This window comes from Modestobacter sp. VKM Ac-2977, assembly GCF_026968045.1.
In the GTDB taxonomy this organism is placed as follows: domain Bacteria; phylum Actinomycetota; class Actinomycetes; order Mycobacteriales; family Geodermatophilaceae; genus Modestobacter.
In genome coordinates, this window is sequence record NZ_JAPVBQ010000001.1 from 225,625 (window position 1) to 282,881 (window position 57,257).

Here is a 57,257-nt window from a genome sequence, read left to right on the forward strand (position 1 = left end):
ATCGAATAGTTGTCCGCGAGCCGCGCTTTGACTCCGACACCTATTTCCGCCTTCGAGTCCGCACTGCAGAGGACGGCAAAGCTAGCTTTGTGGGCTTCTTGCACCGCGTCGAGTCTGTGTTGACCGACGGAGTGACTAACGTGACCTCCACATTTGCGACGATCGACGCCCCTCCAGAAGAGAACGCGTTTCTCCTGGATCTTGATTTCCGGCGACCCATCCTGGGACTGGCCGATGCTGCGTCGATTCTTGAGATCGCGGATGAACTCAAAGTGAGAGAAAATGCAGAGTTCGAGAGCTCGATTACGGACGCGACAAGGGAGTTGTTCCGATGAGTCAGGTGACGCAACGTCAAGGGTCGGTGAGCGACTACATTCTGGCGTCGGTAGGTTTCGTACCGCGGCTCCTTGGTATGCCGAGCGCGCTGGGGTCGGGTGAACGGCACCATGGGGAGACCCTTGTTTATAGACGAGATCTGTTGCGCCGCGTTGAGTGCCACCTCGCTGACATCAACTATGTAATTGATGGCCTTGTCGAGTCGTCGGTACTCGCAGACATAATATTTGTTGAGGGCCCTGACCACGAGCCCTACGCCGACGCGTATACGTGGGAACCAGTCGAGCTAGAGCTGTCTGAGACGACTGTGGGCGACGCCGTTGCTGACGAGGCCCCAGAAATCTGGCGCTGAGGCTGCAAGTGAGCGATACGGGGGACTCTCCTCCGCCAGGGGCGGATTGGTACATAGATTGCGACAGCTCTCTCGAGCAGGGAGATGTCCTCTTCGGCTTTCGGGTAGTGGAACCGGTCTGGCAAAGTGGTGCCGACTACACCTTTCGGGCCAAGAATGCTAACGTTGTGGTTCTGACGCAGACGTGCGATATTCCAAAACGAGCGCAGAACTCTGTTCTAGTTGCTGAGGTCCATGACTACGACGCCCTAGTAGCCGCGGGGCAGCAACACCTCAAGAAGCGTGAAATTAAGGAGGCTTTGGCGCGCGGAACGACTATCGCAGAGTTTCTGCTACCGCCGACGATCGACGGGCGTCTGTCGTGGTCGGTTGTCAGTTTTCGCGACATCTTCGTCCTGCCGAAGTTGGCGGTCATCTCGGCAGTCGAGGCCGGGTCTCCTCTGCGCTTGACGAGCCCGTACAAGGAGTATCTTTCGCAGGCCTTTGGTCGATTCGTGATGCGCGTTGGATTGCCGGCAACACTGTCTCAGTTTGAGAAATACACGCCGGGGTCAACCTGACCGGCATTGCGTGGCGTCCGCAGGCATCTATTGCTTGAGGGATACCCCTGCGCTCGTTCCCGCGCTGAAGAGCGACTCTTGCGCCACTCAGGCTGACAGAAAATCGCAGGGCAAATCGTCGAAGTAGCCCCCGCCTCTCACATCGCGGCGAGAAGTTCGATCCCGTGTAACCTGGCGATCCGTTGAGCGATGTCGGCCGTGGGCACCTCGAGGCGCTCGGCGGCTGCCCGGGCATAGATGACGACGGCGTAGAGCGCGTACGTCCACAGCGGGAACTGCCACCAGCCGGTGTCGCTGAGCAGGTCCGGCTGCAGCCCTCCGCGCATGCAGGCGGCCGCGTAGAGCGCGTACTGGCTGTTGCGCTGGTCGGTGAGGCCGCGGAAGGTCACCTCTGGCAGGTGCTGCTCGCGCAGCCCCGCATAAGCCAGTGGTGGGGCGCCAGCGGGGCAGGCAAGCTCCAGTGCGGTCACCGCCAGGTCGAGCATCGCTACGTCCGGCGTGAACGAACCGGGCACGTGGAACACCGCCACGGCGTCGACGAGGTCCGGTGGAGCGTCGCCGGCCATGAGACCTCGTAGCAGAGACACCTGCGCTTGACGGTGCAGGTCGTCTGGGTCGACTCCCGCCCGGTTCGCCATGTCCGCAGTCTTCCCCGTGGCAGCCTGGTCAGTTGCCGACCTGCCCCGCCGATCGCGGCACGACGGACCGCGACTCCTGCGGCGTCAGTGTCCATCGCGGGCTCCATCCCGTGGCGTGCGATGCAGACGGTGCCGGGCGCAGGTCACGGCCGAAGAACAAGCAAGGCGCCGCCGAACACACCTCTTGCACCTCGGCCGACGCGATTCGTTGTGACGAGTTCCGCGGTCCCACGCCGCGCGGTGTCCCCCCGACTGCAGCGCCGGGGAACGGGTGCGACTGAGTCGACCAATGCATCGCCGCCGTCAGCTACGGGCCGTCCACGGCGCCTTCTTGGGCAGGCCTGCCCCGCTCCAGGCGGCCCGGCAGCAGGGAGGACGTGCGTGATCGACGAGCAGCTGACCATCCCGGGGGGCCCGTCGGACGGCGGGCGACGCGGCACCTGCAGTCCTCGACCGCCTCGTCCGAGGCTGGTGCCCCCTCAGGACTCGAAGGACGTCACCGTGGACGTCTCCAGTCGGGGCTGCGACAGCCACTCCGCGCGGCCGCGTGCGGTGGCAGTCCACGACGTCGACGACCTCGGGGTCCGCACCGACTTAGTGACCGCCTGCCGCATCGCGCTTGGCATCGGGTCAACGACGGCCTACGCGCTGGCCGGCCGGGACGAGCTCCCGTTCCCCGCCTACCGAGTCGGCCGGCAGTGGGTGGTGCCAACCGCCGGTCTCCGTGCATTCCTCGGGCTGCCGCAGCAACGGTCAGCTCAGGGGTGACAGAGGTTCGACGCGACGTCACCTCGACTGGTGCCCTCCCGATCCGCGCGGGACGAGGGCGGCGGCGGCCTCGGCGGCTTGTCGGCCCACGCCCTCCAGCAGATGTGTGTAGGTGTCGGACGTGATCCGGATGCCGGAGTGGCCGAGACGTTTCGAGACGACGGTCATTTCGACGCCGGCCGCGAGCATGATCGACGCCTGCCCGTGCCGGAGGTCGTGAAGCCGCACCCGTCGCAGCCCGGCATCAGCGACGAGAGCCTGAAAGGTCTTGGAGACGACCTCGGGCTTGAGGTAGGAGCCGTCCTCGCGGGCGAAGACCAGGTCGTGGTCCTCGTACGCCGCGCCGAACGCGACCTTCTCCACGTCCTGCTGCAGCCGATGCGCGATCAACGAACCCACCGTGGCGGCGTCGAGATCCACCCGCCGGTCCTCGCCGCTGGCGGTCTTCGGTTGCCCGACCACGCTCTCGTATCCGACTTGCACGACGGACTGGCGCACCCACAGCACCCGCTTGTCCAGGTCGACGTCACCCCAACGGAGGCCGACGACCTCACCGCGACGGAGCCCTGTCATCGCCAGCACCTCGAACAACACCCCCAGCCGGTGTCCGGCGGCTAAGTCGAGGAAGGCGCCGAGTTCTTCGGGTTCCCACGGCCGGACCTTGGGCCGGCGCATGGGTTCCAGCTCGGCCAGTGCCGCGGGGTTGTAGGGGAGGACGCGGCGACTCACGGCGTCGTTGAGAGCCGAGCGCAGGGTGGCGTGGATCCGGCGTACCGAGGACGGCGACAGCGGCTTGGATCGCGTGCCCTGCCGGCGCAACGAAGTCAGCGCCCGGTCGACGTCGTCCACGGTCAGGTCCGTGAGCCGGTAGTGGCCGAGCAACGGGATCCAGTAGTCCTGCAGGTGCTGCTGGGTGTGCAACGCGGTCGACGGGCGGAACCGGCCGGCGTCTTTCTTCCGCTTCAGCCAGCCCTCGAGGTAACCGGCCACTGTGACGCGGCGCTGGTCCTGCACCCGCACGCCCTGTCCCGTCGCCGTTAACGACGCCTGAAGCGCGGCCCGGGCGTCGGCGGCGGTCTCGTAACCGCCTCGCCGGACCTGCCGCCGCTTTCCGGTCGGCTCGCGGACGTCGTGCACGAAGAACCATGACCCGTGCCGCTTGGCGCAGTTCTTCCGCCGGCCGGCCGCATCGGGCACCGGTGGGCACGGGCACCGCTTGAACACCGTCCCGGTCACTGGCCGCTCCCTCCGCTCCGGCCGGCAGCCCACCGCCTCGAGCCGTCACCTGCAGTGGCAGGCGTCAGCAAGGCAGGGGCCGCTGACACCGGCGCAGCAGGACCCGGACTGGGCACCAGATGGTCACGCCGCATCCGGCGGTAGGTGGTCTTGGCCGGTGGAAGGCGGTCCTTGATACCGTCGCTGAGCTGGACAAACGGTCTGGCACGGCGGCACCCGGTCATGCCTAGTGGAGCCCCGGTGGCGCTCGTAATGAGAAGGTCGTCGGTTCGATTCCGACAGGCGGCTCCCCTTACCCCTCCGTCTCCCACCCAGGCGGGCGCGCCTCGTCGGTGCGCTGCAGGAGAGCGGCATCGACAGCGGTCCCCGGATGCGGAACGGCGGCGCACCCGGGTGGGTGCGCCGCCGTCTGGTCGGTGCGGTGTCCGGCGAGGTCCGCCGCTGGGGTCAGTGCTGGGGCGTGTCGATGGCGCGCTGCCGGGAGGCCTCGATCTCGGCCTCGGCCTCGGCGCGCCCGACCCACTCGGCGCCCTCGACCGACTTGCCCGGCTCGAGGTCCTTGTAGGTCTCGAAGAAGTGCTGGATCTCCAGCCGGTCGAACTCCGACACGTCGTTGATGTCCTGCAGGTGGGCCATCCGGGGGTCGGTCGCCGGGACGGTGAGGACCTTGTCGTCCCCGCCGGCCTCGTCGGTCATCCGGAACATCCCGATGGCCCGGCAGGTGATGAGGCACCCGGGGAACGTCGGTTCCTCCAGGAGCACGAGGGCATCGAGTGGGTCACCGTCCATTCCGAGCGTCTCCTCGATGTACCCGTAGTCGGCGGGGTACCGGGTCGAGGTGAACAGCATCCGGTCCAGGCGGATGCGTCCGGTGGCGTGGTCCAGCTCGTACTTGTTCCGCTGGCCCTTGGGGATCTCTACCGTCACGTCGAACTGCACGCCGATAGTGTGTCGTACGACTGTCCGCCCCGTCGGCGGAGGTCACTCCAGGGGGTGGGAGAGATCTCGTCGAGTCCGCGTGCAGAGCAGTCGGGGGAGCCGGCGGACGGCCCGGCGGTGCCGTCCTCGGCGGCTGCTGACGGCGACGCGGCGACGTCCGATCCGTCGGTCCCGGCCGCCACGGAGCCCACCACGAGCACCGCGGACGACGTCGAGGGTCCGGCTGCACCTGCCGGTGCGGAGCCGGACGAGGCGACGGCTGAGCCGGAGCCCGTCCAGCCGGCGCACCCGGAGACCACGGCTCCGGCCACGCCGGAGCGGGCAGTCGAGCCGTCGGTGTCCGAGCAGCCGGCGCCCGAGCAGTCCGCGGAGCAGCCGGCCCCACAGGTGACCGACGAGGCTGCCGAGGCGCGCCGCGCCGCCGCGGAGCAGGCGGCCGCCGACCTGGCCGCGGTGAAGCGGTGGGCAGCCGAGCGGGCCGCCGCCGAACGCGTGGCGGCCGAGGACGCCGAGCGTGCTGCCGCCGCCCAGGCCGAGCTCGACGAGGCCGACGTGGAACGTGCCCGGGCCGAGCAGGCCGCCGCCGACCTCGCGGCCGTCCGGGAGTGGGCGGCCCAGCAGGCCGCCGCGGCCCGCGCCGCCGAGGAGCAGGCCGCTGCCGAGCGAGCCGCGGTCGAGGAGGCCGAGTCGGCGCGCGTCGCTGCCGAGCGGGCGGCCGTCGAGCAGGCGGAGGCCGAGCGTGCGGCGGCCGAACGGGCAGCGGCCGACCGGGTGGCGGCGGAGCGGGCGGCCGAGGAGGAGGCCGCGGGGCAGCGGGCCGCCGCGGCCGCGGCGATGGCCGCCGAGCGCGCCGCCATCGAGCAGGAGACCGCCGAGCGAGCCGCGGCCGACCGCGCCGCGGCAGCCGACCGCGCGGCGGCCGAGCGCCGGGCGGCCGCCGACCGCGCCGCGGCGGAGCGCAGGGCCGAGGCCGACCGTGCTGAGGCCGACCGTGCCGAGGCTGACCGTGCCGAGGCTGACCGTGCCGAGGCCGACCGTGCTGAGGCCGACCGTGCCGCCGGGGAGCGGGCCGAGCGCGAGGACCGGGAACGGGCGCAGGCCGGGCGCGCGGCAGGTCGCCGCGGCGTCCCCGAGCGCGCTGCCGCTGGTCCCGGAGCGGTGGGCGCCACCGCTGCCGCCTCGGGTCGGCGGCGGGCGGAGTCCGGCCGCGGGGGCGGCCGGCTGGTGAAGGTCCTGGCCGCCGCCGTCCTCGCCGTCGTGCTGGTGGCGGCCGGCGTGGTGCTGGCCCTCGACCTGACCGGAGGCGGCGACTCCACCGTGGCCGAGGACGCCGAGCAGGTGCCGGACGCCGTCCTGCCCGAGCTCACCGACCCGAGCCCGGTGCTCGCCCCGCTGTCCGCGGAGGCCCCGGTGCCCGACCCGACAGCGCTCGCGGCCGTGCTGACCCCGCTGCTCGCGGACCCGGTGTTCGGCACCGACCTCTCCGCCCAGGTGGTCGACGTGGCCACCGGCCAGGTGCTCTTCGACCGCGACGCGACCGACCCGAGCACCCCGGCCTCCACCGCCAAGCTGCTCACCGCCCTCGCTGCAGTCACCACCCTGGAGCCCACCGACACCCTGTCGACGACCGTGGTGGCCGGCAGCGCCCCCGGCGAGGTCGTCCTGGTCGGCGGCGGCGACCCGACCCTGTCGACGACCGCCCCGTCGGTGGACTACCCGGGCGCGGCGACCGTCGCCGACCTGGCCGCCCAGGTCCAGCAGGCGCTCGGCGGCCAGCCGGTCACCAGCGTCGTCGTCGACAACTCGTTGTTCAGCGGCCCGCTCACCGCCCAGGGCTGGGGTGCGGACGACGCGCCGTCGACCTACGCCGCCCCGGTGACCGCCACCGCCGTCGACGGCGCCCGGCAGGTCCCCGGCAACACCCCCCGCAGCGGGTCGCCGGGAGCCGACGCCGGAGCGGCCCTGGCCGCGGCGCTGGGCGCCCCGGACGCCGCGGTCCGCCTCGGTGCGGCACCGGCTGGTGCCCGCACGCTGGGCAGCGTCGAGTCCGCGCCCGTCGCCCGGCTGGTCGAGCAGGCGCTCACCACGTCGGACAACCTGCTGACCGAGTCGCTGGCCCGGCACGTCGCCATCGCCCGGGGGCTGCCGGCCACCTTCGACGGCGCCGGGCAGGCGATCGCCGCAGCGCTGGCCGAGGCCGGGCTGGACACCACCGGGCTCGCCCTCTCCGATGCCAGCGGCCTCTCCCGCGACGACCGGGTGCCCGCCGGGCTGCTGGTCGACGTCGTCCAGGCCGCCGCCGACGGCAGCATCCCCGACGCCGACCTGCTGCTCTCCGGGCTGCCGGTCGCCGGGTACGACGGCACCCTGACCGACCGCACTGCGGGCGGCCCGGGCAGCCCGGGGACGGTGCGGGCCAAGACCGGCACGCTGCTGGGCGTCAACGACCTGGCCGGCACGGTGCAGACCGCCGACGGTCGGCTGCTCGCGTTCGCGGTGCTCGCCGACGGGGCCACCGGGAGCATCGCGGCCACCGAGACCGCACTGGACGTCGTGGCGGCCGCGCTGGCCGGCTGCGGCTGCCGCTGACGGCGGCCGGCCCGAGGTGCCCCCGCGTACGGTGAGGCGATGAGCCGCTCGTCGTCACTGGTCGACTGGGACCTCGCCGGCCGCACCGCCCGTCGCCTGACCGGCGCCGGCCCGGAGACCACCCGGGAGGAGGCGGCGGCCGTCGTCGCGGAGCTGCACAGCGCGGCCGCGATCGCCGTCGCGCACGTCGAGGAGCTGACCGGCCTGCGCCCCGTCCCCGGCGGCCCGGCGCCCACCGTGGCGGTCGTCGACCGGCCGGGCTGGATCGATTCGAACACCGCGGGCATGGCGGCCCTGCTGGACCCGCTGGCCGACGGGCTGCAGGCGGCGCAGGGCACGACGCCGGGGCCGCTGGCCACCGCGATCGGCTCCCGGGCGACCGGCGTGCAGGCCGGTGGCGTGCTGGCCTTCCTGTGCACCCGCGTGCTGGGCCAGTACGAGGTCTTCGGCAGCGGGGGTCGCCTGCTGCTGGTGGCGCCGAACATCGTCGAGACCGAGCGCAAGCTCGGCGTCGACCCCAGCGACTTCCGGCTGTGGGTCTGCCTGCACGAGGTCACCCACCAGCTGCAGTTCACCGCCGTCCCCTGGCTGCGCGGTTACCTCGAGGAGCAGATCGCCGCCTTCGCCGAGGCGACCGACCTCACCCCCGACGTGCTGCGCGAGCGGCTCAGCGACGTGCTGCGCAGCCTCACCGACGTCGTCCGCGGCACCGGTGCCGACGACGACGCCCCGCAGGGGTTGATGGCGCTGATCCGGGATCCCGAGCAGCGCGCCGTGCTCGACCGGGTCACCGCGGTGATGAGCCTGGTCGAGGGGCACGCCGAGTTCGTGATGGACGGCGTCGGCCCCGACGTCGTCCCGTCCGTGCGCACGCTGCGCAAGCGCTTCGCCCAGCGCCGCAAGGGACGCGGCCCCATCGACCGGGTGCTGCGTCGGCTGCTCGGCCTGGAGCAGAAGATGCAGCAGTACGCCGACGGCCGGGTCTTCGTCGCCGGGGTGGTCGAGCTGGCCGGCATGGACGGCTTCAACCAGGTGTGGGCCGGGCCGGAGAACCTGCCGTACAAGGAGGAGCTGACCGAGCCCGCCCGCTGGGTGCAGCGGGTGCTGGAGACGCGGCCGGCCTTCCCGGCCTGATCCGGGTCGCCCAGATGGCCGGACCCGACCCCGCCGTCGCGGCGCTGCGCACCGCGGTGCGCCCGGGCCTCGCCGCAGGCACGGGACCGGTGCTGGCCGCCTGCAGTGGGGGAGCGGACTCCGTGGCCCTGGCCGCCGCGCTGGCCTTCGAGGCGCCGCGGGCGGGCCGGCCGGTCGGCGCGGTCACCGTCGACCACGGACTGCAGCCCGGCTCGGCCGAGCAGGCCGAGCGCACCGCCGGCCTGCTCCGGTCCCTCGGGCTCTGCCCGGTGCTGGTGCTCACGGTCGACGTCGGCGACACGGGCGGGCCGGAGGGTGCGGCCCGGGCGGCCCGTGCGGCGGCGCTGGCCGGGGCGGCGGCGGAGCACGGGGCGACGATCGCCCTGGGACACACCCTGGACGACCAGGCCGAGACCGTCCTGCTGGGGCTGGCCCGCGGTTCCGGCCCCCGCTCGGTCGCCGGCATGGTCGAGCACCGCCCGCCGTTCTGGCGCCCGTTGCTCGGCGTCCGGCGGGAGACCACCCGGGCCGCCTGCGCGGCGCAGCAGCTGCCGGTGTGGGACGACCCGTGGAACAGCGACCCCGCCTACACCCGCGTCCGGCTGCGCACCGAGGTGCTGCCGCTGCTGGAGGAGGTGCTCGGCGGTGGGGTGGCGGCGGCCCTCGGCCGGACCGCGGCGATGACCCGGGAGGACCTGGACACCCTGGACGCACTGGCCGACACCGAGCTGGCGGCGCTGACCAGGCCGGACGGCGACCTGCCCGCTGCCCCGCTGGCCGAGCTGCCTCCGGCGCTGCGGCGCCGGGTGCTGCGCGGCTGGCTCCGCCGGGCCGGGGTGCCCGACCTGCAGGGCGTGCACCTGTCGGCGGTGGACGCCCTCCTCACCCGGTGGAGGGGACAGGGACGGGCCGACCTCCCCGGCGGTGCGGGAGTGCGGCGTGCGTCTGGCAGGCTGACCGTGCAGCTCGGCGGTTCTCCCGGTCGCGGGACCGGTCCGCGCCCCGCTGCACCTGATGCCGTCCCCCCAGAGGAGCCCTGACAGTCGTGAGCGAGCCCGCCATCCCCGCAGCCGGCCCGTTGGGCCCGGACCACGGCTACGGCCCGGACATCGACCACGTGCTGCTCTCCGAGGAGCAGATCCAGGGGAAGATCGCGGAACTCGCCGCGCAGATCGCCCACGACTACGCCGGCCGCGAGGTGCTGCTGGTCGGCGTCCTCAAGGGCGCGGTGCTGTTCATGTCCGACTTCGCCCGGGCGCTGCAGCTGCCGACCCAGATGGAGTTCATGGCGGTCTCCTCCTACGGCAGCGCCACCAGCTCCTCGGGCGTGGTGCGGATCCTGAAGGACCTGGACCGCGACATCGCCGACAAGCACGTGCTGGTGCTCGAGGACATCATCGACTCCGGGCTCACGCTCTCCTGGCTGCTGAAGAACCTGGGCAGCCGGCGGCCGGCGTCCCTGGAGGTGTGCACGCTGCTGCGCAAGCCGGACGCGGTGAAGGTCGACGTCCCGGTGCGCTACATCGGCTTCGACATCCCCAACGAGTTCGTCGTCGGTTATGGGCTCGACTACGCCGAGCGGTACCGCGACCTGCCCTACATCGCCACGCTCAAGCCCGAGGTCTACTCCTCCTGACGGGGGACAACCGCGAGGCCAGCCCCTCCTTCCCCAGCAGGGACACAGGTCCTGCGGTGTACCTTCGGCACCAACGACGTCGCCCCGCGCGGGGCGTCCCCAGGGTCGCGAGCGGCGTCCAGCGACGATCAGGAGGGTCGACGGGCAGGCCGGGCTCACCCCGGCGCCCGGCCACGGTGTATGGAACGTAAGAAGATCTTCCGGAGCGTCTGGTTCTGGATCGCCATCGTCGTCCTGCTGGCCTTCGTCGGCTCCAGCTTCTTCCGTGGTGACCCCGAGTACCAGGAGGTCTCGACCTCCACGGCGCTCGCCCAGTTCGCCGAGGGCAACGTCGACGCCGCCACCATCAACGACCGCGAGCAGACGGTCGACCTCGACCTGATCGACCCGGTCGAGGGCAGTGACCAGGTCACCGCCTTCTACCCGGTCGGCGCCGAGGAGGACGTCTTCGACCTGGTCAGCGGCCTGGGTGAGGGCGAGGGCGTCGACTTCGACACCAACGTCTCCCAGGACAACCTGCTGGTCAGCATCCTGGTCAGCTTCCTGCCCTTCGTGCTCCTCCTGCTGCTGCTCTTCTGGCTGTTCAGCTCCATGCAGGGCGGCGGCCGGGGCGTGATGGCCTTCGGCAAGTCCAAGGCCAAGATCGTCAGCAAGGACACCCCGAAGACGACGTTCGGCGACGTCGCCGGGGCCGACGAGGCGATCCAGGAGCTCCACGAGATCAAGGACTTCCTGCAGAACCCGGTCAAGTACCAGGCGATCGGCGCGAAGATCCCCAAGGGCGTGCTGCTGTTCGGCCCGCCCGGCACCGGCAAGACGCTGCTGGCCCGCGCCGTCGCCGGTGAGGCGGGCGTGCCGTTCTACTCGATCTCCGGGTCGGACTTCGTGGAGATGTTCGTCGGCGTCGGCGCCAGCCGGGTCCGCGACCTGTTCACCCAGGCCAAGGAGAACGCCCCGGCGATCATCTTCATCGACGAGATCGACGCCGTCGGCCGCCAGCGCGGCGCCGGCATGGGCGGCGGGCACGACGAGCGCGAGCAGACGCTGAACCAGATGCTCGTCGAGATGGACGGCTTCGACGTCAAGGGCGGGGTCATCATGATCGCCGCCACCAACCGGCCGGACGTCCTGGACCCCGCGCTGCTGCGCCCCGGCCGGTTCGACCGGCAGATCCCGGTCGACCGCCCCGACCTGCTGGGCCGGACGGCGGTGCTCAAGGTGCACGCCACCGGGAAGCCGCTGGCCGACGACGTCGACCTGGAGACCGTGGCCCGCCGCACGCCCGGCTTCACCGGCGCCGACCTGGCCAACGTGCTCAACGAGGCTGCGCTGCTCACCGCCCGCCAGGACGGCACGGTCATCACCGACGCCACCCTCGAGGAGGCGATCGACCGCGTGCTGGCCGGTCCGGAGCGCAAGACCCGGGCGATGAGCGAGAAGGAGAAGAAGGTCACCGCGTACCACGAGGGCGGCCACGCCCTGGTGGCGCACGCACTGCCGAACACCGACCCGGTGCACAAGGTGACGATCCTGCCGCGCGGCCGATCGCTGGGCCACACCCTCGTGCTGCCCACCGAGGACCGGTACACCCAGACCCGCTCGGAGATGATCGACACGCTGGCGTACGCGCTGGGCGGCCGGGCGGCCGAGGAGCTGGTCTTCCACGAGCCCACCACCGGCGCCGGCAACGACATCGAGAAGGCCACCTCGTTGGCCAAGTCGATGGTCACCCAGTACGGGATGAGCGCGAAGCTCGGCGCCGTCAAGTACGGCAGCACCGACTCCGAGCCGTTCCTGGGCCGGGACATGGGCTCGCGGCCGGACTACTCCGACGCCGTCGCCGCCGACATCGACGGCGAGGTGCGTGCGCTGATCGAGGCCGCGCACGACGAGGCGTGGGAGATCCTGGTCGAGTACCGGGACGTCCTGGACCGCCTGGTGCTCGAGCTGCTCGAGCGGGAGACCCTGTCCCGCGAGGACATGGACCGGATCTGTGCCGGGGTGGTCAAGCGCCCGTCGATGGCGCCGTACAACGGCTTCGGCAAGCGCACCCCCTCGGAGCGTCCGCCGGTGCTGACCCCGGCCGAGGTCGCCGCGGCCAACGGCGCGGTGCACGGCTCGGCCAACGGCGCCACACAGGCGCCGGTCGGCGATGTCGGCGCACCGGCCCAGGGCCGGTGAGCAACGCACTCGGGGGAGCGGGACTCGGGGGAGCGGCACTCGGGGGAGGCGCGGACGGTCAGGGCGGCACCCGTCGGGGGCCGGTCGACGGGGTCGGTCAGGACCCCCGGACCGGCGACCCGGTGGCTGACCTGGCCGAGGGCCGGGTCGACGCGGCCCGGATCGAGGCCGCGGTCCGGGAGATCCTGCTGGCGATCGGGGAGGACCCCGAGCGGCCCGGCCTGGTCGACACCCCGGCGCGGGTCGCCCGGGCCTACGGGGAGACCTTCGCCGGCCTGAGCCAGGACCCGTACGACGTCCTGGCGACGACGTTCGACGAGGACCACGACGAGCTGGTCCTGGTCAAGGACATCCCGATGTACTCGACGTGTGAGCACCACCTGGTGCCCTTCCACGGCCGGGCGCACATCGGCTACATCCCCGGCGCCGACGGACGGGTCACCGGGCTGTCCAAGCTGGCCCGCCTGGTGGAGGTCTACGCCCGGCGGCCGCAGGTGCAGGAGCGGATGACCCGGCAGATCGCCGACTCGCTGTTCGAGGTGCTCAAGCCGCAGGGCGTCATCGTCGTGGTCGAGGCCGAGCACCTGTGCATGGCGATGCGAGGCGTCCGCAAGCCCGGCGCCACCACGATCACCTCGGCGGTGCGTGGGATCTTCCGGGAGAGCCCGGCCACCCGCAGCGAGGCGATGAGCCTCATCCTGGGCAGGTGAGCAGCTCCCTGCCGCGGCCGGGGCGGTGCCTGGTGATGGGCGTCCTCAACGTCACGCCGGACTCCTTCTCCGACGGCGGCTGCTACGCCGATGCGGGTGCCGCGATCACCCACGGGCTCGAGATGCACGCCGCCGGTGCGGACTACGTCGACGTCGGTGGTGAGTCGACCCGGCCGGGCGCCGACCGGGTCGACACGGCCGAGGAGTGCCGACGGGTGGTGCCGGTGGTCCGGGAGCTGGCCGACGCCGGCGTGCGGGTCAGCGTGGACACCACTCGCGCGGAGGTCGCCGCCGCCGCCCTGGAGGCCGGGGCGGTGCTGGTCAACGACGTCAGCGGCGGTCTGGCCGACGAGGGCATGGCCCGGCTGGTGGCCGACACCGGGGTGCCCTGGGTGCTGATGCACTGGCGCGGGCACAGCCGGGAGATGTACGCGGCAGCGCGCTACGGCGACGTCGTCACCGAGGTCGGCGCGGAGCTCACCGCCCGGGTCGAGGACGTCGTGGCCGCCGGCGTCGACCCCGCCCAGCTGGTGCTGGACCCGGGCCTGGGCTTCGCCAAGAACGCCGAGCACAACTGGACGCTGCTGGCCGGGCTGGACCGGCTGGTCGCCCTCGGGCTCCCGGTGCTGGTCGGCGCCTCCCGCAAGACGTTCCTCGGCCGGCTGCTGGCCGGGCCGGACGGCGAGGTCCGCCCGGTCGAGGGCCGGGAGGCGGCGACCCTGGCGATCTCGGTGCTGGCCGCGCAAGCCGGTGCCTGGGGGGTGCGGGTGCACGACCCGGTGCAGTCGCTGGACGCGATCGCCACCCTGGCCGCCGTGCGTGCCGCCGCCGGCGCAGGAGTGGCACGTGGCTGACCGGATCACCGTGCACGGCCTCACCGGGCACGGCTTCCACGGCGTCTACCCTCCCGAGCGCGAGCACGGGCAGACCTTCCGGGTCGACGCGGTGCTCGAGCTGGACACCGCCCCGGCCGCCGCGGACGACGACCTGACCAAGACCGTCCACTACGGCGAGCTGGCCCAGCAGCTGCACGCCGTGCTCGTCGGCGAGCCGGTCGACCTGCTGGAGACGCTGGCCCAGCGGCTGGCCGACCTGTGCCTGGCCTACCCGGTGGTCGACGCGGTGGAGATCACCGTGCACAAGCCGGAGGTCGACCTCGGCGTGCCGGCCGACGACGTGACCGTGGCGATCCGCAGGACCCGCCGGTGAGCCGGGCGGTCCTCTCCCTCGGTGGGAACCTCGGCGACCGGGCCGGCACGCTGCGACGGGCGCTGGTGGCGCTGCAGGAGCACGGCCTGGTGGCCCGGTCGACGCTGTACGAGACGCCGCCGTGGGGGCCGGTCGAGCAGCCGCCGTACCTCAACGCGGTCGCCGTCGTCCGGGGTGAGCGGGACGCCGCCGGCTGGCTCGCCCTGGCCCACGAGCTCGAGCAGGCCGCCGGGCGCACCCGGGAGGTCCGCTGGGGCGCCCGGACACTGGACGTCGACGTCGTCACGGTCACCGCCGCCGACGGGACACCGGTGGTCTCGGCCGACCCGGTGCTGACCCTGCCGCACCCGCGGGCCGCGGAGCGGGCCTTCGTGCTCGTCCCGTGGCTGGCGCTGGACCCCACGGCGACCCTGCCGGGGCACGGCCGGGTCGCCGACCTGGTGGCGGCGCTGCCGGCCGACGAGGTGGCCGCGGTCGTCCGCTGGGAGAAGCTGGCATGACCTCGGTCCGCCGACGGGACCTGCTGGCCCTCGCGGTCGGGCTGGCGCTGGCCAGCTGGCTGCTGGTCCGGGCCGGCTACGGCTCGCTGCCGCAGCTGCAGTGGTGGCTGCCGGTGCCGCTCGGCGTGCTGGCCGTCGCCGAGCTGCTCGGCGCCCGGGCGCTGGCGGCCCGGATGTCCGCGCAGCGCGACCGCCGTCCGTCGCCGGGCCGGACCCCGGGCGCCACCCGGCCGGTCGAGCCGATGCTGGTGGCCCGGGTGGCGGTGCTCGCCCAGGCCAGCGCCTACGTCGGCGCGGTGCTCACCGGCTGCTGGGCGGGGCTGCTGCTGCACACGGTGCCGCAGCTGGGCCGGCTGTCCGCGGCCACCGCCGACACCGTCACCGGCGTCCTCGGCGTCGTGTTCGCCGCCGGGCTCACCGCCGCCGCGCTGTGGCTGGAGCACGTCTGCAAGATCCCGCCCGGCGAGGACGACGACGCGGCACCGACCGCCCGGGCCTGAGGCGGTCCGGCCGGGCGGGAGAACCCGACCGCCCGGACCGCCGGGGGTCAGGGCTGCTCGGCCAGGTCGGCGATCGAGGTGAGGCCGTACTCCTCCGCGGTCTCCCTGGTCACCACGATGGCGTCCTTGTCCTGGGCCTCCGACTGCTCGAGCACGGTCAGGTTCTCCGGCAGGGCCTCGGGGAGCGCGGCGTAGACCTCCTCGGAGCTGACCGCGGTCGCCTCCTCGTCGAAGTGCTCCAGCAGCACACCGGTGTACTCCGGGATCAGGTCGATCGACCCGTCCTGCAGGGCGGGCATGTAGACCTCCCGGCTGCCGATGTTGAGCTGCGTCTCCACCGTCGCGCCCTGGGCCTGCAGTGCCTGCGCGTAGATGTTGGCCAGGGTGATGTTCTCCGGGAAGTTGGCCGAACCGATGGTGAGGTCCGTCCCGGCGGCCTGGGTGCCGGTCGCGTCCAGCCCGCGCTCCGCCAGCCACTGCCCGGCGACCGCGGCCGGGTCCTGCCGGTCGATGATCACCTGCTCGTTGAGTGCGATCAGGTCCTCGGTGGTGAGCTCCGCGGACACCGCGTTCAACACGGCGGCAACGCCGTCGGTGGCCTCCTCGGTGCTGATCAGCGGGACCACGTTCTGCGCGGCGAACAGGTTCTCCGGGTCCTCGAGGACCACCCAGTCGTTGGCCGCAATGTTCGGGTCGGTGGTGAAGATGTCGGCTGCGTCGATCTGGCCGTTGGCCAGCGCGTTGACGGTCAGCGGGCCGCCGGCGTCGAGGCTGCGGAACTCGCCGAAGGTGATGCCGTAGACCTCCTCCAGGCCGGGGACGCCGTCGGGCCGGGTCTGGAACTCCGGCGGCCCGCCGAGGACCAGGTCGGCGGCGATGGTGTCGCCGCCCCCGGCGGGGGTGCTCTCGCCCCCTCCCGCGCTGCTGCTGCCCGACTCCCCGCACGCGGTCAGTGCCGTGAGCAGGACGGTCCCGCCGGTCAGCGCCGTGGCGATCCTGCGGTTCATGTGGTCTCTCCTGAGGTCAGCCGCGGCGCGGTGCGCCGGGTCGTTGGGTGCCGGGTGGCGGGTGCCACCCGTGGAAGGGGACCGGGTCACCCCGAGGGGCGATCGCCGGAGGGGGTCAGGGCAGCCGCCGGTGTGGTCGGCTGCCCGGCGCGCCGGCCACCGTCGGGCCCGCCGCGCGGTGGTTCGGGCCGCACCACGGTCACCGCTGCGGCGCGGCTGTCCCGGGTCGACCGGCGGGAGAACCGGCCGGAGACGCCGCGTGAGACGGTCGCGCGCTGCGCCAGCGAGAGGGCCAGGTCGACCAGCAGGGCCAGTGCGGCGACCAGGACCGCACCGCCGGCCATCTGGCCGAAGTCCCGGCTGGCCAGCCCGTCGTAGACGTAGCGCCCCAGGCCCCCGAGACCGACGTAGGCCGCGATCGTCGCGGTGGCGATGACCTGCAGCGCGGCGCTCCGCAGGCCGGAGAACACCAACGGGAGGGCGTTGGGCAGCTCCACGCGGAACAGCACCTGCCGGCCGGTCATCCCCATGCCGCGGGCGGCGTCGCGGACGGCCGGTGGCACGTTCCGCACCCCGGCGTAGGTGTTGGCCAGGATCGCCGGCAGGGCGAGCAGGACCAGGGCGATCTCCGTGGGCACCAGGTAGACGGCGTCCCCGCGGCCGCGGATCAACGGCGACACCATGACGTAGAGGAGGATCAGCAGACCGACCGTCGGCAGCGCGCGGAGTCCGTTCGCCACTGACACCAGCCACGACGCCCGGCCGGTGTGGCCGAGGACGAGCCCCAGCGGGAAGGCGATCACGCCAGCGATCGACAGGGCGATCGCGGTGTACGCCAGGTGGGCGGCGGCCTGCTCGACGATGCCGGGCGTGACCCGGGTGCCGGTCCAGTTCTGCGGGTCGTTGAGCCACAGGAGCATCTCGTTCATCGGGCCGCCGACACCCGCTGCCACGGGGTGACCAGGCGGGCACCGAGGACGATCAACCGGTCGAGCAGCAGCGCCAGCGCGACGCAGAGCACGATGCCCAGCACGATCGGCGGGTAGTAGGGGCCGGTCACCGACAACTGGAACCCCGTGATGAACAGCTGGCCGAGCTGGGGGATCCCGATGGTCGCCGCGATGGCGACCAGGCTGACGTTGGCGACCATGGCCACCCGCAGGCCCGCGGCGATGACCGGGACGGCCAGCGGGAGCTCCACGGTCCGCAGCCGCTGGAGGCGGGTGAAGCCCATCGCGGTGGCCGCCTGCACGGCGTCGTCGGGGACGGCGGCCAGGCCGTCGGCGACCACCCGCACCAGCAGTGCGACGGTGTAGAGCGTCAACGCGGCGACCACGTTGAGCGGGTCGAGGATCTGCGTGCCCAGCACGGTCGGCATGACGACGAACAACGCCAGCGACGGGATCGTGTAGAGCAGACCGGACACCGAGACGACCGGCGGGTAGGCCCACCGGTACCGGCGGGCCAGCCAGCCGATCGGGAAGGCCACGAGCAGCCCGATCACGACGGGCAGGACCGAGAGCCAGGTGTGCGCCCACAGCAGGTCCAGCACCTCGGCCCGGTGGTCGGCGAAGTAGCCGAACAGGTCCCAGGGTGCCGAGCCGTCGGCCGAGTTCATGGCCGGACCCGGGCGGAGGGGTCCGCGGTCGCGGCGTGCAGGTGTTCCAGGACGGTGCCGGCCCGGACCGAGCCGATGAGCCGCCCGTCCTCGTCCACCACCACACCGCGACCGCTGGGCGAGGAGAGCGCGGCGTCCAGTGCCTCGCGCAGGGTGCCGCCGAGCGGGGACAGGGTGCCGCCCAGGTTGAGCAGGTCGGGGGTGACGGGGTCGCCCGGCGCGGGCCCGGGCCCGCCGTCGGGATGGGCGCGGAGGTGCAGCCAGCCCTGGGGGAGCTCCCCGTCGTCGACCACGAGCACCCAGTCGTCGACCGCGACGTCGTGCGCCCGGGCCACCGGCGAACCGAGGACCACGGTCGGCTCGGCTGCCACGGCCACCTCGGCGGAGACGAAGCCCAGCGCCCGGTAGCCGCGGTCACGACCGACGAAGCCGGCCACGAAGGGGTCCGCGGGGGTGGCCAGCAGGTCGGCAGGGGTGGCCAGCTGGGCCAGCCTCCCGCCCACGGCCAGGACGGCCACCCGGTCGCCGAGCCGGATCGCCTCGTCGATGTCGTGGGTGACGAAGAGGATGGTCTTGCCCAGCTCGCCCTGCAGCCGCAGGAACTCCTGCTGCAACTGGTCACGGACCACCGGGTCGACGGCGCTGAACGGCTCGTCCATCAGCATGACCGGCGGGTCGGCGGCCAACGCCCGGGCCACGCCCACCCGCTGCTGCTGACCACCGGAGAGCTGGGCCGGATAGCGGTCGGCGAAGGAGGCCGGCAGCCCGACCAGCTCCATCAGCTCGATCGCCCGGCTGCGCGCCTGCCGACGGCCGCTCCCGGTGAGCAGCGGGACGGTCGCCACGTTGTCGACGACGGTGCGGTGCGGGAAGAGCCCGGCGTGCTGGATGACGTACCCGATGCCCCGGCGCAGGTCGGTGGCGGACACGGAGGTGACGTCGCGATCGTCGATGGTGATCGTGCCGGAGGTGGGCTCGACCATCCGGTTGACCATCCGCAGGCTGGTGGTCTTGCCACAGCCGGACGGCCCGACCAGCACGGTGATCTGGCCCGAGGGTGCGGTCAGACTCAGTTCGTCGACCGCGACCGTCCCGTCGGGGTACGCCTTGGACACCGCGTCGAACCGGATCATCGGGCTCCTCCCTGGGGTGTCCCGCGGCCGGCCGCGGGGGAGCGGCCCGACCGTCCGGCCGCCGCGAGGACGACCGGGGCGGCGGAGAGAGGTTCAGTCACCGACCCTCCTCGACCAGCTGGCTGTCCCAGACGCACCCGGCCGGTGGCGTCCGTGCTGGTCGACGACCCGTGTCCCACAATCGAATCACATGCCGCCGACACGGCGAGGCGTCCGGCGGCCCACATGGTCCCCCGTGGGACGGCGGCGCGCACGACCGCAGGTGAGACCGGTCGATGGTCCTCGCCTCTACCCTGCAGGCATGACCGGTCGTCAGGGCGACATCACCCGCGGTCACCTCACCGCCGTCGCGCCCGCTCCGAGGCCCACGCCGCGGGTCTGGTCGGCGATCGCGCTCGTGCTGGCCGTGCCGGCCACGGCCGCGGTCTTCCTCACCGAGAACCCACTGCACCTGCGCGTGGCGCTGCTCGCCGTCTGCTGGGCCTTCGTGATCGCCGCCTTCCTCGCCGGCAGCCGGCGCGCCGACCAGGTGGCCGCAGCCGCCCGGGAGGCCGAGCTCCGGCACGCCTACGACGTGGAGCTGGCGCGGGAGGTCGCCGCCCGGCACGAGCACGAGGCCCAGCTGGAGAACCGGCTCCGGCGCGAGGCCGAGCAGGCCATGCGTGCCGAGCTGGGCCAGCTGCGCACCGAGCTCACCGCCCTGACCGAGCTGCGCGGTGAGCTCACCGCCCTGCCCGAACTGCGCCGCTCGGTCGCCGCGCTGAGCGGGCTGCGCGCCGAGCTGGCCGGGCTGGGCGAGCTGCGCAGCGACCTCGGCCGGATGCGCAGCGAGCTGACCGAGCAGCTGTCCGGTGAACTGCTGATCGAGCGCATGGTGATGCGGGCACAGTCCGTCCGCGGTCCGGGGCAGCCCGCCGACGCCGGTCGCGCGGTGGAAGGCGCACCGCCGGCCTGGGAGTCCTCCGGGTGGGTGTCGTCCCCGGCCGGGTGGGACCCCCGCAGCGACGTCGGCCGGGCCCTCCCGACGGCCGCCGCCGAACCCCGCGACGAGCCCCCGTCGGCGCCCAGCTCGGCGCGCCAGTCGGTCGCCGTGGCTGCTCCGTCCGCGCCGGCCGAGGAGCCGCCCTCCCGGGACCGGACGCCCTCGCCGCTGGAGTGGCTGGTCGAGGAGGCCGTGCTGGAGAGGGCCGTGCTCGAGGAGGCGGTGCTGGAGAGGGCGGTGCTCGAGGAGGCGGTGCTGGACGAGGCGGTGCCCGAGCCGTGGGTCGAGCCGAGCCCGAGGTCGCCGCTGGCGTGGCTGGAGGACGAGGCGCGGCTCGGCGCAGTCGGCCGGCCTCCCGCTGAGCTGCCCGTGGTGCCGATGCCCTCCCGGCCGCCGCTGCCCGAGCCGGCGCTCCGCGTGTCCGACGTCGTGGCCGCGATGTCGGAGCCGGTGGAGCCGCCGCGGCGTCGCCACCGCCGGGCCGCGGAGCCCGACGAGGAGGGTGTCGCCCCCGACGACGGCCGCCGGCGCAGCCACGCCGCGCCGGAGGAGCGCCTGGTCACGAGCGCCGGCTGGTCGGACGGGGCAACCGCGGCCGTCGGCCCCGTCCCGGGCACGCCGGTCGCGGACCTCCCGCCGTGGGCGTCCTGGGAGCCGCCGGCCGAGCCGGCCGCGACGGACGACGCGGCGCTCAGGAGCTGGTCGGACGTCCCGACCGCGGACCCCACGCCCCGGGCGGCACCCCCGGCGCAGGGACACGCCCGGCTGGAGCAGATCCTGGCCGAGAGCGGGGTCTCCGCGCCCCGTGGCGGCCGGTCCCGGCGGCGCCGCTACCGCGACGAGGGCGACGACGCCGGCGACGACGTCCTCGCCCGGGTGCTCGGCCGCTAGATCGGGCCGCGGGACAGTGCGCCGCCGTCGAGCACCAGGGTCTGCCCGGTGACCCAGCCGGCCTGGTCGCTGAGCAGGTAGGCGGCCGCCTCACCGATGTCCTCGGGCACACCGAGCCGGCCGACCGGGTACTGACCGCCCAGCTCGTCCTCGCGGCCGGTGAACAGCGCCTCGGCGAACCGGGTCTTCACCACGGCCGGGGCGACGGCGTTGACCCGCACCTTGGGTCCCATCTCCACGGCCAGCTGCGTGGTCAGGTTGATCAGCGCGGCCTTGCTGACGCCGTAGGCGGCGATCCCCTCGCTGGACTTCAGCCCGGCGACCGACGCCACGATCAGCACCGAGCCGCCGTGCTCGGACATCCACGCCTTCCAGGCCTCCTGGACCAGGCCGAGGCTGGCGACGACGTTGGTGTCCAGGATCTTGCGGAAGGCGTCCAGCGGGGCGTCCATCAGCGGGCCGAACACCGGGTTGATGCCGACGTTGCCGACCAGCACGTCCAGGCTGCCGAAGGTGTCGATCGCGGTGCGGACGGCCTCGGCGCGGTGCTCGGGGTCGCCGACGTTCCCCGCCACGGCGACCGCCTTCTCCGGGCCGCCGAGCGCCTCCACCGCCTCGGCGAGCGCGTCGGGCTTGCGCGCGGTGACCACCACCCGGGCGCCTCGCTCCACCAGGCTCTGCGCGATCGCCAGGCCGATGCCCCGGCTCGCGCCCGTCACCAGTGCAGTGCGTCCTTCGAAGCTGCTCACCGTGCTCCTCCTGCTCACCAGTGCCGGCTCCGCTGCCGGCCGACCCACCCAATCACGGGCAGACTCGGCCCCGGAGGTCGCCCGGGTGAGTCAGGACACACCTCGCCGGCGTTGCCCGGGATGCTGTGGATGACAGACTCGTTCCTGGCGGTACACCTGCGTGACACGTCCTCCGGGGTGGTTGCAGCAGACGGCCCGCCACGATCCACCGCTCCGTGCACCACCGCTCCATGCACCACAGCACCACCACACGGCCCACGACGACGTGGGACGACGCGACCTGAGTCCGGTACCCGCGAGGGACTGGAACGAGAGGTGCACCGGGATGTCCGTCCGTCCCCGCGCGAACTCCGCGCGCCCTGCTGTCCTGCCTGCGGGTCTGCCCGCCGCGACCGAGGCACCGGCCCGCCTGCGGGTCGGGATCGTCGGCGCCGGCCGGGTCGGTGCCGTGCTCGGCGCCGCGCTCTCCGCCGCCGGCCACGAGGTGGTCGCCGCCTCCGGGGTGTCCGCCGCCTCCGCCGAACGCGCGGCCCGCCTGCTGCCCGGCGTGCCGCTGCTGCCCGCCGACGAGGTCGTCGCCGCCAGTGACCTGGTGGTGCTCGCCGTGCCGGACGACACCCTCGCCGGCCTGGTCGCCGGCCTGGCCGAGACCGGCGCCTGGCGGCGCGGCCAACTGCTCTTCCACACCTCCGGTGCGCACGGCCTGGGCGTCCTGCTGCCGGCCGAGCGCAGCGGCGTCCTGACGCTGGCCCTGCACCCGGCGATGACCTTCTCCGGCGCACCCGAGGACGCCGCCCGGCTGGTGGCCGCCCCGTTCGGGGTCACCAGCCGCCCCGAGCACCGCCCGGTCGCCGAGACCCTGGTGCTGGAGATGGGCGGCGAGCCCTGCTGGATCGCCGAGGCCGACCGCGGGCTCTACCACGCAGCCCTGGTCACCGGTGCGAACCACCTGGTCACGCTGGTCGCCGAGGCCGCCGACCTGCTCCGGGCCGCCGGCGTCGACCAGCCGGCCCGGCTGCTCACCCCGCTGCTGACCGCCGCGCTGGACAACGGGCTGCGCCACGGTGACCGCGGGCTCACCGGCCCGGTCAGCCGCGGCGACGTCGGCACCGTGGCCGGGCACCTGGAGACGCTGACCGAGCGGGCGCCCGCGGCCGTCGACGCCTACGTGGCCCTGTCCCGCCGCACCACCGAGCGCGCGCTGGCCGCCGGCCGGCTCAAGCGGCACGAGGGTGCGTCGCTGCTGGAGCTGCTCGACTCGGCCGAGGAGAGGGCGCGATGAGCCTGTCCGTCCGGTCGCCGGTGGTCGCGGAGACGACCGCCGACCTGCGCCGGCTGCGGGCCGGGCTGCCCGGGCCGGTCGTGCTGGTGCCCACGATGGGCGCCCTGCACGAGGGGCACCGCGCGCTGGTCCGCGCCGCCCGGGAGCTCGGCGGCAGCGTCGTCGTCTCGGTGTTCGTCAACCCGACCCAGTTCGGCCCCGGCGAGGACTTCGACCGCTACCCCCGCACCTGGGACGCCGACCTGGCCGCGCTCGCCGAGGAGGGCGCCGACCTGGTGTTCCACCCGCCGGCCGACGAGGTGTACCCGTCCGGCGCACTCGGGGTCACCGTGCAGCCCGGGCCGCTGGGGGAGGTGCTGGAGGGCGCCGTCCGCCCCGGGCACTTCGCCGGCGTGCTCACCGTGGTGGCGAAGCTGTTCGGCCTGGTCCGCCCGGACGTCGCCGTCTTCGGCGAGAAGGACTACCAGCAGCTGACGCTGATCCGGGCGATGGCCCGCGAGCTGGCGTTGGGGGTGCAGGTGGTCGGCGTCCCGACGGTCCGCGAGGACGACGGCATGGCGCTGTCCTCCCGCAACCGCTACCTGTCCCCGGAACAGCGCCAGGCGGCGGCGGCGTTGTCCGCAGCACTGCGTGCGGGTGCCCAGGCGGGGCCGCAGGGCGCCGACGCGGTCCTGGCCGCGGCCCGCGCGGTCCTCGCCGAGGCGCCCGACCTGCTCCAGGACTACCTGGAACTGACCGATCCAGATCTCGGACCGGCACCCGCCGCCGGACCCGCCCGGCTGCTGGTCGCCGCCCGCGCCGGCAGCACCCGACTCATCGACAACACCGCTGTGGAACTGGGGAACCGCTGATGATGCGCACCATGCTCAAGAGCAAGATCCACCGGGCCACGGTGACTCAGGCCGACCTGCACTACGTCGGGTCGGTCACCGTCGACGAGGACCTGATGGACGCCGCCGACCTGCTGGCCGGCGAGCAGGTGGCGATCGTCGACGTCACCAACGGCGCCCGGCTGGAGACCTACGTCATCCCCGGCGAGCGCGGCACCGGCGTGCTGGGCATCAACGGTGCCGCGGCGCACCTGGTGCACCCCGGCGACCTGGTGATCCTGATCAGCTACGGCCTGATGGACGAGTCCGAGGCCAAGTCCTATCTGCCGGCGGTCGTGCACGTCGACGCCGACAACCGCGTCGTCGAGCTGGGCGCCGACCCCTCGGCCCCGGTACCGGGCGCGACGGACCAGCAGCGCAGCGACCTCGGCGTCCCGGTCCGGTGACCCGAGCCGCAGAAATGGCCATTTCTGCGGACGCGGTGCCGGGGCTGCCGCTGCGGCTGCGGGCTCCCGCCCCAGGGTGGGAGCTGACCGCCGACGTCTGCGTGGTGGGCTCCGGGGTCGCCGGGCTCTGCGTGGCGCTGCACGCCCGTGCGGCGGGGCTGTCGGTCGCCGTCGTCACCAAGGTCGAGGTGGACGACGGCTCGACCCGCTGGGCGCAGGGCGGGATCGCCGCCGTCCTGGACCCGGCCGACACCCCGGCCGCGCACGCCCGGGACACCGAGGTGGCCGGGGTGGGGCTCTGCGACCCGGACGCCGTCCAGGCGCTGGTCACCGAAGGGCCCGAGCGGCTGCACCAGCTGATCAGCTGGGGGGCCGCGTTCGACCGCGGCCCGACCGGCCGGCTGCTGCTCACCCGGGAGGGCGGCCACTCCACCGACCGGATCGTGCACGCCGGCGGCGACGCCACCGGGGCGGAGGTCCAGCGGGCGCTGCGCGATGCGGTGGCCGCCGACCCCGGGGTGACGCTGGTCGAGCACGCGATGGTGCTGGACCTGCTGCGGGACGCCGACGGCCGCGCCGCCGGCGTCACCCTGCACGTGCTCGGCGAGGGCAGCGCCGACGGCGTGGGCGCGGTGCGGGCCCGGGCCGTGGTGCTCGCCACCGGCGGGATGGGCCAGGTGTACGCCGCCACCACCAACCCGGGCGTCTCCACCGGCGACGGCGTGGCCCTGGGTCTGCGGGCCGGGGCGGTCGCGACCGACCTCGAGTTCGTCCAGTTCCACCCCACCGCCCTCTACCTGGGCCCGGACGCCCGGGGACAGCAGCCGCTGGTCTCCGAGGCGCTGCGCGGGGAGGGGGCCGTGCTGCGCGACGGCGCCGGGGAGCGGTTCATGCCGGATGTGCACCCGCTCGCCGAGCTGGCCCCCCGCGACGTGGTGGCCAAGGCGATCACCCGGGTGCAGCTGCGCGACGGCGTCGACCACGTCTGGCTCGACGCCCGCGGGCTGCCCGGGCTGGCCGCGCGCTTCCCGACCATCGTGGCCCGTTGCCGCGAGGCCGGGATCGATCCGCTGACCGAGCTGGTGCCGGTCACCCCGGCCGCGCACTACGCCTCCGGGGGGCTGGCCACCGACCTGTCCGGGCGGACGACCGTGCCCGGCCTCTACGCCTGCGGCGAGGTCGCCTGCACCGGCGTGCACGGGGCCAACCGGCTGGCGTCGAACTCCCTGCTGGAGGGGCTGGTCTTCGCCGCGCGGATCGGTGAGGCGCTGGCCCGGGAGCTGCCGGTGCCCGCTGCTGCGCGGCCGGCCGACCCGCGGCCGGCCGGGCTGGTCGACGTGGCCGCCCGCGCGCCGCTGACCGCGGCGATGTCGGCCCGGGTGGGTGCGCTGCGCAGCGGTCCGGGGCTGGCCGAGGCCGCCGGGCAGCTGGCGGCGCTGGGGGAGTGGACCACCGCCGTCCCCGGGGTGCCCGGCTGGGAGACCACCGACCTGCTCACCGTCGCCACCGCGATCACCGCCGCGGCCGCCGCGCGCGAGGAGACCCGCGGCTGCCACTGGCGGGAGGACCACCCCGAGGCGGTCGAGGACTGGCAGGTGCACCTGGACGTGCGACTGGACGACGACGGGCGGGTCCGGCTGACCCGCCGCCCGGTCGGCGAGCCCGTGGCGGTGCACTGGTGAGCGAGCATGTGCCCGTGACCGCCCCGGCTGCCCGCGCCCTCCCCGCCGACCCCACCGATCTGACCGCCACCGGTCTGACCGCCGCCTGGGTCGCCGAGCTCGTCGAGCGCACCCTGACCGAGGACCTGACCGGCGGCGCCCCGCTGCCCAGCGCCCCCGACGTCGCCGTCGGCTACGACGTGACCAGCGCCGCGACCGTCCCCGGCACCCAGTTCGGGACGGCGGACCTCGTCGCCCGGGCCGACGGCGTGGTCGCCGGGCTGCCGCTGGCTGCCCGGGTGTTCACCCGACTGGCGCCCGGGGCCACGCTCACCGCCGGCGCGGCCGATGGCGACCGGGTGCGCCGCGGCGACGTGCTGCTCACCGTGCGCGGGCCGGTGCGGGCGCTGCTGGCCGCCGAGCGCAGCGCGCTGAACATCGCCAGCCGGGCCAGTGGCATCGCCACCGCCACCCGCGCCTGGGTCGACGCCGTCGCCGGCACCGGCGCGGTCGTGCTGGACACCCGCAAGACCACCCCGGGGCTGCGGCCGCTGGAGAAGTACGCGGTGCGCTGCGGCGGCGGGTCGAACAAGCGGATGGGCCTCTACGACGTGGCGATGGTGAAGGACAACCACGTCGCCGCGGCCGGGTCGGTGGCCGCCGCCGTCGCGCTGGTCCGGGAGCGTGCGCCCCGGATCACCGTGCAGGTCGAGTGCGACACCCTGGAGCAGGTCGGCGAGGCGCTGGACGCCGGCGCCGACTTCCTGCTGCTGGACAACATGACCCCCGACCAGCTGCGGCAGGCCGTGGCGTTGGTCGGCGACCTGGACGTCGACCTGGAGGCCACCGGCGGGCTCACCCTCGACGTCGCGCGGGAGGTGGCCGACACGGGCATCGACTACCTCTCCGTCGGCGCGCTCACCCACTCCTCGCCGATCCTGGACCTCGCCCTCGATCTCCAGGCCCTCGACCTGCGGGCGGGCTGACGTGCTGCTCACCGTCGACGTCGGCAACAGCCAGACGGTGCTGGCCACCTTCGACGGCGCCCGGCGGCTGGACTGCTGGCGGGTGACGACGCAGCCGCGGGCCACCGCCGACGAACTGCACATGCTGTGGCGCGGGCTGCTGCGCGACACCGTGGTCACCGGGGTAGCGGTCTGCTCCACCGTGCCCGCGCAGCTGCCGGCGCTGCGACAGCTGCTCGACCGGCTCGCCGTCCCGGTCACCCTGATCGGGCCGGGCGTGCGCACCGGGGTGCCGCTGCACGTGGACAACCCGCGCGAGGTGGGGGCCGACCGGGTGGTCACCGCGCTGGCCGCCCACGAGCTGTACGGCCGCCGTCCCGACGGCACCGGCCGGCCGGTCGTGGTGGTCGACTTCGGCACCTCCACCACCGTCGACGCCGTCGGCCCGGACGGGCAGTTCCTCGGCGGGGCGCTGGCCCCCGGCGTCGAGGTGAGCCTGGACGCGTTGGCCTCACGTGCCGCGCAGCTGCGCTCGGTGGAGCTCACCGTCCCGACCCAGGCGATCGGGAAGAACACCGTCGCGGCCCTGCAGTCCGGGATGGTCCTCGGCTTCGCCGGGCTGGTCGACGGACTGGTCGCCCGGATCGCCGCCGAACTGGTCGCGCAGTTCGGCGCCGCCCCGGTGGTGGTGGCCACCGGCGGACTGCACCGGCTGCTCGTCGACAGCTGCCGGTCCATCGGGGAGCGTGAGCCCGATCTCACCGTGCACGGCCTGCGGCTGGCCTTCGAACGGCACCAGTCCTCCGGCGGGGCCAGCGGTGGCGGGACGTCGTCCGGCCGCCCGTAGGCTCTGTGGACGTGAGTGAGGAACCTGCTGGCCCGCCCGAGGACGAACTGCCCGAGCAGCTGCGGGTCCGGCGGGCCAAGCTCGACCGGCTGCGTGAGGCCGGCGTCGACCCCTACCCGGTCACCGTCGCCCGCACCACCACCCTCGCCGAGGTGCGCGCCGCGCACCCCGACCTGGAGCCGGACACGATGACCGGCGAGCAGGTCGGCGTCACCGGGCGGGTCATCTTCTCCCGCAACACCGGCAAGCTCTGCTTCGCGACGTTGCGCGAGGGCGACACCGAGCTGCAGGTCATGCTCTCCCGGGACCGGGTCGGCGAGGAGCCCCTCGCCGCGTGGAAGGCCGACGTCGACCTCGGTGACCATGTCCTGGTCACCGGCGAGGTCGGGACGTCGCGGCGCGGGGAGCTGTCCGTCTTCGCCGACTCCTGGCAGCTGGCCGCCAAGGCGCTGCGGCCGCTGCCGGTGGCGCACAAGCCGATGAGCGAGGAACTGCGCGTCCGCCGCCGCTACGTGGACCTGATCGTCCGCGACGAGGCGCGTCGCACGGTGCACCAGCGGTCCACCGTGATGAGCACGTTGCGCTCCGGTCTGACGACCCGTCGTTTCCTCGAGGTCGAGACGCCGATGCTGCAGACCGTGCACGGCGGCGCCGCTGCCCGGCCGTTCCGCACACACATGAACGCCTTCGACCTGGACCTCTACCTGCGCATCGCCCCTGAGTTGTTCCTCAAGCGCTGCATCGTCGGCGGGCTGGACCGGGTCTTCGAGATCAACCGGAACTTCCGGAACGAGGGCGCCGACTCCTCGCACTCCCCGGAGTTCGCGATGCTCGAGGCCTACGCCGCGTACTGGGATTACCAGGAAATGGCCCGGATGACCCAGGAACTGGTCCAGGAGTGCAGCACGGCGCTCTTCGGTGACCACGTCGCCCGGCACCACGACGGCACCGAACTCGACCTCTCCGGTGAGTGGCCGCAACTGTCGCTCTACACCGCGGTCTCCGACGCCGTCGGCGAGGAGATCACCCCGGAGACGCCGGTGCAGCAGTTGCGCGCGATCGCCGAACGGCACGACATCGGCGTCGACCCCGCGTGGCTGCCGGGGAAGGTCGTCGAGGAGGTCTTCGAGGCGCTCGTCCAGGACCGGCTGCAGTCGCCGACGTTCGTCATCGACTACCCGCTGGACACCTCACCGCTCACCCGCGCCCACCGGTCCGAGCCGGGCAAGGCGGAGAAGTGGGACCTCTACATCGGCGGGATCGAGCAGGGCACCGCCTACTCGGAGCTGGTGGACCCGGTCGTCCAGCGGGAGCGGTTCACCGCGCAGGCACTGTTGGCCGCCGCAGGGGACCCGGAGGCGATGGCCCTGGACGAGGACTTCCTCGAGGCGTTGGAGTACGGGATGCCGCCCACGGGCGGTCTCGGGTTCGGCATGGACCGGCTGATGATGACGCTCACCGGATTGGGGATCAGGGAGACGATCCTGTTCCCTTTGGTGCGCCCACTCCATCAATGACTCACCTGTCCGGGGGCATTTACCGGGTAAATGCCGCGAAATTGGCGTGAATGCCACAGTTCGTGGTGCAATGGGGCCGTCGATCACGGGGGAGCAGTGACGACAGTCAATGACCCCGCAGCAACAGGAGAGAACAGACAATGGCACGTAAGGTCCAGGTGATCCTGAGCGACGACCTCGACGACAGCATCTCTGCTGACGAGACGGTCACGTTCGCCCTCGACGGGACGACGTACGAGATCGACCTGTCGGACAAGAACGCCGCGGAGATGCGCGACGTGCTCGGCAAGTACGTCACGGCCGCCCGCAAGGTGAGCAGCCGCGGCACCCGGGCCTCGGGCGCAGGTCGGTCGCGGGCCACCGGTGGTGGCGGCCGGATGGACCGCGAGCAGGCCGGCGCGATCCGCGACTGGGCCCGCAGCAACGGCCACCAGGTCAGCGACCGCGGCCGCATCCCGGCCAGCGTCGTCGAGGCATTCGAAGCCGCCCACTGATCGAAGGACCTCCTGCCCCCCACCGCTCGCAGGCTCGCGGTGGGCGGCTGCAGGACGGCCGCCACTTCGGCCCGGCACCTCATCGAGGTGCCGGGCCGTCGTGCGTCCGCTCATGGCGTAACCGCGGCGGAACACCACTCCTGGGACGACAGTTGTCTCCATCGAGCCCCCCGAACGGTCCGACGGCCTGGTCTCGACGCCGATCGGGTGGTGCGAACTACAGTGGAACGACCGGTGCCCCAGCGCGCCGACGTACGTCGGGTGTCCACCGTCCCCTGCCGGGGACACGAGCACAGCAGGTCCAGCCGGTCAGAGGGAGATACAGCAGATGTTCGAACGGTTCACCGACCGAGCCCGTCGGGTGGTCGTCCTGGCCCAAGAAGAGGCCCGGATGCTCAACCACAACTACATCGGCACCGAGCACATCCTCCTGGGTCTGATCCACGAGGGCGAGGGTGTCGCCGCCAAGGCGCTGGAGTCCCTCGGCATCTCGCTGGAGGGCGTCCGTCAGCAGGTCGAGGAGATCATCGGGCAGGGCCAGCAGGCCCCGTCCGGCCACATCCCCTTCACCCCGCGCGCCAAGAAGGTCCTGGAGCTGTCGCTGCGCGAGGCGCTGCAGCTCGGCCACAACTACATCGGCACCGAGCACATCCTGCTCGGCCTGATCCGCGAGGGCGAGGGCGTCGCCGCCCAGGTCCTGGTGAAGCTGGGCGCCGACCTCAACCGCGTGCGCCAGCAGGTCATCCAGCTGCTGAGCGGCTACCAGGGCAAGGAGCCGGCCGCCGCCGGCGGGCCCGCCGAGGGCACCCCGTCGACCTCGCTGGTCCTCGACCAGTTCGGCCGCAACCTGACCCAGGCCGCCCGCGACGGCAAGCTGGACCCGGTCATCGGCCGGGCCAAGGAGATCGAGCGGGTCATGCAGGTGCTGTCCCGCCGCACCAAGAACAACCCGGTCCTGATCGGCGAGCCCGGCGTCGGCAAGACGGCGGCCGTCGAGGGCCTGGCGCAGGCCATCGTCAAGGGCGAGGTGCCCGAGACGCTGAAGGACAAGCAGCTCTACACCCTCGACCTCGGCGCGCTGGTCGCCGGTTCCCGCTACCGCGGTGACTTCGAGGAGCGGCTGAAGAAGGTCCTCAAGGAGATCCGCACCCGCGGCGACATCATCCTGTTCATCGACGAGATCCACACCCTCGTCGGGGCGGGCGCTGCCGAGGGCGCGATCGACGCAGCCAGCATCCTCAAGCCGATGCTGGCCCGTGGTGAGCTGCAGACCATCGGTGCCACCACGCTGGACGAGTACCGCAAGCACCTGGAGAAGGACGCCGCTCTCGAGCGCCGCTTCCAGCCCATCCAGGTCAGCGAGCCGACCCTCGCCCACACCATCGAGATCCTGAAGGGCCTGCGGGACCGCTACGAGGCGCACCACCGGATCAGCATCACCGACGGCGCACTGGTCGCCGCCGCGACGCTGGCCGACCGGTACATCTCCGACCGCTTCCTCCCGGACAAGGCGATCGACCTGATCGACGAGGCCGGCGCCCGGATGCGGATCAAGCGGATGACCGCCCCGCCGGACCTGCGCGAGTTCGACGACCGGATCGCGGCCATCCGCCGCGAGAAGGAGTCGGCCATCGACGGGCAGGACTTCGAGAAGGCCGCCTCTCTCCGCGACAAGGAGAAGCAGCTGCTGGGCGAGAAGGCCGAGCGCGAGAAGCAGTGGAAGGCCGGTGACATGGACGTCGTCGCCGAGGTCGACGACGAGCAGATCGCCGAGGTCCTCGCCAACTGGACGGGCATCCCGGTCTTCAAGCTGACCGAGGAGGAGACCACCCGGCTGCTCCGCATGGAGGACGAGCTCCACAAGCGGATCATCGGCCAGGAAGAGGCCATCAAGAGCGTCAGCCAGGCGATCCGGCGCACGCGGGCGGGCCTCAAGGACCCCCGTCGTCCCGGTGGCTCGTTCATCTTCGCCGGCCCCTCGGGTGTCGGTAAGACCGAGCTGGCCAAGGCGCTCGCGCAGTTCCTCTTCGGCGAGGACGACGCCCTCATCCAGATCGACATGGGCGAGTTCCACGACAAGTTCACCGTGTCGCGGCTCGTCGGTGCCCCTCCCGGCTACGTCGGTTACGACGAGGGTGGCCAGCTGACCGAGAAGGTGCGGCGCAAGCCGTTCTCGGTGGTCCTCTTCGACGAGATCGAGAAGGCGCACGCCGATGTCTTCAACACGCTGCTGCAGGTGCTGGAGGACGGCCGGCTGACCGACGGCCAGGGCCGGATCGTGGACTTCAAGAACACGATCCTGATCCTGACCACGAACCTCGGGACGCGGGACATCTCCAAGGCCGTCGGCCTCGGCTTCCAGGCCGGGAACGACAGCACCAGCAACTACGAGCGGATGAAGCTCAAGGTCAACGAGGAGCTCAAGCAGCACTTCCGGCCGGAGTTCCTCAACCGCATCGACGACATCGTCGTGTTCCACCAGCTCACCGAGGACGAGATCGTCCACATCGTGGACCTCATGCTCGCCCGGCTGGAGACGCAGCTGTCGAACAAGGACATGTCGCTGGAGGTCACGCCGGCGGCGAAGAAGCTGCTCGCGGCCCGCGGCTTCGACCCGGTGCTGGGTGCGCGGCCGCTGCGCCGCACGATCCAGCGCGAGATCGAGGACACGCTGTCGGAGAAGATCCTCTACGGCGAGATCGCCTCCGGGCAGATCATCGTGGTGGACGTCGAGGAGGACGCCGACCCGACGGCCTCGCGCTTCACCTTCCGCGGTGAGGCCAAGCCGATCGACATGCCCGACACCCCGCCGGTCGCCCTCACGGGCGCCGACGGCGAGGACGAGGGTCCGGCGGCGGCCGCGCAGGCCGAGTGATCGACGACCCCGTCCACTGACGGGGTCCTGACAGGGGCCGTCCTCCGCATCCGCGGAGGGCGGCCCCTCGTCGTCTGTCCGGCCGGGGCTGTCTCAGCCGGGGAGGGAGAAGCGGCCGTCCGGGGTCTGCTCGACCAGCCCGTCCACCAGCAGGGAGTCCAGGCAGCGCGAGCGCTGGACGGCGTCGTCCCACGCCGGCGTCAGTGCATCGGCCTGGACCGGCTCCGGTGCGGCCCGCAGCACGTCGAGCAGCCGACCTCGCACCTGACGGTCGGTGCCGGCGAACGCCTGCACCCGCCGCGGGGGGCCGTCGTACGCCGGCGAACCGGCCAGCCGCCACGCGCACCGGTCAGAGACGGGGCAGGCGCCACAGCGAGGGGTGCCGGCGACGCAGACGAGGGCACCGAGCTCCATGACGGCCACGGAGAACCGCACCGCGCGGGCGTCGTCGGCCGGCGCCAGCGCGGCGATGTCGGTCAGGTCCGACGCCCGGGCGGGTGCCGCCTCGGCGCGTCCGTGCACCAGCCGTGCGACGACCCGTCGGACGTTGGTGTCGACGACCGGCTGGCGGCTGCCGTGGCCGAAGCAGGCGACGGCCCGGGCGGTGTACGTGCCGATCCCTGGCAGCGCCTCCAGGTCGGCGACGTCGGCGGGTACCGCGCCGCCGTGGCGTTCGGTGATGGCGACGGCGGCCTCCCGAAGTCGCAGGGCCCGCCGCGGATAGCCGAGCTTGCCCCAGGCCCGGATCACCTCGGCCGGGCTGGCTGCCGCCAGGTCCGCCGCAGCAGGCCAGCGGACCAGCCACTCGCGCCAGACCGGCTCGACCCGGCGCACCGGCGTCTGCTGGAGCATGACCTCGCTGACCAGCACCGCCCACGGGTCGGTGCCGGGGGCGCGCCACGGCAGGTCCCGGGCGGCGCCGGCGTACCAGTCCACGAGGACGTCGCCGACGGCCTCTCCGGCGGGGGCGAGCCCGTGGCGTGCGGCGCCGGGCGGGGTGGTGCTCACGGGGACCCAGTGTGCCTGGGCCTCCGCGGACCTGCCGTCGGAGTGGCAGACGAACCGGGCCAGCACCCTCCGTCACCACCCGCCGGGTGGGCCGGGGTCCGGGACTGCGCCGGGGCGATGGGCACCCTCCGGTCAGGGCGTGGCGCGCTGTCGGCGACCGGCTCGCCGGTTAGCGTCGCCGACGTGCTGCACCCGGTCGGCCCGTTGCCCGCTGTCGTCTACTGGCGACGGCGTCTGCTGGTCCTCGGTTGCGCGGTGGGCGTGCTCGGTGGCGGCGGCTGGCTGGGGGTCGCGGTGGCCACCGGCTCGCCGGACGAGGACACCGTAGTGACCGCCGCGGGCGATGAGTCGGTACCCGCGCCGGCCCTGGACCAGGTCGTGCCGTCGCTGGCGGCGGTGCAGCTCCCGACGGCCGAGCCTGCCGAGGACCCGCAGGACGAGGACCCGCAGGACGAAGAGCCGCAGGACGAGGAGCCGGAGGATGAGGAGTCGTCGGCCGAGGCGCTGCCCGTGGACGGCGGGCCCTGCAACAACGACATGATCGGCGTCGAGGTGCGGCCGACCCCGGCCAGCAGCCCGGTCGGCAGCAAGCCGACGTTCGACCTGGTCGTCACCAACGTCTCGCCGGTCTCCTGCGTCCGTGCGCTGGACAAGGGGCTGCAGGAGATCGTCATGGTCGACGCGTCGGGCACCCGGGTGTGGGGGAGCAACGACTGCTTCCCGGAGGCGACGACGGACCCGCGGACTCTGCAGCCGGGGGAGTCCGTGGTGTTCCCGGTGGTGTGGGGTGGGCTGAGCAGCACCCCGGGGTGCACCGCGGAGCGCGTTCCGCCGGCACCGGGGGACTACCGGCTGCGCGGCCGGTTGGACACGGCGACCAGCCCCGACGCCGCCTTCACCCTGACCTGACGGGCCGCAGGCCCGTGCGGCCCCGCTGCAGGGGCCCGATGCGAGCTTGCGAGCGTTGGGGGGCAGCGGTCCTTCTTCAGCTGTAGCGGTCGAGGATGGAGGTCTCGGCGAGCCGGGACAGACCCTCCCGGATGCCGCGCGCCCGCGCCTCACCGACACCCTCCACGGCCAGGAGGTCCTCGATGGTGGCGGCCAGCAGCTTCTGCAGCCCGCCGAAGTGCGCGACCAGCCGGTCGATGATGCCCGCCGGCAGCCGCGGGACCCGGGCCAGCAGCCGGTAGCCGCGCGGGCTGACCGGGGAGTCCAGGGCGTCGGGGGAGGTCGGCAGGCCGTAGCAGCGGGCGACGGCGGAGAGGTCGAGCAGCTCGGTGGCCGTCAGGGCGCGCAGGTCGCCGAGCACCTCTTCGCCGGTGCGGTTCCGACGCGCGCTGGGGAGGTAGTCGCGGACCAGCAGGCCGCGGTCCTCCTCGACGCCGGCGAGCATCTCGTCCAGCTGCAGGGCGAGCAGCCGGCCGTCGGTGCCCAGCTCCACGACGAAGCCCTCGATCTCGTCGGCGATCCGCCGCACCATCTCCAGGCGCTGGCTGACGCTCATCGCGTCACGGACCGTGACGAGGTCCTCGATCTCGAGCGCGGACAGCGTGCTCGCGACCTCGTCGAGCCGGAGCTTGTAGCGCTCCAGGGCGGCGAGGGCCTGGTTGGCACGCGCCAGGATGGTCGTGGGGTGCTCGAGGGTGTACCGCCGGCCGGCGACGTACACCGAGATGATGTGCATCGACTGGCTCACGGAGATGACCGGGAACCCGGTCTGCAGTGCGACGCGCTCGGCGGTGCGGTGCCGGGTGCCGGACTCCTCGGTGGGGATCGTCGGGTCGGGCATCAGGTGCACACCGGCCCGGACGATCCGGGTGCCGTCGTAGGAGACGATCACGGCGCCGTCCATCTTGGCCAGCTCGCGGAGCCGGGTGGCCGACAGTGCGACGTCCAGGGCGAAGCCACCGGTGCAGAGGGACTCGACGACGCGGTCGTAGCCCAGGACGATCAGGGCTCCGGTGCGGCCGGCCAGGATCCGCTCCAGGCCGTCCCGGAGGGCGGTACCGGGGGCGATCCGGCCGAGCAGTTCCCGCAACGCGGCCTCGGGGTCCACAGCGGGGGACACGAACGCTCCTGACGGTCGGGCGGTACGGCGGCCGATCCTACGGGGCGGAGAGAGGAGGTCGGTCACCACGGGTCCCCCGTCAGGGCGTTCGCCCGGCGGCGGTCGCGCTGCGTCACCACATCCGGGTGAAGGCCGCTCCCAGGTCGGGCACCTCGATCAGCCGGATCCCCCGGGGTGCGGGACCGGAGTCCACCGGCACGAGTGCGGCGGTGTACCCCTGGCGTGCCGCCTCGGCCAGCCGCCGCCCGGTGCCCCCCACCCGCCGGATCTCCCCGGACAGCCCGACCTCGCCGATCGCGACCAGGCCGGCGGGCAGCGGGCGGTCCTTGGCGGCCGAGGCGATCGCCAGGGCCAGCGCCAGGTCGGCAGCCGGCTCGGCGATCCGGACGCCGCCGACGGAGGCGGCGAAGACGTCGGCGTCGGCCAGCCGGACCCCGCCGCGGCGCTCGACCACGGCGTTGATCATGGCGATCCGCTGGGAGTCCAGCCCGCTGACCGCGCGGCGTGGTGAACCGCCACCGCCGGCGGTCGCCACCAGGGCCTGCACCTCGGCGAGCAACGGCCGGCTGCCCTCCATCGTCACCGTCACGCAGCTGCCGGGCACCGGTGCGGACCGCCGGGAGACGAACAGGTGCGACGGGTCGGGGACGCCGACGACGCCGCCGTCGCCGATCTCGAAGCAGCCGATCTCGTCGGCCGGGCCGAACCGGTTCTTGGTGGCTCGCACCAGGCGCAGCGTCGAGTGGCGCTCGCCGTCGAAGGAGACCACCACGTCGACCAGGTGCTCGAGTGCCCGCGGCCCGGCGATCGCGCCGTCCTTGGTGACGTGGCCGACCAGGATCGTGGTCATGTTGCGGGCCCTGGCCACCGCGCTGAGGGCGCTGGCCACCGCGCGGACCTGGGTGGCCCCACCGTCGGTGCCGTCGACGGCGGGGGACCGGACGGTCTGCACGCTGTCGAGCACGAGCAGGGTGGGGCTCACGTCCTCCACGTGGGCGAGCACCGCGGACAGCTCGGTCTCCGCAGCCAGGTAGAGCTGGTCGTGCAGGGCGCCGATCCGCTCGGCCCGCAGCCGGACCTGCGCCGCGGACTCCTCGCCGGAGACGACCAGCGTCGGGCCGTTGGCCGCGGCCACCCGGTGGGCGACCTCCAGCAGCAGCGTGGACTTGCCGACGCCGGGCTCGCCGGCCACCAGCAGCACCGCTCCGGGCACCAGGCCGCCGCCGAGGACACGGTCGAACTCGGTGATGCCGGTGGGCACGGCCCGGGCGCCGGCGAGCTCCACCTGGCCGATCGGGCGCGCCTTGGCGCTGACCGGGCCGGCGGAGACGGCGCGCAGCGGGGAGCCGACGGTGCCGACCTCCTGCACGCTGCCCCAGGCCTGGCACTCCGGGCAGCGACCGACCCACTTCGCCGAGGCGTAGCCGCACTCGGAACAGCGATGGGCGGGACGGGAGGACTTCACACCGGATGCTGGCACGCCGTCATGGTGACGGCGGGGTACGACAGTCCGGGGAGGAGGTCGCTCAGCCCTCGCCCTCGGCCGACTCCTGCTCGCGGGCCTCCTGGCCGGAGCTCTCCTCGACGGAGCCCTCTTCGCCGGCGACCTCTTCCTCGCCGTGGAAGTCGAACCCCTCACCGCGCGGGAGGTCGCGGGTGGGCACCCCGACGGGGACCGGGAGGGTGATCTCGCCGGCCTCCTCGAAGGTGAAGGTCACGTCGATGGACTCGCCCGGCCCGATGGCCTCGGTGAGGCCCACGAGCGCGACGGTGGGCCCCTCGCCGCTGCTCAGGTACAGGATGCCGTTCGGCGGGACGGTGAGGCCCAGGTCGGTGGAGCCGCTGGTCTCGGCGGCCGGTTCGGCAGCGTCCGGGTCGATCACCTCGACGCTCTCGAAGGCATCGCCCTCGATCGACACGAGGGTGTCCTCCTCGAGGCCCGTGCTGGCGACGGCACCGACCAGCCGGGCGTCGCTCCCGCTGCTGTACTGCCCGCCGGTCGGGTAGGGCAGCGACAGCGCCCGCAGCGTCACGTCGTCCAGGTCGGCCTGGTTGCCCACGTTCGGCTCCTGGGTCGAGGTCTGCGTGACCTGACCGGCGCTGCAGGCGGTGAGCGCGATCGGGGTGAGCAGCAGGGCGCCCATCACGGCAGCGCGCGGTGCGCGGTTCACAGCGTCGACCTCCAGAGACGTGTCGGCCACCGAGGACGCCGGTGGCACGAGTCGCGCTGAGCGTAACCGGCACCCCAGGATGTCCGCTGGGAGGTGAGGGACGTGGCGGCAGGTGGCGTGCGCGACCTCCCGGGGTCCGGCGACCCCGCGCTCGCCGACTTCCCAGCTCAGGCCCCGGACACCCGCCGCTGGTGCTTCGCCGACCAGCTCGGGCCGCACTTCCTCGACGCGCCGGGGCAGCCCGTGCTGCTCGTCGAGTCGCGGGGCGTCTTCCGCCGCCGCCGCTTCCACCGGCAGAAGGCGCACCTGCTGCTGTCGGCCCTCCGGCACCGTGCGGCCGAGCTCGGCGACCAGGCGACCTTCCTGCAGACCGACAGCTACGCCGAGGCGCTGGACCGGGTCCGGGAGCCCCTGTCGGTGTGCGCGCCGACCACCTGGCCGGCGCGTGACTTCGTGCTCCGCCGTCCAGGCGTCACGGTGTTGGAGGCCCGGGGGTTCGTGACCCGGCAGGCCGACTTCCGCCGCTGGGCGGAGGGCCGTTCCCGGCAGCGCCTGCTGATGGACGACTTCTACCGGGTGGCCCGGCGGGTGCACGACGTCCTGATGGACGGGGCGGAGCCGGCCGGTGGCACCTGGAACCTCGACCACGAGAACCGGGAGCCGGCGCCGGCCGACGGGCGGGTGGACGTCCCGCCGCCGTGGCTGCCCGTCGAGGACGAGATCGACGAGCAGGTGCGCGCCGACCTGGACCGCTGGGCGGCCGACGGTGACGTCGCCTTCGTCGGGGACGACGGGCCGCGGCTGTTCCCGGTCACGCACGCCGAGACCGAGGAGCGGCTCGCGGACTTCCTCACCCACCGGCTGCGCGCGTTCGGCCCGCACGAGGACGCGATGCTGGCCGGTGACCCGTGGCTGGCGCACTCGATGCTCTCCGCGTCGCTGAACCTCGGGCTCGTCGACCCGGCGGACGTCGTCGCCCGGGCCGAGCAGGCGTACCGCGACTCGGTGGCCGCCGGCGACCCGTTGCCGCTGAACTCGGTCGAGGGATTCGTCCGGCAGGTGATGGGCTGGCGGGACTGGATCTGGCACCTCTACTGGCAGCTCGGGCGCGACTACCGGCACGGGAACGCGCTGGCCGCACACGCGGAGGTGCCGTCCTGGCTGGGTGACCTGGAGGCCGAGGCCGTGGGGGCCAACTGCCTGTCCTCCGTGGTCCGGGACGTGCGCGAGCGCGGCTGGGTGCACCACATCCCGCGGCTGATGGTGCTGGGCAACTACGCGCTGCAGCGCGGGATCGAGCCGCTGGCGATGACCGACTGGTTCCACCGGGTCTTCGTCGACGGCTACGACTGGGTGATGGTCGCCAACGTCGTCGGGATGAGCCAGCACGCCGACGGCGGCGTGCTGGCGACCAAGCCCTACGCCGCAGGCGGTGCGTACATCAACCGGATGAGCGACTACTGCGGCGGCTGCCGGTACGACCCGAAGAAGCGGCTCGGTGCGGACGCCTGCCCGTTCACCGCCGGGTACTGGGCGTTCCTGGAGCGCAACCGTGAGCGGCTGGCCGAGAACCGGCGGATGCGTCAGCCGTTGTCCGGCCTGGGGCGGCTCAGGGACCTGGACGCCGTCGTGGAGCAGGAGCGCGACCGGGGCACCGGCCCGCGCTGACTGCGGCCCTTCATCAGGTGATCGCCGCCCCGCCGGCCAGCAGCAGGGCGACGTCGAGCACGGTCAGCAGCAGCACCGCCGGGAAGGCGAGCCGGCGCGCTCGGGGACTGCCGGCGAGGGCGGCGACGACCACGGCCGGCGCGGCGAGGGCGCAGGCCAGCCAGCCGAGCGTGCCCGGTGGGCCGGGTGGCCCCAGCACCAGCAGCAGGGTGGCACCACCCAGCAGCACGGCGCCGGCGACCGCGGAGGGCACGGCCCCGACCCGGTGCGGCAGGCCGCGGACGCCGGTGGCCAGGTCGTCGTCGACGTCGGGCGCCACGTTGGCGACGTGCGCCGCCCCGCCGAGCGCCGCCCCGGCCGCGATCAGCCACCACGGTGCTCCAGGGCCGCCCGGCGCCGCGGCGACCACGCCGGCGGGGAGCGCGCCGAAACCGGTCAGGTAGGGGAGCGGGGACAGTGCGGTGCGCTTGAGGCCGGCGTCGTAGGCCAGCCCGCTGGCGACCAGCACCAGGAGGAGGAGGCCGGGCACGACGCCCAACGCCAGGGACGTGACGACGGCGACGGCGACGGCGAGCGCCGTGGCCCGGCGCAGCAGTGCCGGGGTCAGCAGCCCCTGGACGACGGGCTTGTCGGTCCGGCCGACGGCGAGGTCCCGGTCGGCGTCGAGCCAGTCGTTGCACCAGCCGATGGCGGCCTGCCCGGCCAGCACCGCGACCCCGACCAGCCCGGTCCGGCCGGCGGGGACGTCGGCGGCGACGGCGAGCAGGACGGCGACCGTGGTGACCGCCAGCGTCGGTTCGAAGTGGGTCGCGCGGGCCATCGCCGCAGCGATCGCGAACCGGCCGGGGCGGCGCACGGCACCCTCCGACTGCACACCGACCACCTCCCTGTCAACCCCGTGTCGACCTCGATCACGCCGCTGACCAGCACTTTTGTAGCACTCTGCCGAGCCGGACCGCATCCTCTCGTGCTAACCTGGGGTGAGCGAAAGGGGTCACATACACATGGGCTTCACTGTTGGCGAGACCGTTGTCTACCCGCACCACGGCGCGGCGCTCATCGAGGCGATCGAGCAGCGCACCATCAAGGGCGTCGAGAAGTCGTACCTCGTGCTCAAGGTCGCCCAGGGCGACCTGACCGTCCGCGTGCCGGCCGACAACGCCGAGATCGTCGGCGTCCGTGACGTCGTCGGCCAGGAGGGCCTGAACAAGGTCTTCGAGGTGCTGCGCGCTCCGCACACCGAGGAGCCGACCAACTGGTCGCGGCGCTACAAGGCCAACCTCGAGAAGCTGGCCTCCGGCGACGTGAACAAGGTCGCCGAGGTCGTGCGCGACCTCTGGCGTCGCGACAAGGACCGCGGCCTGTCCGCCGGCGAGAAGCGCATGCTCTCGAAGGCGCGGCAGATCCTGGTCAGCGAGCTCGCGCTCGCCGAGGGCACCAACGAGGACAAGGCCGAGGTCCTCCTCGACGAGGTCCTGGCTTCCTGATCGCCCAGCTCCACCTCAGAGACACCCAGACCACTCCCGTGCACGCTGTCGGCATCGTCGCAGCGGCCGGGAGTGGTCTGCGTCTGGGGGCAGAGCTGCCCAAGGCCCTGGTGCCCCTCGGGGGCCGGCCGCTGGTCTGCTGGGCGGTCGAGTCGCTGCGGGCCGGCGGGGTCGAACAGGTGGTGGTGGCCGTCCCGGCGCCCCAGCAGGCGGCCTTCATCGCCGTCCTCCCCGACGACGTGCACGTCGTCATCGGCGGGGACACCCGTACGGCGTCGGTCCGGGCTGCCCTCGGCGCCGCCCGCGAGCACGCCGACACGGTGCTGGTCCACGACGCGGCGCGACCGCTGACCCCGCCCGACGTCGTCGCCCGGGTGCTGGCCGCCCTGGCCGGGGGCGCCCGGGCCGTCGTCCCGGTGCTGCCCGTCGTGGACACCACCGTGGTCGTGGACGGCGACGGCGTGGTGACCGCCGACGTGCCCCGCGCCCCGCTGCGCCGGGTGCAGACCCCGCAGGGCTTCGACCGGGCCACCCTGGTCGCCGCCTACGCCCACGCGCACGGCACCGCGGCCGAGTTCACCGACGACGCCTCGGTGGTCCGGGCCGCCGGGATCCCGGTGCACACCGTGGCCGGCGACGAGCGAGCCGCCAAGGTCACCGTCGCGCACGACCTGCGGATGGCCGAGCTGCAGACCGAGCGGCCCCGGTGAACCCGGAGCTGCCCCGCGTCGGCATCGGCACCGACGTGCACCCGATCGAGGCCGGGCGCCCCTGCTGGCTCGCCGGGCTGGAGTGGCCGGGCGTCGACGGCTGCGCGGGGCACTCCGACGGCGACGTCGTCGCCCACGCCCTCACCGACGCCGTGCTGTCGGCCGCCGGCCTCGGCGACATCGGCGGGCTGCTGGGCACCGACGATCCCCGCTGGGCCGGCGCCCGTGGTGCCGCCGTGCTGGAGCACGTCCGCGAGGTGCTCACCGCGGCGGGCTGGCAGGTCGGCAACGCCTCGGTGCAGCTGATCGGCAGCACGCCCAAGGTCGGTCCCCGCCGGGCGGAGGCCGAGGCGGTGCTCTCTGCGGCCCTCGGTGCGCCGGTCAGCGTCACCGCCACCACGACCGACGGGCTCGGCCTCACCGGCCGTGGCGAGGGGCGGGCCGCGGTGGCCACCGCGCTGGTGGTCCGGAGCACGTCCACCGCGCCCGTAGGATCCGCACGGTGAGCCTCCGCCTGTACGACACGGCCGTGCGTGCCGTGCGTGACTTCACGCCCCTGCGTGCAGGACAGGTCTCCATGTACGTCTGCGGGCTCACCGTGCAGGGCCCGCCGCACATCGGCCACGTCCGGTTCGCCCTCGCCTTCGACGTGCTGCGCCGCTGGCTGCTGCACCAGGGCAACGAGGTCACCTACGTCCGCAACGTCACCGACGTCGACGACAAGATCCTCACCAAGGCCGCAGCGGCCGGCGTCCCGTGGTGGGCCTGGGCGTACGAGAACGAGCGTGCCGCCACCCGCGCGTACGACGTGCTGGGCACGCTGCCGCCCACCTACGAGCCGCGGGCCACCGGGCACGTGCCGGAGATGGTCGAGCTGATCGAGCGGCTCATCGCCGGCGGGCACGCCTACGACGTCGACGGCGACGTCTACTTCGACGTCCGCTCCTTCCCCGGCTACGGCGAGCTGACCGGCCAGAAGCTGGGCGACCTGCAGCCGGCCGCGGACACCGAGACCGACGAGCGCAAGCGCGACCCCCGGGACTTCGCGCTGTGGAAGTCGGCCAAGGACGGCGACCCCGCCACGGCCTCCTGGCCCACCCCCTGGGGCCGCGGGCGACCGGGCTGGCACCTGGAGTGCTCGGCGATGGCCGAGAAGTACCTCGGCGCGGAGTTCGACGTCCACGGTGGTGGGCTGGACCTGCGCTTCCCGCACCACGAGAACGAGCGGGCCCAGTCGCAGGCCGCCGGTGACGGGTTCGCCCGCTACTGGCTGCACAACGGCTGGGTCACCATGGGCGGCGAGAAGATGAGCAAGTCGCTGGGCAACACCGCGCTGGTCGACGAGGTCGTCCAGCGCGTGCGCCCGGTGGAGCTCCGCTACTACCTCGTGGCGCCGCACTACCGCAGCACGATCGAGTTCACCGAGCCGGCGCTGGAGGAGGCGGGGGTCGCCTACCGGCGGCTGGAGTCCTTCGTCCGGCGCGCGGCCGAGGTGGTGGGGGAGGACGCCGGCAAGCCGGTGCTGCCCACCGAGTTCACCGCCGCCCTGGACGACGACCTGAGCACGCCCGCCGCCGTCGCGGTGGTCCACGAGGTCGTCACCCAGGGCAACAGCGCGCTGGCCGCCGACGACGCCGAGGCGCTCGCCGCCGCGCTGGGCGCGGTGCGGGCGATGCTCGGGGTGCTCGGTCTCGACCCGCTCGACCCGCAGTGGGCCGACGCCGGCGGCGACCGCCGCCTGGCCGAGGCCACCGACGGCCTGGTCGCGCTCGCGCTGGAGCAGCGCACCGCGGCCCGGGCCCGCAAGGACTACGCGTCAGCTGACGCGATCCGGAACCAGCTCGGCGCCCTGGGCGTGCAGGTCGAGGACACCCCCCAGGGCACACGATGGGAGCTGACCTGATGGCCGGCAACAGTCAACGGCGCGGCCGCTCGGCCGGCGCCGGCAAGAAGACCGCGACGTCCGGCACCGGCGGCAAGAACCGCCGGTCGCTGGCCGGGCGGGGCGCCACCCCGAAGGCCACGGACCGGCCGCACCACCCTGCGTACAAGGCGGCGAAGGCCGCCGCGGCCCGCCAGGACAACCGGCAGCGGGTGCAGCGGCGCAACGCCGAGGCCCCCGAGCTGCTGCTGGGCCGCAACCCGGTGCTGGAGGCGCTGCGGGCCAGCATCCCGGCGACGGCGCTCTACGTCGTCACCGGTGACACGAGCCGCGGCGGGACCGACGAGCGGATCGCGGAGTCCGTGCAGCTGGCCGCCGACCGCGGGCTTCCGCTGCTCGAGGTGGGCAAGGCCGAGTTCGACCGGATGAGCGACCACGCGCTGCACCAGGGCATCGGTCTGATGGTGCCGCCCTACGACTACGCGCACCCGGACGACCTGCTCGACATCGCCCGCGACTCCGGCCGCCCGCCGCTGGTCGTGGCGCTGGACGGCGTCACCGACCCGCGCAACCTGGGCGCGGTCATCCGCTCGGCCGCGGCCTTCGACGCCCACGGTCTCGTCGTGCCCGAGCGCCGCGCGGTGGGCATGACCGGCTCGGCCTGGCGCACCAGTGCCGGCGCGGCAGCCCGGCTGCGGGTGGCCCGAGCCGTCAACCTGGGCCGCAGCCTGGCCTCCTACCAGGAGGCGGGCCTGCAGACCGTCGGCCTGGCGGCCGACGGCGACATGGGCATCCACGAGTACGACGGCTTCGCCGACCCGATCGCGCTGGTCGTCGGGGCCGAGGGCACCGGGCTGTCCCGGCTGGTCCGGGAGCGCTGCGACGTCGTCCTGTCCATCCCGATCACCAAGGACACCGAGTCGCTGAACGTCAGCGTCGCGGCCGGGATCGCGCTGTACGCGGCGGCCTCCGCCCGCCGGTGACCGGACCGGCCGGGTCTGCTGAGCAGGCTCGGCCGGCGACGGCGGTCGAGGGTGAGCCGCGTCCCCGTCGGGTGAGCCGGGGCATGACGCGGCTCGACGGTCGTGGGGGCGGCTCAGCCCCGGACGGCGATCAGCCGAGCAGCTGGGCCACCGTGTAGATGACCAGGCCGGCCAGGCCGCCGACCACGGTGCCGTTCACCCGGATCCACTGCAGGTCCCGGCCGACCTGGAGCTCGATCCGCCGGCTGGTCTCCTCGGTGTCCCAGCGGGCCACGGTGGTGCCCACCAGGTCGGCGACGTCGCCGGAGAACCGCTCGACGGCGTACCCGGCGGCCCGCTGGGACTGCCGCTGCACCAGTTCGCGCACCGTCGGGTCGGTCTGCAGCAGCTGCGCGCCGGAGCGGATCAGTCCGACCACCCGCGCCCGCAGCTCGGAGTCCGGGTCGGCGGCGGCGGTGACGACGGCGTTCTTCGCCGTGCTCCACAGCGAGCCCGACCAGGTGCGCACCGCCGGGTGGTCCAGCAGCTCCTCCTTGAACCGCTCGACCCGGGCCGCGGCCTCCGGATCGGTGCGCAATGTGTGCACGTAGGCCCGCAGCCGCTTGTCGTAGCTGCGGCGCAGCTCGTGCCGGGGGTCCGCGCCCACTTCGGCGAGGAAGCCCTGGAGCAGGTCGAACACCCGGTCGAACACCCGGTCGTCGACCCAGTCGGGCACCCAGGCGGGGGAGGCGTCGCCGAGCCGGGTGCGGAAGACCAGCCGGTTGTCGGCCAGGAAGTTCGCCAGTCCGGTGAGCCCCGCGGAGAGCACCTCCTGGTGCCGATCGCCGTCGACGACGAGCTCGATGCCCCGTGCCACGGCCGGTGCGGCGGGGGTCTCCCGGAGCTTGCGGTCGACGAAGGCGGCCACGGCGGGCTGCAGCTCGTCGTCCTTCAGCAGGTCGGTCAGCCCGCCCAGGGCGGCGCCGGCGTCGCCGGCCAGCCGCTCGGCCCGGCCCGGAGCGGCCAGGAACTCGCCCAGCCGGCCGGGGACGTCGACGGTGGCCAGCCGCTCGTCGACGACCGCCCGGGTCAGGAAGTTCTCCCGGACGAAGGTGCCCAGGCTGGTGCCGATCTGGTCCTTCTTGCGCGGGATGATCGCGGTGTGTGGGATCGGCAGCCGCAGCGGGTGCCGGAACAGTGCGGTGACGGCGAACCAGTCGGCCAGGGCACCGACCATGGACGCCTCCGCGGTGGCCCGGACGTACCCGACCCAGCTGCCCGCCTCCTCGCCCAGCAGCACGCAGCCCAGGAAGACCAGGGCGGCGAGCACGAACAGCCCGGTGGCCAGCCGTTTCATCTTGGCCAGGTCGCGGGCGCGCTGGGGGTCGTCGAGCGACTCGGCCAGCGGGGTGGTCAGCTGGGGTCCGGGCACCCGGCCGAGCCTAGGCGTCGGCACACAGCACCCCACGCCGGACGTGCGACGACCCCGGGGCCGCGGGGGCGGCACCGGGGTCGTCGGTCACAGGAGGTGGCTCCTCTGCGTGGGGGGGGGGAGAGGGGCCCTTCCTCAGTCCGAGGTCTCGTCGAGGGTGACCTCGACCTCGCTGCTGTCCCCGCTGCGGCGGACGGTCAGCGTGACCTCGTCGCCGGGCTGGGCGCTGCGGATCGCGGCGGTCAGCTCGGTGGAGGTGGTGATCGGCCGGTCGCCGACCGCGGTGATCACGTCACCGGCCTGCAGCCCGGCCTCGTCGGCGGCGGAGCCCTCGGAGACCGTGGCAACCTGGGCGCCCTGCCCGACGGCGGAACCGGCGTCGGCCGCCGTGCGGGCGCTGACCCCGAGCAGGGCGTGCGTCGCCGAGCCGGTGTCGATGATCTGCTCGGCGATCCGCTGCGCGGTGTTCGACGGGATGGCGAAGCCCACGCCGATGTTCCCGCTGGTCGCCTCCTGGCCCGGCAGGCCCGTGCTGGCGACCGACGCGATCGCGGTGTTGATGCCGATGACCTCGCCGTCGGCGTTCACCAGCGCACCGCCGGAGTTGCCCGGGTTGATGGCCGCGTCGGTCTGCAGGGCGTCGATCACCGTGCTCTCGTCCTGGGTCGACCCGGCCTGCACCGCCCGGTTGGTGGCGCTGATGATCCCGTCGGTGACCGTGTTGGTCAGTCCGAGAGGTGCACCGATGGCGACCGCGAGGTCGCCGACCTGGACGGCCTCGGAGTCGGCGAAGACCGCGGAGGTCAGCCCGCCGGCGTCGGAGAGCTTGACCACGGCGAGGTCGTTGCTCGGGTCCGTGCCGACGACGGTGGCGTCGTAGACCGTCCCGTCGGAGGTGCGCACCTGCACGGTGACGTCGTCGGTGCTGCTGTCCAGGCTCACCACGTGGTTGTTGGTGAGCACGTAGCCGTCCTCGGACAGGACGACGCCGGAGCCCGACCCCGAACCCGCGGCGGCGCTCACGTACAGGGTGACCACGCTGGGGGCCGCCGCGGCGGCAGCGGCCGTCGTGCTCGTGGCCTTCTGAGCGTCCTTGATGACGACGGGCTGCGCGCTCGCCCCGCTGGCGCTGACCACGGTGTCCACGTCGCTCAGCGCGACCACGCCGGCGCCGGCGCCACCGCCGATCAGCGCACCGGCGACCAGCCCGGCGACGCCCAGCCGCCAGCGCCCGGTCCGCCGCGCCGGCTCGTACGACGCGGCCGGGAACGGCTGCGGGCCGTAGGACGCCTGCGGGAAGGCCTGGGTCTGGGTCTGGAAGGCGGGGGGCACGGCACCGGCGGGTGCGCTCGCCCCCAAGGTGCGCTGGTACCCGGCGGTGCCGTAGCCGGCCGGCGGCCACGGCTGGTGCGCCGCGGCGGGGCCGGCCATGAACGGCGGAGTGGCCGACGGCTGCTCCGCGGGACCGGCGGTCGGGAACTGCTCGGTCGGGGCGCTCGCGGGCTGCCCGGAGCCGGGGGTCTGGTAGGTGGACGCCGGGCGGCTCTGCTGTGGCGCCCAGCCGGAACCGGCACTGCGGTCGGTGCCGAGGCCCGTCTCGTCGGCCGGGCGGTTCTGCTCACTCACGGAAGTCCCTCCTCACGGCAGGACCTCCCCGCCGCGAAGACCCCACTGTGCTCCCTCGGACTGGCTCGTGACTGGTGGTGAGCTGTGAATCAGCTGGACGTCGCTCGCCGGGGCGACGGCGGCCGGGGTTGCGCCGCACCGTCGGCAGGGGTGATCAAGCCCGGCGCGGGGAACGGGACGGCCGAGACCCCTCACCTGTTCGCAGCCTGGAGGCCACCCGTGCCCCTTCCTGTCCTGTTCACCCGCGCCGCCCAAGGCATGTTCGTGCTGGTCGGGGGTGCGCTGGCGGCGGTCGGCGGTGTGTCGCTCGGGCTGCCCGGTCTGGTCGCCGTGGCGCTGGCCGCGGGCGTCGCCGCCTGCCTCGGTGCGGGCATCGCCCGGGACGCGGCGGTCCGGGACCCGCGGCAGGCGGCCGTCGACGCGGCCTGGCGCAGCGCCGTGGTCACCGTGGCCGTGCTGCTCGTGCTCAGCGGCTGTGCCGTGGTGGCCGGTGGCGCGATGACGGTGCTGCTGGCGGCGACCGGGGTGCTGGTCCTGCTCGTCAGGTGGGCAGTGCGGCGGGTGCGGGCCGCCCGGCGGGCCGCCCCCGCCGTCGTGCTGCCGCTGGCCGCCGACGACGGGTGGGTGCGGGCGCTGTCGGTGCCGGCGCTGGGCCGGGAGTGGGTGCGCACCTCGGCGGCGCTGGCCGAGACCCGCGAGCCGGTGGCCCGGCAGCAGCTGGTGCACCGCCGGCAGGAGGCGCTGGACGAGCTGGAGCGCCGCGACCCCGAGGGGTTCGCCCGCTGGCTCTCCGCCGGGGCGACCGTCGACAGCGACCCGGCGGAGTACGTCTCCGGCGACCCCGCGGCGGGCTACGACGCCGCCTGACGACCGACCGGTGCGACGGTCACCGCTGGCCCCGACCAGCCCCCGGTAGCCTGCTCTGCGGCGCTCGATCAGCGCGTCGCCCCATTAGCTCAGTGGTAGAGCACCCGCCTTGTAAGCGGAAGGTCGTCCGTTCAATCCGGACATGGGGCTCCACCCCGCTCGCGGGCTGCGCCGAGGCGTGCCAGGGTCGAGGCCGAGCGCTGCCGTCCGGGCAGCCGGTGTCGAGGAGTCCCGTCGTGAGCGACCACGTGTACCGGCTGAGCGAGATCGTCGGCAGCTCCACCACCAGCGTCGACGACGCCATCCGCACGGCCGTGCGCAAGGCCTCGGAGACGGTGCGCCACATCGAGTGGTTCCAGACCCAGGAGATCCGCGGCCAGGTCGTCGACGGCGACGTCGCCTACTTCCAGGTGACGATGAAGATCGGGTTCCGCGTCGAGGACTAGCGGCTCAGGTCAGGGCGACGTCCTCGCCCTGCACCGCACGCCCCCGGACGGGGTCTCTCATTAGTCGTAGCTGCCCGCGCCGCCGGAGCGGTACCGGGCCTGGCGCTCGATCCGTTCCCGCTCGGCTCGCTCGGCGCGGCGCGCGGCCGTCGTCCCCGGCGGCCAGCCGGCCTTGACCGCGCGGTGCTCGGTCGTCTCGGTCATGTAGGCCACCGAGAACAGCAGCCCGATGACCACCCCGCCGAGGGTCGCGGTGAGCCGGATGTCGAAGGGCACGGGCGGGACCAGCAGGCACAGCAGGAGGACCGGGGCGAGCTGCACCAGGGCGCGGGCCAGGTGCCGCCACACCCAGCTGCGCCGGGTCGTGTCGTCGAGGACCCAGTCCGACAGCGAGGGCGGCAGCCCACCGCCGTAGGCGTACCAGAGCCACTGGGCCGGGTTGGGGCGTCCCGCGTGCACGTCGCCCACGGTAGGCCTGCGGCGGACGGAGCAGGGCGGTGGCCGAGGTGGTCCCACCGCTGCGGACCCGGTGGTGGGCGGGCGTACGGTGCGCCGGTGGACGAACGGCGTGTGGGGGTGGGGGCCGGTCTCGGCGCCTACGCCCTGTGGGGGGTCTTCCCGCTCTACTTCCCCCTGCTCGAGCCGGCCGGCGGGCTGGAGATCGTCGCGCACCGGGTGGTCTGGTCGCTGCTGTTCGTGGGGCTCCTGCTCACCGTCCGGCGGGGCTGGAGCCAGGTGCGCTCCGTCGTCACCGACTGGCGGGCGCTGCTGGTGCTGGCGGTCGCCGCCGTGCTGATCGCGGTGAACTGGCTGGTCTACGTCTACGCGGTCAACTCCGGGCACGTGGTCGAGGCGTCGCTGGGGTACTTCATCAACCCACTGGTCAGCGTCCTGTTCGGGGTGGTGTTCTTCCGGGAGCGGCTCCGCCGGCTGCAGTGGCTCGCCGTCGCCATCGCCGTGGTGGCGGTCCTCGTGCTGACCGTCGACTACGGCCACCCGCCATGGATCTCCCTCGCCCTGGCCGTGAGCTTCGGCCTCTACGGCCTGATGAAGAAGCTGGTCCGGGTCGATGCCGCGCCCGGCCTGTTCGTGGAGACGGCGGTCGTGTTCCTCCCCGCGCTGGCCGTCATCGGCGTGCTGGGCGCCCAGGGCGAGGCCGCCTTCGGGACGGCGGGCGTGGGGAACGGGCTGCTGCTGGCCAGCTCGGGCCTGGCCACCGCCGTCCCGCTGCTGCTGTTCGCCGCCGCCACCCGCCGGGTGCCGCTGTCGACGGTCGGCCTGCTGCAGTACGTCACGCCGCTGATCCAGCTGGCCATCGGCGTCTTCGTCTACCACGAGCCGATGCCGCCGGCCCGGCTCGTGGGCTTCGCCGTCGTCTGGCTCGCGCTGGCCGTCTTCACCGCCGACATGCTGCGCAACGCGCACAGCAACCGGCGGGCCGCCGCACCCCTGCCGGCCGGCGTCTGACCGCTCTGCACGGGCTGCCGACGCGCCCGGGTCGCAGCCGCTCCGGAGCGGCTGCCACACGGCTACCGTCGACGGGGTCCGGAACCCGGGGCCAGGTGCGCCTGGCCGACGCCCTTCCCTCGGAGGCACGACCATGAGCGACGACCCCGTGCAGCCCGTCGGGCCGACGGCGGACGAGCGCACGGCGGTGGTCGGGACCGAGCCCGGGACGGCGCAGGCGACCGCAGCGGACGGGGCTGCTGTGACGGGCGGGACGCCTGGGGACGACACGGCTGCGGGCCTGCCCGTTCGGGAACGGGAGATCCTGGCCTTCGAACGTCAGTGGTGGCGCTTCCCGGGCGCCAAGGAAGCCGCCATCCGGGAGCGCTTCGGGATGACGTCCACCCGCTACTACCAGGTGCTCAACGCCCTGATCGACCGTCCGGAGGCCCTCGTCGTCGACCCGCTGCTGGTGCGTCGGCTGCGCCGGATGCGTGCCGGGCGGCAGCGTCAGCGCTCCGGCAGGGTCCTGGGCACGGACCTCCGTCGCGACTAGCCTGTCTCACTGTGGGGAGGCATGCGGCGCCGTTCGGTGAGGGAAGTCCGTCCGAGGCGACCCCGAGCCCGGGGCGTCGGCGCACCGATCCGCCCGTCGAGTCCGCGCGTCCGTCCGAGGCGGCTCCCCGCTCGGTGACCCCGCGCGCGCCCCAGCGGCCCGCGCCCGACAGCGACGCGGCGATGACCCTGCCCCGACAGAGCCGGGCCGAGCGCCGGCGCGAGGGCCTGCTGCCGGCGGGCGAGGACCCGTTGCTCCGCCGGCCGGCCGGCCGGCCCAGCGCGCCGCCCCCCGTCGGTGGCCGGCGACGCACGGACCAGGCCCCTCCGGCCACCGCCGGGGAGCGCCCTGCGGTCGCCGGTCCCCGGACCCCCGCACCGCGGCCGATGCCGCCGGTCTCCGGCCCGTTGACCGCCGCCACGCCGGCCGCTCCCGTCCCGCCCAGCTCCTCGCCGGGTGCGCCCGCTCTGGAGCCCCGCACCGCGCCGCCGGCCGCCCGCCCCGCGCCTCCGCCGTCGGGTGGCCGGCGTGCGGAGTCCACCGGCTCGACCGTGGCCCCGATGACGACGGGCATGCCGAGCTGGGCGGCCGAGCCCAGCGCACCCCTGCCGGACGTCACCCAGCGCGTCTCCGGCTCGGTGCCGGCCGAGTCGGCCTGGGGCGCCTCCGTGGCCACCCCGGCAGCGCCGGTGGCGCCGCTGCGTGAGCCCCTGCTGCCCGCGCGGGGGAGCAGCACCGCCGGGCGGGCACCCACGCCCACCCCGGCCGTGCCCCGGCGCGCCGACGTCCGCACCCCCCGAGCCGAGCCCGAGCCGGGCCCGGGGCCGGCGTCCGCCCCGTCGCGGCGGGCTGTCGACGTCCCCGTGGGTGGTCGGGCCGCGGCCCGGCTGGAGCGGCAGGCGGCCGAGGCGGCGCGGAAGAAGGACGGCCGGCGCAGTGCTCCGCCGGCCGGTCCGGAGGCCGCACCGGCCCGGTCCGGTCCCGGCCGTGTGGAGGTGCACACCGACGAGGTCCCCCGGGGGCCGCGCCGGGGCGTGCAGGGCCTGCTCGCCGTCGTCGTCCTCGCGCTCGTCGTGCTGGGCGTCTGGTCGTTCACCGGACCCGGTACCGCGGAGACCTCCGCGCAGACCCCGCTGCCCACCGCCAGCGAGCCGGCGCCCGCCGCCGCCCCGGTGCCGGAGAGCGTGCCTCCGGCGGAGGTGGCGGCCGAGACACCGGTGGGGCCGGTGTTCGCGCCGGTCACGGTGCTGAACAGCACCACCATCACCGGGTTGGCGGCCGACGTGGGCGAGCAGTTCAGCGCGAACGGCTGGGAGGTGATCGGCACCGCCGGCTCGCCGGTCAGCGACGTGGCGACCACCACCGTCTACTACAGCGAGGGCGACCCGGTGCAGCAGCAGGCCGCGGCCCAGCTGGTCGAGCAGTTCCCCGACGTCACCGGCCCCGTCGCGCGCTACTTCGAGGTGCCCGGCGTGGCCGAGCCCGGCCTCGTCGTGGTCGCCACCGGCAACTGGCGGCCCTGACCCACCGGTCCCTGGTCGGCTCGCGGAACCAGGAGACCGCGCCGTCCGTTGCCGCCCACGTGCGCACCGCTCCCGGGCCGGCGCGGATCGGCTCGCGCCTCGGCGCCCAGCCGGTGCTCGCCGCCCTGATCGTCCTCCTGCTCGCCCTGCCCGTCCTCGCCGTCGTCCTCGCCGGCACCGACCAGCCTGCCCGGGCCGCCGAGGCCGTGACCACCGAGGAGGCGCGGGTCCCCTCCGGTGCGGGCGCCGACGCCGTGGAGCTGGACACCACGCTGTACCTGCCCCCTGCGGGCGGCCCCGCGCCGGCCGTGCTGCTGGCCCACGGCTTCGGCGGCAGCAAGCAGTCGGTCGCGGCCGACGCGCGCGTGCTGGCCCGCCGCGGGTTCGTGGTGCTGACCTGGTCCGCGCGGGGCTTCGGCACCAGCAGCGGGCAGATCGGCCTCAACGACCCGCGCTACGAGGTGGCCGACGTCAGCACCCTGATCGACCTGCTCGCGACGCGGGACGACGTCGTCCTCGACGGCCCCGGGGACCCGCGGGTCGGTGTGGCCGGCGCCTCCTACGGTGGCGCGGTCTCGCTGCTGGCGGCCGCCTACGACGAGCGGATCGACGCGATCGCGCCGCAGATCACCTGGAACTCGCTGACCACGGCCTTCTTCCCCGACCAGGCCGCCGTCGTCGGCGCCGGCACCCCCGCCGATGTGCCGCGCACCGATGACGCCGGGGTGTTCAAGCGGACCTGGGCCGGGTTGTTCTTCGGCAGCGGGTCGCTGCCCACCGGCGACGGGCGCCCCGGGGCCGGTGGCGACGGTGCCGCGTCCCTGGCCGATGGCCTCGACCCGGCCGCCGTGCAGGCGCTGACCTGCGGGCGCTTCCGGGCCGACATCTGCGCGGCCTACGAGACCGCGGCCTCGACCGGCGAGCTCAGCCCCGAGGTCGCCGCCGTCCTGGAGCGGAGCAGCCCGGCGGGCGTGCTCGACCGGATCACCGCGCCCACGCTGCTGCTGCAGGGCACCCAGGACTCGCTGTTCGGGCTGGGCGAGGCCGACGCCAACGCCCGGGGGGTCGCCGCCAACGGCACCGACGTGCGGATGGTCTGGTTCGCCGGCGGCCACGACGCCTCGCCTTCTGGCCGGGTGACCGCGGAGCTGCGGGACGAGGTCGCCGCCTGGTTCGACGTCCACCTCGATGGCGCCGACGGCGACACCGGCGGTTTCCGCTACCCGGCCCCCACCGGCCTGGGCAGCGGGGTCGGGCGGGTCCAGGGCGGCTCGCAGACGGTCTCCGTCGACGAGTACCCCGGCCTGGCCGACGGCGAGCCCGTCGAGAGCCGGGCGGTCGAGCTGGCCGGCCCCACCCAGCCGGTGGTCACGCCGGCCGGCGGCAGCCCGGCCGCGCTCACCACCATCCCCGGTCTCGGCTCTGTCGGCGCCGCGCTCGCCGGGACCACGCTGGAGATCCCGGGGCAGTTCGCCGCCTTCGAGAGCCCGGAGCTCACCGAGGCCGTGGAGGTGGTCGGGGCGCCGACCACCACCCTCGCCGTGTCGGCACCGGACGGGACGGCGACGATGTTCGCCAAGCTCTACGACGTCGCGCCCGACGGCACGACGACGCTGCCCAGCGGACTGGTCGCGCCGCTGGAGCTCACCGGGATCTCCACTGACCCGGCCGCCCCGACCGAGGTACCGGTGACGCTGCCGGCGATCGTCCACCGGTTCGAGGCCGGCCACACCATGCGCGTGGTCGTCTCCTCCACCGACCAGGCGTACGCCCTGCCCGCGTCGTCGGAGGTGTCGACGGTCGGGCTGGCCGAGGGGGCTGCGCTGGCCGCGCCGGTGGTGCCCGGCGAGGTGCAGGCCGCCGCCGGCTCGGCCCGCTGGTGGGTGCTCCTCGCCGTCCTCGCCGTCCTCGGGCTGCTGGGCTGGCTGGCCGCCGTCCTGCTCGGCCGCCGCCGGCGCCGGCGGGTGTCGGTCTCCGCGCCCGACGGGGAGGACGTGCCGCTGCGCTTCGAAGGGGTGACCAAGGCCTACGGGGACGGGTTCGTCGCCGTCCGGGACCTCTCCTTCGAGGTGCGCCGCGGCCAGGTGCTCGGCCTGCTCGGCCCCAACGGGGCGGGGAAGACGACGTCGCTGCGGATGCTCATGGGCCTGATCCGCCCGACCGAGGGTCGGATCGAGGTGTTCGGCCACGCCGCCGGGCCGGGCGCACCCGTGCTCTCCCGGCTGGGGTCGTTCGTGGAGGGCACCGGCCTGCAGCCGCACCTGAGCGGGCGGGACAACCTCACCCTCTACTGGGCCGCCACCGGCCGTCCGCCGGCCGACGCGCACATGGAGGAGGCGATCGAGATCGCCGGGCTGGGCACGGCCCTGGACAAGCGGGTGCGCAGCTACAGCCAGGGCATGCGGCAGCGGGTGGCGATCGCCCAGGCGATGCTCGGGCTCCCCGACCTGCTGGTGCTCGACGAGCCCACCAACGGGCTGGACCCGCCCCAGATCCACGCGATGCGCGACGTGCTCCGGTCCTACGCGGAGACCGGTCGCACCGTGATCATCTCCAGCCACCTGCTGTCGGAGATCGAGCAGACCTGCAGCCACGTCGTGGTCATGGCCAAGGGGCAGAAGATCGTCCAGGGCACGGTCGAGGAGATCGTCGGCACCGGGGGAGCAGTGCTCGTCGGGCTCGCCGACCCGGCCGACACCGACCGGGCAGTCGCCGTCCTGGCGGGGCTACCCGGGGTCGGCGAGGTGGAGCGGAGCTCGGAGGGCCTGGTCGTCGACCTCGGCCCGACGACCCGCGCGACCGCGCTGACCGCGCTGGTCGAGGCCGGCATCGGGGTCGACCAGCTCACCCCGCGCCGCCGGCTGGAGGACGCGTTCCTGTCACTGGTGGGGGAGTCATGAGCACGGACACGACAGGTCCCGGTTCCACCAGAATGGCCAATTCGGTGGACTCGAAGGCGCAGGCGACGGGGGCGGCGGCCGGGTACCGGCCGGAGCGGACGCTGCGGCTGGGCGTCGAGCTGCGGCGTCAGTTCAAGCGCCGCCGCACCCTCGGCGTCTTCGCGTTGATGGCGGCGCTGCCGCTGATCCTGATCGGCGCCCTGCAACTGGGCGGCACCGAGGAGGCGGAGGAGAACAGCCGGATCAACCTGGTGGACGTCGCCTCGGCGAGCGGACTGAACCTCACCCTGTTCACCCTCTTCGCCACCACCGGCTTCTTCCTGGTCGTCGTCTTCGCGCTGTTCTTCGGCGACACCGTGGCCAGCGAGGCGTCCTGGGGGTCGCTGCGCTACGCGCTCGCCACACCCGTGCCGCGAGCCCGGCTGCTGCGCCAGAAGTGGCTGGCCGCCCTGGTCCTGTCGGTCGGCGCGATGGTGCTGCTGGTCGTCGTCGCGGTGGTCGCCGGCGGGATCGCCTTCGGCTTCGGCGACGTGCAGACCCCGATCGGGGTGGCGCTGGACCAGGGGACGGCGCTGCTCCGGCTGGCCGGGATGGTCGGCTACCTCGCCGTGCACCTGCTCGTGGTGGGCACGCTGGCGTTCTGGCTGTCCACGGTCACCGACGCGCCGCTGGCCGCGGTCGGCGGGGCGGTGTTCAGCACGGTCGTGTTCGCCGTGCTGGAGCAGGTCGAGCAGCTGGGCGGGATCCGCGACTGGTTCCCGACCGCGTTCAACTACGCCTGGACCGACCTGCTGCAGACCCCGGTGGACTCCGGCGACCTGTTCCGCGGCGTGGTCCAGGGGCTCGTCTACTCGGCCGTCTTCACCGCGCTGGCCTTCCGCCACTTCGCCCGCAAGGACGTCACCTCCTGAGCGACGCAGCGCGCTAGCCGAGAGAGGCCAGCACCGCCTGCGCCCAGCCCTCGCCCATCGGGGCGTCGGTGACGACGGCGTTGGGGACGGCGTCGAGCCGGGCCGCCATGCCGTCCACGGCCGCGCCGTTCGCGGTCACCCACAGCCGGCCGACCGCCGGGGCCATCTCCAGGTCGCTCACGCTGTCGCCGACGGCCACGGCGTCGGAGGCGGTCAGGCCGCGGCGGGTGAGGTCCCAGGTGATCGCGGCGCCCTTGGAGATCCCGCGCGGCATCAGGTGGTAGACGTGCGGTGGCAGGGCGTCGGCGTCCAGCGTCATCCGCGGGGTGGCCGGCACCGCGCCGTTGTCGTTCATGGTCAGCCAGCCCCAGCCGCGTTCGATCAGCCAGCGGTCGACCGCAGCGGCGTCCACCCGGCCGCGCAGCAGTGCGTCGGCGGAGTGGGTGGCGTGCCAGGGTTCGTGCCACTCGATCCGCCCGGGGTGCGCGGCGATCAGCTGCTCCACCACGCCCAGCTCGGCGAGCACGTCCATCGGCGTCCGGCCGGCGAACTGCTCGGGCAGGTCGCCGGTGAGCAGGTGGGTCTCCCGGCCGCCGTGCCAGCTGACCAGCGAGCCCAGCTCGGCGATCGCGCCGTCGACGGCGAAGATCCGCCCGGCCTCCAGCAGCTGGGCGTGGGTGCGGCCGCTGACCAGCACCAGTGCGACACCGGCCCGGTGCAGTTCGAGCAGCGCGGCGGCGGGGGAGGCGGTCAGCTCTCGGTCGGCGGTGTGCCAGAAGGAGCCGCGCGGCCCCACCATGGTGCCGTCCAGGTCGGTGTAGACGATGCGGGTGGCCACCGGCCCATCCTGGCGGTGCGTCGCGGGCGGGCGGCCCCCGGGTAGAGTGACGTGCGTTCCACTCATCCAGAGGGGCAGAGGGACACGGCCCGTTGAAGCCCCGGCAACCGCGGTCTGCGCGTATGCGCAGCGTGAGGTGCCAATTCCGTCCCGCGCGGCTCGACGGCCCGG

General features: G+C 74.0%; 54 protein-coding genes, 1 tRNA gene and 1 riboswitch (2 of these 56 only partly in view). Of the genes, 38 read left to right on the top strand and 17 right to left on the bottom strand.

What is annotated here, in order from left to right; translation table 11 throughout:
* The 3 genes from O2V63_RS01070 to O2V63_RS01080 form a co-directional block, all read left to right on the top strand.
* Positions 1–335, top strand: partial view of a TIGR04255 family protein gene (locus O2V63_RS01070; RefSeq protein ID WP_269165728.1) — the 3' portion only. Its footprint begins 421 nt before the window's first position; the window shows 335 of its 756 coding nt (coding positions 422–756); its start codon lies off the left edge, out of view; the stop codon is at positions 333–335.
* A gap of 26 nt (positions 336–361) precedes the next feature.
* Entirely contained in the window at positions 362–688 is a 327-nt protein-coding gene (locus O2V63_RS01075) for a hypothetical protein (RefSeq protein ID WP_269165729.1), read from the top strand.
* 107 nt (positions 689–795) lie between these two features.
* Positions 796–1,248, top strand: a complete 453-nt coding sequence (locus tag O2V63_RS01080) for a hypothetical protein (protein WP_269165730.1) — start codon at positions 796–798, stop codon at positions 1,246–1,248.
* Positions 1,249–1,385: 137 nt separating this feature from the next.
* On the opposite strand, the gene O2V63_RS01085 is transcribed toward O2V63_RS01080, so the two are convergent.
* From O2V63_RS01085 to O2V63_RS01095, 3 genes are all read right to left on the bottom strand, one after another.
* On the bottom strand, positions 1,386–1,814 hold the full coding sequence (locus O2V63_RS01085; protein WP_269165731.1) for a hypothetical protein: 429 nt from the start codon (positions 1,812–1,814) through the stop codon (positions 1,386–1,388).
* Positions 1,815–2,672: 858 nt separating this feature from the next.
* Positions 2,673–3,890 (bottom strand): tyrosine-type recombinase/integrase, encoded by a 1,218-nt coding sequence (locus O2V63_RS01090; RefSeq protein ID WP_269165732.1) that lies wholly within the window; start codon positions 3,888–3,890, stop codon positions 2,673–2,675.
* Between the two features lie 447 nt (positions 3,891–4,337).
* Positions 4,338–4,829 carry an inorganic diphosphatase gene (locus O2V63_RS01095; protein ID WP_166753764.1) on the bottom strand — a complete coding sequence of 164 codons (492 nt, stop codon included), beginning with the start codon at positions 4,827–4,829 and terminating at the stop codon, positions 4,338–4,340.
* A 336-nt stretch (positions 4,830–5,165) separates the two neighbouring features.
* Between O2V63_RS01095 and dacB the strand changes: the two genes are divergently transcribed.
* From dacB to O2V63_RS01145, 10 genes are all read left to right on the top strand, one after another.
* Complete coding sequence (gene dacB, locus O2V63_RS01100) at positions 5,166–7,418, top strand: D-alanyl-D-alanine carboxypeptidase/D-alanyl-D-alanine endopeptidase (RefSeq protein ID WP_269165733.1); 2,253 nt, start codon at positions 5,166–5,168, stop codon at positions 7,416–7,418.
* A 39-nt stretch (positions 7,419–7,457) separates the two neighbouring features.
* Positions 7,458–8,552, top strand: a complete 1,095-nt coding sequence (locus O2V63_RS01105) for a zinc-dependent metalloprotease (protein WP_269165734.1) — start codon at positions 7,458–7,460, stop codon at positions 8,550–8,552.
* 14 nt (positions 8,553–8,566) lie between these two features.
* Positions 8,567–9,592 carry a tRNA lysidine(34) synthetase TilS gene (gene tilS / locus O2V63_RS01110; RefSeq protein ID WP_269165735.1) on the top strand — a complete coding sequence of 342 codons (1,026 nt, stop codon included), beginning with the start codon at positions 8,567–8,569 and terminating at the stop codon, positions 9,590–9,592.
* Between the two features lie 5 nt (positions 9,593–9,597).
* A complete protein-coding gene (hpt, locus tag O2V63_RS01115; RefSeq protein WP_331253759.1) occupies positions 9,598–10,188 on the top strand; it encodes a hypoxanthine phosphoribosyltransferase in 591 nt (196 codons plus the stop codon).
* Between the two features lie 180 nt (positions 10,189–10,368).
* A complete protein-coding gene (ftsH, locus tag O2V63_RS01120; RefSeq protein ID WP_269165736.1) occupies positions 10,369–12,369 on the top strand; it encodes an ATP-dependent zinc metalloprotease FtsH in 2,001 nt (666 codons plus the stop codon).
* Between the two features lie 122 nt (positions 12,370–12,491).
* Entirely contained in the window at positions 12,492–13,079 is a 588-nt protein-coding gene (gene folE, locus O2V63_RS01125; RefSeq protein ID WP_269178501.1) for a GTP cyclohydrolase I FolE, read from the top strand.
* Entirely contained in the window at positions 13,076–13,933 is an 858-nt protein-coding gene (folP, locus tag O2V63_RS01130; RefSeq protein WP_269165737.1) for a dihydropteroate synthase, read from the top strand. Before folE ends, folP begins: the two co-directional genes overlap by 4 nt.
* Positions 13,926–14,288: a dihydroneopterin aldolase gene (gene folB, locus O2V63_RS01135; RefSeq protein WP_269165738.1), complete on the top strand. Its 363-nt coding sequence runs from the start codon at positions 13,926–13,928 to the stop codon at positions 14,286–14,288. The genes folP and folB overlap by 8 nt, the downstream gene beginning before the upstream one ends.
* Positions 14,285–14,788 carry a 2-amino-4-hydroxy-6-hydroxymethyldihydropteridine diphosphokinase gene (folK, locus tag O2V63_RS01140; protein ID WP_269165739.1) on the top strand — a complete coding sequence of 168 codons (504 nt, stop codon included), beginning with the start codon at positions 14,285–14,287 and terminating at the stop codon, positions 14,786–14,788. Before folB ends, folK begins: the two co-directional genes overlap by 4 nt.
* Positions 14,785–15,288, top strand: a complete 504-nt coding sequence (locus O2V63_RS01145; protein ID WP_269165740.1) for a DUF3180 domain-containing protein — start codon at positions 14,785–14,787, stop codon at positions 15,286–15,288. Before folK ends, O2V63_RS01145 begins: the two co-directional genes overlap by 4 nt.
* A 47-nt stretch (positions 15,289–15,335) precedes the next feature.
* Here O2V63_RS01145 and O2V63_RS01150 read toward each other — a convergent pair whose 3' ends face one another.
* The 4 genes from O2V63_RS01150 to O2V63_RS01165 all read right to left on the bottom strand — a co-directional run bounded on the left by O2V63_RS01150 (position 15,336) and on the right by O2V63_RS01165 (position 19,046).
* Positions 15,336–16,295: a glycine betaine ABC transporter substrate-binding protein gene (locus O2V63_RS01150; RefSeq protein ID WP_269165741.1), complete on the bottom strand. Its 960-nt coding sequence runs from the start codon at positions 16,293–16,295 to the stop codon at positions 15,336–15,338.
* Positions 16,296–16,381: 86 nt separating this feature from the next.
* Positions 16,382–17,224: an ABC transporter permease gene (locus O2V63_RS01155; protein WP_269165742.1), complete on the bottom strand. Its 843-nt coding sequence runs from the start codon at positions 17,222–17,224 to the stop codon at positions 16,382–16,384.
* Positions 17,221–17,913, bottom strand: a complete 693-nt coding sequence (locus tag O2V63_RS01160; protein WP_269165743.1) for an ABC transporter permease — start codon at positions 17,911–17,913, stop codon at positions 17,221–17,223. Before O2V63_RS01160 ends, O2V63_RS01155 begins: the two co-directional genes overlap by 4 nt.
* Positions 17,910–19,046 (bottom strand): ABC transporter ATP-binding protein, encoded by a 1,137-nt coding sequence (locus O2V63_RS01165; protein ID WP_269165744.1) that lies wholly within the window; start codon positions 19,044–19,046, stop codon positions 17,910–17,912. The genes O2V63_RS01160 and O2V63_RS01165 overlap by 4 nt, the downstream gene beginning before the upstream one ends.
* A 301-nt stretch (positions 19,047–19,347) precedes the next feature.
* Here O2V63_RS01165 and O2V63_RS01170 point away from each other — a divergent pair, with 301 nt between their 5' ends.
* Positions 19,348–20,919: a DUF6779 domain-containing protein gene (locus tag O2V63_RS01170; RefSeq protein WP_269165745.1), complete on the top strand. Its 1,572-nt coding sequence runs from the start codon at positions 19,348–19,350 to the stop codon at positions 20,917–20,919.
* On the opposite strand, the gene O2V63_RS01175 is transcribed toward O2V63_RS01170, so the two are convergent.
* Entirely contained in the window at positions 20,916–21,668 is a 753-nt protein-coding gene (locus O2V63_RS01175; protein WP_036334588.1) for an SDR family oxidoreductase, read from the bottom strand. The two genes, O2V63_RS01170 and O2V63_RS01175, sit on opposite strands and share 4 nt — an antisense overlap.
* A 325-nt stretch (positions 21,669–21,993) precedes the next feature.
* Between O2V63_RS01175 and O2V63_RS01180 the strand changes: the two genes are divergently transcribed.
* From O2V63_RS01180 to O2V63_RS01220, 9 genes are all read left to right on the top strand, one after another.
* Complete coding sequence (locus O2V63_RS01180; protein ID WP_269165746.1) at positions 21,994–22,950, top strand: Rossmann-like and DUF2520 domain-containing protein; 957 nt, start codon at positions 21,994–21,996, stop codon at positions 22,948–22,950.
* Positions 22,947–23,801, top strand: coding sequence for a pantoate--beta-alanine ligase (panC, locus tag O2V63_RS01185; RefSeq protein ID WP_269165747.1), 855 nt, complete (start codon positions 22,947–22,949; stop codon positions 23,799–23,801). Before O2V63_RS01180 ends, panC begins: the two co-directional genes overlap by 4 nt.
* Positions 23,802–23,812: 11 nt before the next feature.
* Positions 23,813–24,226, top strand: coding sequence for an aspartate 1-decarboxylase (panD, locus tag O2V63_RS01190; protein WP_269161446.1), 414 nt, complete (start codon positions 23,813–23,815; stop codon positions 24,224–24,226).
* Between the two features lie 14 nt (positions 24,227–24,240).
* Positions 24,241–25,908, top strand: a complete 1,668-nt coding sequence (locus tag O2V63_RS01195; protein WP_269165748.1) for an L-aspartate oxidase — start codon at positions 24,241–24,243, stop codon at positions 25,906–25,908.
* Positions 25,905–26,873, top strand: coding sequence for a carboxylating nicotinate-nucleotide diphosphorylase (gene nadC, locus O2V63_RS01200; RefSeq protein WP_269165749.1), 969 nt, complete (start codon positions 25,905–25,907; stop codon positions 26,871–26,873). Before O2V63_RS01195 ends, nadC begins: the two co-directional genes overlap by 4 nt.
* Before the next feature lies 1 nt (position 26,874).
* Positions 26,875–27,699, top strand: a complete 825-nt coding sequence (locus tag O2V63_RS01205) for a type III pantothenate kinase (protein WP_269165750.1) — start codon at positions 26,875–26,877, stop codon at positions 27,697–27,699.
* A gap of 11 nt (positions 27,700–27,710) precedes the next feature.
* Positions 27,711–29,216, top strand: coding sequence for a lysine--tRNA ligase (gene lysS / locus O2V63_RS01210; protein ID WP_269165751.1), 1,506 nt, complete (start codon positions 27,711–27,713; stop codon positions 29,214–29,216).
* 140 nt (positions 29,217–29,356) lie between these two features.
* Positions 29,357–29,710: a histone-like nucleoid-structuring protein Lsr2 gene (locus O2V63_RS01215; protein WP_269165752.1), complete on the top strand. Its 354-nt coding sequence runs from the start codon at positions 29,357–29,359 to the stop codon at positions 29,708–29,710.
* Between the two features lie 328 nt (positions 29,711–30,038).
* Entirely contained in the window at positions 30,039–32,585 is a 2,547-nt protein-coding gene (locus O2V63_RS01220) for an ATP-dependent Clp protease ATP-binding subunit (RefSeq protein ID WP_269161452.1), read from the top strand.
* A gap of 93 nt (positions 32,586–32,678) precedes the next feature.
* Here O2V63_RS01220 and O2V63_RS01225 read toward each other — a convergent pair whose 3' ends face one another.
* A complete protein-coding gene (locus O2V63_RS01225) occupies positions 32,679–33,593 on the bottom strand; it encodes an A/G-specific adenine glycosylase (protein ID WP_269165753.1) in 915 nt (304 codons plus the stop codon).
* 183 nt (positions 33,594–33,776) lie between these two features.
* Between O2V63_RS01225 and O2V63_RS01230 the strand changes: the two genes are divergently transcribed.
* Positions 33,777–34,502, top strand: coding sequence for a MucR family transcriptional regulator (locus tag O2V63_RS01230; protein ID WP_269165754.1), 726 nt, complete (start codon positions 33,777–33,779; stop codon positions 34,500–34,502).
* 76 nt (positions 34,503–34,578) lie between these two features.
* Here the strand turns inward: O2V63_RS01230 and disA are convergent, their stop codons facing one another.
* The 3 genes from disA to O2V63_RS01245 form a co-directional block, all read right to left on the bottom strand.
* A complete protein-coding gene (gene disA, locus O2V63_RS01235; RefSeq protein WP_269165755.1) occupies positions 34,579–35,661 on the bottom strand; it encodes a DNA integrity scanning diadenylate cyclase DisA in 1,083 nt (360 codons plus the stop codon).
* 112 nt (positions 35,662–35,773) lie between these two features.
* Positions 35,774–37,141 (bottom strand): DNA repair protein RadA, encoded by a 1,368-nt coding sequence (radA, locus tag O2V63_RS01240; protein ID WP_269165756.1) that lies wholly within the window; start codon positions 37,139–37,141, stop codon positions 35,774–35,776.
* Positions 37,142–37,187: 46 nt separating this feature from the next.
* Positions 37,188–37,832, bottom strand: a complete 645-nt coding sequence (locus tag O2V63_RS01245) for a copper chaperone PCu(A)C (protein WP_269165757.1) — start codon at positions 37,830–37,832, stop codon at positions 37,188–37,190.
* 102 nt (positions 37,833–37,934) lie between these two features.
* Between O2V63_RS01245 and O2V63_RS01250 the strand changes: the two genes are divergently transcribed.
* Entirely contained in the window at positions 37,935–39,500 is a 1,566-nt protein-coding gene (locus O2V63_RS01250) for a cryptochrome/photolyase family protein (RefSeq protein WP_269165758.1), read from the top strand.
* Between the two features lie 13 nt (positions 39,501–39,513).
* Here the strand turns inward: O2V63_RS01250 and O2V63_RS01255 are convergent, their stop codons facing one another.
* Positions 39,514–40,374, bottom strand: coding sequence for a UbiA family prenyltransferase (locus O2V63_RS01255; RefSeq protein ID WP_269165759.1), 861 nt, complete (start codon positions 40,372–40,374; stop codon positions 39,514–39,516).
* A gap of 130 nt (positions 40,375–40,504) precedes the next feature.
* On the opposite strand from O2V63_RS01255, the gene O2V63_RS01260 reads away from it, so the two are divergent.
* The 5 genes from O2V63_RS01260 to rlmB are packed head-to-tail and all read left to right on the top strand — an operon-like array spanning position 40,505 to position 44,562.
* On the top strand, positions 40,505–40,987 hold the full coding sequence (locus O2V63_RS01260) for a CarD family transcriptional regulator (protein ID WP_036334607.1): 483 nt from the start codon (positions 40,505–40,507) through the stop codon (positions 40,985–40,987).
* A gap of 38 nt (positions 40,988–41,025) precedes the next feature.
* Entirely contained in the window at positions 41,026–41,697 is a 672-nt protein-coding gene (ispD, locus tag O2V63_RS01265) for a 2-C-methyl-D-erythritol 4-phosphate cytidylyltransferase (RefSeq protein WP_269165760.1), read from the top strand.
* Positions 41,694–42,203: a 2-C-methyl-D-erythritol 2,4-cyclodiphosphate synthase gene (gene ispF / locus O2V63_RS01270; RefSeq protein WP_269165761.1), complete on the top strand. Its 510-nt coding sequence runs from the start codon at positions 41,694–41,696 to the stop codon at positions 42,201–42,203. The genes ispD and ispF overlap by 4 nt, the downstream gene beginning before the upstream one ends.
* On the top strand, positions 42,200–43,600 hold the full coding sequence (gene cysS, locus O2V63_RS01275; protein ID WP_269165762.1) for a cysteine--tRNA ligase: 1,401 nt from the start codon (positions 42,200–42,202) through the stop codon (positions 43,598–43,600). The genes ispF and cysS overlap by 4 nt, the downstream gene beginning before the upstream one ends.
* Positions 43,600–44,562, top strand: a complete 963-nt coding sequence (gene rlmB, locus O2V63_RS01280; RefSeq protein WP_269165763.1) for a 23S rRNA (guanosine(2251)-2'-O)-methyltransferase RlmB — start codon at positions 43,600–43,602, stop codon at positions 44,560–44,562. The genes cysS and rlmB overlap by 1 nt, the downstream gene beginning before the upstream one ends.
* Before the next feature lie 130 nt (positions 44,563–44,692).
* On the opposite strand, the gene O2V63_RS01285 is transcribed toward rlmB, so the two are convergent.
* Both O2V63_RS01285 and O2V63_RS01290 read right to left on the bottom strand, forming a co-directional pair.
* Positions 44,693–45,973: a DUF445 domain-containing protein gene (locus tag O2V63_RS01285; RefSeq protein ID WP_269165764.1), complete on the bottom strand. Its 1,281-nt coding sequence runs from the start codon at positions 45,971–45,973 to the stop codon at positions 44,693–44,695.
* 135 nt (positions 45,974–46,108) lie between these two features.
* Complete coding sequence (locus O2V63_RS01290; RefSeq protein WP_269165765.1) at positions 46,109–47,599, bottom strand: S1C family serine protease; 1,491 nt, start codon at positions 47,597–47,599, stop codon at positions 46,109–46,111.
* A gap of 219 nt (positions 47,600–47,818) precedes the next feature.
* Here O2V63_RS01290 and O2V63_RS01295 point away from each other — a divergent pair, with 219 nt between their 5' ends.
* The 3 genes from O2V63_RS01295 to O2V63_RS01305 all read left to right on the top strand — a co-directional run bounded on the left by O2V63_RS01295 (position 47,819) and on the right by O2V63_RS01305 (position 48,912).
* A complete protein-coding gene (locus O2V63_RS01295; RefSeq protein WP_269165766.1) occupies positions 47,819–48,466 on the top strand; it encodes a hypothetical protein in 648 nt (215 codons plus the stop codon).
* A 78-nt stretch (positions 48,467–48,544) separates the two neighbouring features.
* Positions 48,545–48,619, top strand: a tRNA-Thr gene (locus tag O2V63_RS01300).
* 83 nt (positions 48,620–48,702) lie between these two features.
* Positions 48,703–48,912, top strand: a complete 210-nt coding sequence (locus tag O2V63_RS01305; RefSeq protein WP_036334618.1) for a dodecin — start codon at positions 48,703–48,705, stop codon at positions 48,910–48,912.
* Between the two features lie 60 nt (positions 48,913–48,972).
* Here O2V63_RS01305 and O2V63_RS01310 read toward each other — a convergent pair whose 3' ends face one another.
* Entirely contained in the window at positions 48,973–49,371 is a 399-nt protein-coding gene (locus O2V63_RS01310) for a DUF5313 family protein (protein WP_052090981.1), read from the bottom strand.
* Between the two features lie 96 nt (positions 49,372–49,467).
* Here O2V63_RS01310 and rarD point away from each other — a divergent pair, with 96 nt between their 5' ends.
* From rarD to O2V63_RS01335, 5 genes are all read left to right on the top strand, one after another.
* On the top strand, positions 49,468–50,379 hold the full coding sequence (gene rarD, locus O2V63_RS01315) for an EamA family transporter RarD (protein ID WP_269165767.1): 912 nt from the start codon (positions 49,468–49,470) through the stop codon (positions 50,377–50,379).
* Positions 50,380–50,512: 133 nt separating this feature from the next.
* Positions 50,513–50,914 (top strand): DUF3263 domain-containing protein, encoded by a 402-nt coding sequence (locus O2V63_RS01320; protein WP_269165768.1) that lies wholly within the window; start codon positions 50,513–50,515, stop codon positions 50,912–50,914.
* 182 nt (positions 50,915–51,096) lie between these two features.
* A complete protein-coding gene (locus tag O2V63_RS01325; RefSeq protein WP_269165769.1) occupies positions 51,097–52,437 on the top strand; it encodes a LytR C-terminal domain-containing protein in 1,341 nt (446 codons plus the stop codon).
* A gap of 59 nt (positions 52,438–52,496) precedes the next feature.
* On the top strand, positions 52,497–55,337 hold the full coding sequence (locus tag O2V63_RS01330; protein ID WP_269165770.1) for an alpha/beta fold hydrolase: 2,841 nt from the start codon (positions 52,497–52,499) through the stop codon (positions 55,335–55,337).
* A 44-nt stretch (positions 55,338–55,381) separates the two neighbouring features.
* Entirely contained in the window at positions 55,382–56,248 is an 867-nt protein-coding gene (locus tag O2V63_RS01335; protein ID WP_269165771.1) for an ABC transporter permease, read from the top strand.
* 13 nt (positions 56,249–56,261) lie between these two features.
* Here O2V63_RS01335 and O2V63_RS01340 read toward each other — a convergent pair whose 3' ends face one another.
* Positions 56,262–57,086, bottom strand: a complete 825-nt coding sequence (locus O2V63_RS01340; RefSeq protein WP_269165772.1) for an HAD family hydrolase — start codon at positions 57,084–57,086, stop codon at positions 56,262–56,264.
* A gap of 59 nt (positions 57,087–57,145) precedes the next feature.
* A riboswitch (SAM riboswitch) is annotated at positions 57,146–57,257 on the top strand (it continues 17 nt past the right edge of the window).

Bases quoted from the DNA above. Each gene is read 5' to 3' on its own strand.
- O2V63_RS01085 (WP_269165731.1), bottom strand. From the start codon at position 1,814: ATGGCCGGCGACGCTCCACCGGACCTCGTCGACGCCGTGGCGGTGTTC.
- O2V63_RS01105 (WP_269165734.1), top strand. From the start codon at position 7,458: ATGAGCCGCTCGTCGTCACTGGTCGACTGGGACCTCGCCGGCCGCACC.
- tilS (WP_269165735.1), top strand. From the start codon at position 8,567: ATGGCCGGACCCGACCCCGCCGTCGCGGCGCTGCGCACCGCGGTGCGC.
- ftsH (WP_269165736.1), top strand. From the start codon at position 10,369: ATGGAACGTAAGAAGATCTTCCGGAGCGTCTGGTTCTGGATCGCCATC.
- O2V63_RS01145 (WP_269165740.1), top strand. From the start codon at position 14,785: ATGACCTCGGTCCGCCGACGGGACCTGCTGGCCCTCGCGGTCGGGCTG.
- O2V63_RS01150 (WP_269165741.1), bottom strand. From the start codon at position 16,295: ATGAACCGCAGGATCGCCACGGCGCTGACCGGCGGGACCGTCCTGCTC.
- O2V63_RS01155 (WP_269165742.1), bottom strand. From the start codon at position 17,224: ATGAACGAGATGCTCCTGTGGCTCAACGACCCGCAGAACTGGACCGGC.
- O2V63_RS01160 (WP_269165743.1), bottom strand. From the start codon at position 17,913: ATGAACTCGGCCGACGGCTCGGCACCCTGGGACCTGTTCGGCTACTTC.
- O2V63_RS01165 (WP_269165744.1), bottom strand. From the start codon at position 19,046: ATGATCCGGTTCGACGCGGTGTCCAAGGCGTACCCCGACGGGACGGTC.
- O2V63_RS01170 (WP_269165745.1), top strand. From the start codon at position 19,348: ATGACCGGTCGTCAGGGCGACATCACCCGCGGTCACCTCACCGCCGTC.
- O2V63_RS01180 (WP_269165746.1), top strand. From the start codon at position 21,994: ATGTCCGTCCGTCCCCGCGCGAACTCCGCGCGCCCTGCTGTCCTGCCT.
- panC (WP_269165747.1), top strand. From the start codon at position 22,947: ATGAGCCTGTCCGTCCGGTCGCCGGTGGTCGCGGAGACGACCGCCGAC.
- panD (WP_269161446.1), top strand. From the start codon at position 23,813: ATGCTCAAGAGCAAGATCCACCGGGCCACGGTGACTCAGGCCGACCTG.
- O2V63_RS01195 (WP_269165748.1), top strand. From the start codon at position 24,241: ATGGCCATTTCTGCGGACGCGGTGCCGGGGCTGCCGCTGCGGCTGCGG.
- O2V63_RS01215 (WP_269165752.1), top strand. From the start codon at position 29,357: ATGGCACGTAAGGTCCAGGTGATCCTGAGCGACGACCTCGACGACAGC.
- O2V63_RS01220 (WP_269161452.1), top strand. From the start codon at position 30,039: ATGTTCGAACGGTTCACCGACCGAGCCCGTCGGGTGGTCGTCCTGGCC.
- O2V63_RS01260 (WP_036334607.1), top strand. From the start codon at position 40,505: ATGGGCTTCACTGTTGGCGAGACCGTTGTCTACCCGCACCACGGCGCG.
- rlmB (WP_269165763.1), top strand. From the start codon at position 43,600: ATGGCCGGCAACAGTCAACGGCGCGGCCGCTCGGCCGGCGCCGGCAAG.
- O2V63_RS01320 (WP_269165768.1), top strand. From the start codon at position 50,513: ATGAGCGACGACCCCGTGCAGCCCGTCGGGCCGACGGCGGACGAGCGC.
- O2V63_RS01325 (WP_269165769.1), top strand. From the start codon at position 51,097: ATGACCCTGCCCCGACAGAGCCGGGCCGAGCGCCGGCGCGAGGGCCTG.